We start from the raw sequence: 43,588 nt of genomic DNA on the forward strand, positions 1-43,588 counted from the left end.
ACGTCGGGCACCAGCCGGCTGGGGGTCCAGTCGCCCCCGCCAATCACGTTGCCGGCGCGGGCGCTGGCCACGGGGATGCCGCTGGCGGCCAGGAAGGACCGGCGGTAGGAGGCGACGACCAGCTCGGTGCAGCCCTTGCTGGCGGAGTAGGGGTCGTGGCCGCCCATGGGGTCGCTTTCCCGGTAGCCCTGCGGCTGCTCGCGGTTCTCGTAGCACTTGTCGCTGCTCACCACCACCACCGCCCGAATGCCGGGCACCCGGCGGCAGGCTTCGAGCAGGTGCACCGTGCCCATGACGTTGGTGGCGAAGGTGTCCACCGGCGTCACATAGGACAGGGGCACCAGGGGCTGGGCGGCCAGGTGGAGGACGATCTCCGGCCGTGCTGCGGCCATGGTGGCGTGCAGGGCGGCGTAGTCGCGCACGTCGCCCAGGGTGGAGTGCATGCCGCGGGCCACGTCGGCCACCTCGAAGAGGGCCGGGGTGGTTTCCGGGGCCAGGGCGTAGCCATGCACTTCCGCTCCCATGGACTGCAGCCACAGGCTCAGCCAGCTGCCCTTGAAGCCGGTGTGACCGGTGAGGAAGACCCGCCGGCCCCGCCAGAAGGCCGGATTCACCAGGTCTTCCATGGGGCGTTGCCGCTGGTCCACAGGTCTTCCAGGACGGTCTTGTCGCGCAGGGTGTCCATGGGCCGCCAGAAGCCGGTGTGCTCGAAGGCGCAGAGTTGCCCGTCGGCGATCAAGCGGCCGATCACCGGCCCCTCGAAGATGGTCTGGTCACCCTCGATCAGATTGAGCACCTTGGGCGACAGCACGAAGAAGCCGCCGTTGATGAAGCCGCCATCGCCCAGGGGTTTCTCGACAAAGGCGCTGACGGCGTCGCCCTTCAGTTCCAGGGAGCCGAAGCGCCCGGGGGGCTGCACGGCGGCGACGGTGGCCAGCTTGCCGTGCTTGCGATGGAAGGCCAGTTCGGCGCTGATGTCGATGTCGGCCACGCCGTCGCCGTAGGTGAAGCAGAAGGCTTCTTCGTCTTCCAGGTACTGGCGTACCCGCCCCAGGCGGCCTCCGGTCTGGGTGGTGTCGCCAGTATCCACCAGGGTCACGCGCCAGGGTTCGGCGTGGCGTTCGTGGATTTCCATGCGGTTGTGGGTCATGTCGAAGGTGACGTCCGACATGTGCAGGAAGTAGTTGGCGAAGTACTCCTTGATCACGTAGCCCATGTAGCCGCAGCAGATCACGAAGTCGTGGATGCCGTGGCTGGAATAGATCTTCATGATGTGCCAGAGAATGGGTCGTCCGCCGATGCCGATCATGGGCTTCGGGCGGTTGACGGTCTCTTCGCTGATGCGGGTGCCCAGGCCACCCGCGAGGATCACGGCTTTCATCGGCGCTCCAGGGGAATATGGCGCCGATGTTATGCGTGGCAGGTGCCGGGCTTAGGGCAGAACAGGAGGGGGAAAGGGGGGTATTTCCGCCAGGGCAACGCGTCAGCGGCTGGCGGGGAAGCTCGGTGGGTTGGCGCCGCAGACGATGTAGTCATCGTCGCTCATCACGGGCTTGAACTCGCAGGGGCGTGAGGGGGCCACGTTGTCGGTGATGCGGGCAAAACGCGGATCGGCGACGCGCTGGGCGCGTACGCTGCTCTCCTGGCGCTGGGCCTCGCTCTGTCGGCTTGCTTCAATGACCCGCAGGGCGTCCTCGCTGGTGCCGGACTCACCGGGCGAATAGGCTGCCGGAGCGGCCTGCTCGGACGGACGGGGGCGCCGTGCAATGCCGAGGGATGTTGAACGCAGGACCGTGTGGGTCACATCCGAACCATAGTTGGTGCTGCGGAAGCGGGTTTCGGCGGATGGTAGAGGGGTCTGGTAGTGGAGAGTGGGGGTGGGCGCGGTGACATGGCTGTCGTAGTGGGTGTCGTGGTGGGGCACATGCACAGGCGCGGGCGTGCTGTGGCTCATGCCGATGCTGCGGCCACCGCCAAAGCGGCGGGCGTCTGCGTCGGGGGGGATGAGGGCAAGGGCGCCGGCCAGCACCCCGAGGGTGAGCAGGCTACGTGAGGATGTAGTGGTCATGGCCGGATGGATATGAAAGTGGGGTGAAGGAAGCGCCTGCAGTGTCGCACAGGGATGGAAGCTGGGGAAAGCGGGCTGCTGCCAACTACGCCACGAGTTCAAACCCATTTTCTTCGCACCACTGGCGCAACGCATTTTCTTTCGCAACCCTTTCGTACTCGTGCCAGGCGTCGATTTGGCCCGCGCGCGCAAGCAGAGACTTGAAATGTGCGTATGCGCCCTTCTTGCGGAAGAGACCATGGACCGCTTCTTGGTGCTGGGGAAGATGCTCTTCCACAAAGCGAATGGCGAGGGAGCGACCTAAATCGAACTCGCTCTTCTGTGGGACAGCGATGTACAGGCTACCGTCTTCGATATCTTCCGGAAGTTTTTCGTCGATGCCTTCACCGCGCCAGTGTATCGACCCCGTGTTTCGACCGACATAGGCTTCGCAGTCAAGCGCGGCTGCCTCTCCGCTGCTAACCCACTCATACGCAGCGAGCAGTTCATTGAGACTTACGGATACGCTCATACGCTTCTTTCCGGTGCTTAACGTGGAGGTCACTGGCACTGCGCGGCTTTATCGCGCAGCGTCCAGCGACCGAAGGGAGCAAGGTTTAGCGCCGGGTTAGAGTGCATATAGCTAAGACGCTTTTTCGAAATGAGCTGAAAACGTTGAGTGGGCTTCATGCTCAGCAATTACGTGTGCCTCGCGTTCATTGAATTCCCACCAAGAACCACAAACACAGCGGTGATGCAAATGAGCATGTGCCTCGACTTATGTCGTAACGTAAGCGGGAGGCAGCAACTCCATACCTTGACGTTTGGCTGCCACGGCAGAGTACATGCCGGATAAGACACCTTGTCGGCATTGTGTCCAATGAGCAAAGCGCCTGCTACCCAGTTTCTGCTCATCACTCAGTGGCAGCAACGCCAGACGACAATCCAGCAGCAGCCCATCCAACACGGTAATGACAGGGTTGAAGACCCTTGCTCAGTCCGTCAGCAATGCCTGGCCCAAGGCCCCGGGCGAGGCGGCGCGGCGCCAGTGGGCGGCCATCTCGGTGGGCTGGATGCTGCCGTAGCCCCAGGTGACGGCGATGAAGGGCAGGCCGTTGGCGTCGGCGGATTCGCCGTCTTCGCTGCGGTCACCGATGTAGATGGCTTTGTCCTTGGGGATGGCCTGGTCGGCCAGCAGGCGGCCGATCATGGCGGCCTTGTCGGGCAGGCGCGGGGAGAACAGGTCGAGGGCGTAGACGTGGGCGAAGTGGGCGCTCCAGCCCAGGTGTTCGAGGATCAGACGGGTGGGGTGAATGCGCTTGTTGGTGGCAATGGACAGGCTCAGGCCGGCATCCGCCAGGCTGGCAAGCAGGGCGCCGGCACCGGCGTAGGCGGCGGTGGCCTTGTAGCCCTCGGTGTCGTAGCTGGCCTTGAAGGCGTCGGCGAGGCGGCCGGTCAGGGCCGCGTCCTGGCTGCCCGAAAGGAGCTGCAGGGTTTCCAGCAGTGGTGGGCCGATGATGCTCTCGTCGATGCTGCGCACCGGCGTGATGCCGGTGTGGGCGAAGGCCTCGCGGAAGCTGGCGAGGATGGCCGGGGCGGAGTCGATGAGGGTGCCGTCGAGGTCGAAGAGGATGTAAGGGTAGCGGGCCATGGCGGGGGCAGGAGGGATCGGATGGGGCCGATTATCGCCTGCTCGGTTATATTTGCGCGCCTCGACTGCTGCTGGACTGCCATGGACTCCGCCGACCTGAACCTTCCCGACGACTCGCGCCGTTTTGGCGGCATTGCCCGCCTGTATGGCGATGCGGGGCGAGCCCGGCTGGCCGGGGCGCATGTGTGCGTGGTGGGGATCGGTGGTGTCGGGTCATGGGCGGTGGAGGCGCTGGCCCGTACCGGCGTGGGCCGGCTGACCCTGATCGACCTGGATCACGTGGCCGAGTCCAACATCAACCGGCAGATCCATGCCGCTGACGCCACCCTGGGGCAGGCCAAGGTGGAGGCCATGCGCGAGCGCATCGCCGGCTACAACCCGGCCTGCCAGGTGGCGGTGGTGGATGATTTCGTGACCGTGGATAACGCCGGGCAGCTGCTGGCGGGGGGCTTCGATTACGTGGTAGACGCCATCGATGCGGTGCGGGTGAAGGTGGCGATGATTGCGGTGGCCCGGGAGCAGGGCCTGCCCCTGGTGACCTGCGGGGCAGCGGGCGGGCAGATCGACCCGACGCAGATCCGCGTGGATGACCTGGCCCGGACGCTCCAGGATCCCCTGCTTGCCAAGGTGCGCGGGCAGTTGCGCAAGGCCCACGGCTTTACCCGTGATCCGAAGAAGAAGTTCGGCGTGGAGGCGGTGTTCTCCACCGAACCCCTGCGCTACCCGGCGCCGGAGGCTGCCTGCGATGTGGCGGCAGGCGCCGCCGGGGCGCCGGGGCCGGCCGGCCTCAACTGCGCCGGCTTCGGCTCGGTGGTCACGGTGACCGCCTGCGTGGGTATGTTTGCCGCAGCCCGGGTGATCAACGGGCTGGTTTCGGGTCCGGTGTCGGCCCGATGAAGAGGGCCGGATCGACGGCTGCGCCGTTGAGATAAACGCTCCAGTGCAGGTGCGGGCCGGTGGCCCGGCCGGTGTTGCCGACCAGACCGAGCAGTTCCCCCCGGCGCACCGTCTGGCCGACCTCGACGCGGGTCTGGCTGAGGTGGCAGACCATGCTCACGAAGCCCTGGCCGTGGTCCACGAACACCGTTTTTCCGTTGAAATAGAGATCGTCCACCAGGCTCACCACGCCGTCCGCCGGGGCGCGGATGGGCGCACCGGCGGGGGCGGCCACGTCGAGGCCGGTGTGGGGGGCGCGGGGTTCGCCATTGAATACCCGGCGCAGGCCGAAGCGGCTGGACAGGCGGCCGGCGGTCGGCAGATCGAGATCGGTGCGGGCCACCGGCACTTCCCGGAACTGGCTGCGCACCTGGAGCTGGCGTTCCCGTTCGGCGGCGATGCGGTCCAGGTCTTCCGGGTCGGGGGTGACCATTTTCGGGTTTTTGACGGTCAGGCGCTGTTCAGGGTAGGCCTTGGTTTTCACCTGAAAGGCCAGATGCCGTGCCTCGGGGCCGATCTCGACGGTGTGCTCGCCCGGGGGGGTGTCGAGGGGCAGTCCGACCACCGCTTGCCAGCCTTCCGCGCCGTGCTGCAGGAGCACCGGCCGGCCGCCGAAGCGGACCACCGGGCGAGGGGTGTTGGCAGGGGCGACGGTGAGGGCGACCACGCCACCGGGCACGGCCGAGGGGCGAAATTCTGCATGGCCGGGAAGTGGGCAAAGGCCGGCAATCACAAGGAGTAAAGGGGCCTGGCGAACTAAATGCAGCATGGCATGGACTATTTCACGGATGGTTGCAGGAAGTCCGGGGGCGCGGGGGAATTGCGCGAGAGCCAGCCCGGCCCCGGATTAAGATCTCGCAAAGCTTATTGCAAATTCGTTCGGGTGGTCTCTTCCTTTCGGGAAAGGCTGCAGTGCAGACGGAGCCTTCGCTCCTTCTGCCGGGCGTGAGACAGGGAGATGAAAATGCCGCAAGAGGCCATTGTGCTGTTTGCCCACGGGGCGCGGGATCCGGAATGGGCCGGTCCGGCCATGCGGGTTGCGGCGGAAGTGCAGCGACTGCGCCCGGATGTGCGGGTCCAGGTCGCATTTCTCGAGTTCATGGAGCCCACTCTGGGGGCTGCGGTGGAGGCCGCTGCGGCCTCGGGTGTGACGCAACTCCGGGTGGTGCCCCTCTTCCTGGCCCAAGGGGGGCATTTGAAGCGGGATGTGCCGGCGCTGATCGAGGCGGCTCGGGCACGTCACCCGGGGTGTAGCATCGAGTTGCTTGCTGCGGTGGGGGAGGACGAGGGCGTTGTCCGAGCCATGGCGGCATTCTCCGCAGGAGTCTGAGTCTTTCATGTTTCATTCGGGTCAAGCTAATTTCCTGCCGTCGATGACGGGGCGGGTGTGGGTGGTCGGCGACAACGGGCAATCGGTGGCGGCGCTGGAGCGCAGTCTGGCGACGGCGGGCTTCGTGTGTGAGTGCCTGGGGACGGAGGAGGCGCGTGTGCGTCTTGCCTCGGGCCGACCTGGCGTGGGGAGAGTGCTGCTGGACGCGGTTCCCACCGCCGTCGCGGCAGGGCTGCTGGCTGGTCTGCGCCGTAGTGGCGTGGCCGTGACCATGCTCGTTGAGGTGGAAGACTTGCCGACCATCGAACTCGGGCTCGTGTCCGGCGTGGCGGGTTTTGCCGTGAAGCCCGTTGAGACGCCCACCCTGATGGCGGCGATGATGTTGCCGGGGGGCGAGGTGCTGGCGCCGTCGGGGGGCTGCTTCCCTTTCCGTACTCTGGAGGATGTTTCCGGCCTGTCGCAACTGGCGGCCGGATTGTGCCCCGATCCGGAGAGCGCCCAGATCGCGCTGTCGGAACTGATGTGCAATGCCATCGAACACGGCAACCTGGGGCTTGGATTCGCACGCAAGGGGCAGCTCATGGCCTTGGGGGCCTGGCGCAATGAATTGGAGCGCCTGCTCGGTCTGCCCGAGCATGCTGCGCGCTTCGCCTACCTGAGAGTGGAGTGCCGCCCGCGGGAAGTCCGTTTTCTGATTCGTGATCAGGGGCTGGGTTTCGACCCCGGCCCCTACCTTGAACTCGATCCGGCCCGCTCGGTCGAGCCCCATGGCCGGGGCATCGCCATCGCGCGGATGCTGGCCTTTCCGGATCTGGTGTTTCTCGATGGCGGCCGCTGCGTGGAGGGCGTGGTGCGTCGCAGGGCCTGAGCGCATGTGAATGCATCGACTGCGCGGTTCGGACTCGACCCCTAATCTTGACGACTCATAATATAAGTGTATTCTTATATTATGAGTCGATACCCTGTTCTCCATGCTGGAGCACTCCTTGCCGGCGTGTTCCTTGTCTTCTCCGTGCCCGCCTCCGCCGATGGGGCCGGTTCCCCGGTGCCTACGGTCCAGCTCAAGCCCCATGCGCTGGCACAGACCTACGCGGCCGAGGCGACCATCGAGGCGGTCCGTCAGGCCACCGTGGCTGCCCAGGTGCAGGGTCGGGTACTCGAAACCCGCGTCGATGCGGGCGCCCGGGTACGCCAGGGCGATGTGTTGATGCGCATTGATACCCGCGAAGCCGACCAGGCGGTGGCTGCGGCCGGTGCCAACGTGGCAGCGGCGCGGGCACGGGTGGAGGATGCGCGGCTGGCCCTGGAGCGGGCGCGTAGCCTGAAGGCGCGTAACTTTGTCAGCGCGAGTGCGGTGGATCAGGCCCAGGCCGCCTTTGATACGGCTGCAGCCCAGCACAAGGCTGCCGAGGCGGGGCGTGCGCAGGTGGACACCACGCGGGGTTTCGCAACGGTGACGGCGCCCCTGTCCGGCGTAGTGGCCCAGCGCCTGGCCGAGGTGGGCGAGATGGCCCAGCCTGGCCGGCCCCTGCTGATCATCCACGAGCCCGGCGGCCTGCGTGCCGTGGCCGATGTGCCCCAGTCGCGTCTGGCGGATCTGGGCAAGCCCGGTCTGCGGGCGAAAATCGAATTTCCCGAGAGTGGGCGCTGGTTCGATGGAAGTGGGATCACCGTTCTGCCCTCGGCCGATCCGCGTACCCATACCGCCCGCGTCCGCGTCAATCTGCCGGCCGACGCTGCAGGTGTGGTGCCGGGCATGGCCGCCCGGGTGCATTTTCTGACTGGGGGCGACGCCCCTTCCCGCGTGTCGGTGCCGGCGGCGGCGGTGTTGCGTCGTGGTGAGGTGACCGGTGTGTACGTGGCGGATGGCAAGGGCGGCTTCAGCTTGCGCCAGGTGCGTGTCGGCACAGTGCTGGCCGATGGCTCCGTCGAGGTGCTGGCGGGTCTGTCGGGAGGCGAAGTGATCGCCCTGGACCCGGTGCGTGCCGGCCTCCTGCGTCAGAAGCGCTGAATCATGGGCATTTCCGGACGTATCGCGGCGCTGTTCCAGCGTAACGCGCTCACCCCCCTGCTGGCCCTGGTCCTGATGCTGCTCGGCGTGTTTGCCACGCTGATCACGCCGAAGGAGGAGGAACCCCAGATCGACGTCACCATGGCCGACGTGATGGTGGCCTTCCCCGGCGCTTCGGCGAAGGACGTGGAGGCCCTGGTGGCCCGCCCGGCCGAGCAGGTGCTGTCGCGCATCGCCGGCATGGATCACGTGTACTCCGTGTCCCGCCCGGGCATGGCCATCATCACCGTGCAGTTCAAGGTCGGGGTGAAGAACCAGGACGCCCTGGTACGCCTCTACGACACCATCCACAGCCACCAGGACTGGATCTCCCCCCAGCTCGGCTTGGGTGAGCCGATCATCAAGCCGAAGGGCATCGACGATGTGCCCATCGTCGCCCTCACTCTCTGGACCCGCGATCCGGCGCGCTCGGCCTTCGAACTGCAGCAGGTGGGGCGTGCCGTGGAAATGGAGCTCAAGCGCGTGCGCGGCACCCGCGACGTGAGCACCATCGGCGGCCCGGGCCACGTGCTGCGGGTGCTGATGGACCCGGGCCGGATGAACGGCTTCGGCGTCACCCCCCAGGATCTGAAAGGTGCCCTGCTGCTGGCCAATGCCTCCCAGCCCAGCGGCACCCTGACCGCGGAGGGGCAGGAGGTGCTGGTGCAGACAGGCACCTACATCGCCAGCGCCGACGACGTGAAGCGCCTGGTGATCGGCGTGTCCGGCGGCAAGCCGGTTACGGTGGCCGACGTGGCCCGTGTTGTGGACGGGCCTGACCAGCCGTCGCGCTTTGTCTGGCACGGGCTGGGCAAGGGTTCGGTCGGTGCGGAGGCTGCGGGTGAACGCTTTCCGGCGGTGACCCTGTCCATTTCCAAGAAACCGGGCGAGAACGCGGCGGACGTGGCCAACGGGGTGATCCGGCGCATCGAGGCCCTGAAGGGCAGCGTGGTGCCCGAGGGCGTCGAGGTGAGCGTGACCCGCAACTATGGTGCCACCGCCACCGAGAAGGCTGACAAGCTGATCGGCAAGCTGGTGTTCGCCACCTCGGCGGTGGTGTTGCTGGTGCTGCTGGCCCTGGGCCGGCGCGAGGCGGTGATCGTCGGCGCGGCGGTGACCCTGACCCTCGCCGCAACCCTGTTCGCCTCCTGGGCCTGGGGCTTCACCCTCAACCGGGTCAGCCTGTTCGCCCTGATCTTCTCCATCGGCATCCTGGTGGACGACGCCATCGTGGTGGTGGAGAACATCCACCGCTGGCAGACCCTGGAGCCCGGCAAGCCCCTGTGGGAGCTGATCCCCCGGGCGGTGGACGAGGTGGGCGGGCCGACCATCCTGGCCACCTTCACGGTGATCGCGGCGCTCTTGCCGATGGCCTTCGTGAGTGGGCTGATGGGGCCCTACATGAGCCCCATCCCCATCAACTCGTCCATGGGTATGTTCATCTCCCTGGCCGTGGCCTTCGTGGTCACCCCCTGGCTGGCGGGCAAGCTGATGAAGGGGGGGCATGGCCATAGCACCGAACATGTGCCTGATCGCATCACGGCGCGCCTCGAAGGCTTTTTCCGCCGTCTCATGACGCCACTGCTCGACCCCGTGAGAGGCGGTCGGGCCCGGGCGAAGTTGTGGTTTGGGGTGGTGCTGGCCATCGTGCTGTCGGTGTCCCTGGCCGTGGTGCAGCTGGTGGTGCTCAAGATGCTGCCCTTCGACAACAAGAGCGAGTTCCAGGTGGTGCTCGATATGCCCGTCGGTACGCCGGTGGAACGGACCGCCGAAGCCCTGCGGGAGATCGGCGAGGCGCTGGCCGGCGTCGATGAGGTGACCGACTTCCAGACCTACGCGGGCACCGCGGCCCCCATCAACTTCAATGGCCTGGTGCGCCAGTACTACCTGCGCGCCCAGCCGGAGATGGGCGACATCCAGGTGAACCTGGTGGACAAGCACCAGCGCAGCCGCAAGAGCCACGAGGTGGCGATCTCGGTGCGCGATATGGTGGCAGCCATCGCGAAGAAGCACGGCGGCAATGCCAAGGTGGTCGAAGTGCCCCCGGGCCCGCCGGTGCTGTCGCCCATCGTGGCCGAGGTGTATGGCCCCGACTACGCCGGCCAGGTGGCCGTGGCGCGGCAGGTGCGCCAGGCCTTCGAGGCCACGCCGGACATCGTCGGTGTGGACGACACCGTGGACGAGGAAGCCCCTAAGCTGGTGCTGCGCGTCAATCAGGCCAAGGCCGCCCGGCTGGGTGTGGCCCAGGCCGACATCGTCGAGGTGGTGCGTCTGGGCCTGGGCGGCGAGAACGTGACGCCTGTTCATGGGGGCGACAACAAGTACGAGATCCCGGTGCGCCTCAGCCTGCCGCCGGAGCAGTTGTCATCGGTCGGACAGATCCTGCAGATGAAGGTGCGCGCCCGCGCCGCCGAGGCGGCCGGAACGCTGGTGCCGGTGTCGGAGCTTGTGGACGTGCTGCCCGCCACCCGGGAACAGGTGGTCTATCACAAGGATCTGCTGCCGGTGGTGTACGTGACCGGCGACATGGGCGGCAAGCTGGATTCGCCTCTCTACGGCATGTTCGACATCCGCAGCCGGCGCAAGGACATGCGCCTGACAGGGTCGCGCCTGGCCGGTACGCTGGATGAGTGGTTCATCCATCAGCCGGATGATCCCTACACGGCCTATGCCATCAAGTGGGACGGCGAGTGGCAGATCACCTACGAGACCTTCCGCGACATGGGCGCGGCCTATGCGGTGGGCCTGGTGCTGATCTACGTGCTGGTGGTGGCCCAGTTTCGCAGCTACCTGGTGCCGTTGATCATCATGGCGCCGATTCCCCTCACCATCATCGGGGTGATGCCGGGCCACGCCCTGCTGGGCAGCCAGTTCACGGCCACCAGCATGATCGGCATGATTGCCCTGGCCGGCATCATCGTGCGCAACTCCATCCTGCTGGTGGACTTCATCGATCAGCAGGTGCGGGCCGGCACGGCCCTCGCCGAGGCCACCATCCATGCGGCGGCGGTGCGTGCCAAGCCCATCGGTCTGACCGGCCTGGCGGCGATGATCGGGGCCATCTTCATCCTCGACGATCCGATCTTCAATGGCCTGGCCATCAGCCTGATCTTCGGCGTGCTGGTGTCCACCCTGCTGACCCTGGTCGTCATCCCCGTGCTTTACTTCGCGGCCATGCACAAACGCGTTGCCGCCCTTCAGGGAGAATCTTCATGAGTCTCAGCGTCAATCAGTTCGTCCGGGTCTTTGCTGGCTCCTTCGTGCTCATCTCCCTGGCCCTCGGGGTGGAGGGCAGCCCGTGCTTTGTGAGCAGCAGGTTCTTGTGGTTCACGGCCTTTGTTGGAGCCAATCTGCTTCAGAGCGGATTCACCCGCTTCTGCCCGCTGGAGAACATCCTGCGCAAGTTTGGCGTCAAGGACGGTCCGGCCTGCGGGTGATCTTCATGCCTTGAGGCGGCCGGGCTCATCCTGGCCCCTCAAGCTTCTCCGGCGCGCGCCGTTCACCCCCGGTGATGAGCGCGTCCATTTTCCGATTTCGTGGGTCTGGTCTTTCGCGGCCCGGCAGTCTGCCGGGCGGGCGATGGCAGTGGTTCGCCGCCGTCCTGCTGGCGGGCACGGTGATCACCGCCATGGGCTGGCACCGGCTCCATGCCCACGAGGAAGAACTCGAGCGGGCAGTCCAACGGGTGGCAGCCGATCGCCTCGAGCAGCAACTGACCGATCGCCTTGGCAAGGTTGACCTGATCCTGCGCGGCTTGGCGGGGCTGTTCGACGCCCAGCACATGGTCGAGAGGAGCGAGTTCGAGACCTATGTCTCGGGCCTGCGGCCGGCTGAGGCCTTGCCCGAAGTGGCCGGCATCGCCCTGGCCCGGCGGGTCGAGCTGGAGCGCTTGGCGCCGATTGAAGCCCTGTTGAGCGCGAGCCACGGCCGCGACGTCCGCATCTATCCCGTACCTGATCGCACCCGGGGGCCCTACGCCTACCCGGTCAGCTACTTCTGGCCGTTGAACTCCCTGACGGCAGGGGTCATCGGATACGACGGCTACTCCGAACCGTTGCGGCGCCAGACCATGGACGTGGCTATCCGCACCGGCCGGATGGCGATGAGTCCGCCTGTCTCGCTGATGGTCAATGATCGGGACAGACCCGTCAGGGGCGTGCTCGTCTATCGAATCGCGCGCACGACGGATGATCTGATGACGGGCGCCGGGCACGGTAGGGACAGCCTGATCGTGATCGGCGTCAATATCGTCCGGATGTTCGACACGCTGCGCCAGGCGGCGATACCGGGGTATGGATTGCGCGTTGTGGACGTCAGCGGGGATCCGGTGCTGGACGTCTACGCCTTCGAACTTGCTGACGGTGGGGGCGCAAGCCAGACCCGCAGGCTGCACTTTGGGGATCGGGTTTGGGAGGTGTCCCTGACGGCCCCGAATACGGGCTCGGTGGTGCCGTCGACGCTGGCAGCCCTCGGGGGCGGGGCGATCAGCATCCTTCTCGCCATTCTTGTGACCAGCCTGGCCGACCGCCAGAAACGTGCGCTCGCCATCGCCGAGCGGATGACCGGGGAGCTGCGGGACAGCGAGAAGCGCTTCGAGCTTGCGGCGTCAGCGACGGATGAGGGCATCTGGGAGTGGCGGGCCGGGTGGCCCGGGGTGTTCCTGTCTCCCCGCTGTGACCGGCTGTTGGGCTATCCGGATGGGGGGCTGCCACGCGACCTGAGGGGCCTCTTGCGTTCCATGGCGCGGCCGGCGCGGCGCGAGTTCCTGCGGGCCTTCCGGCTTCATGTTACGGGCAGGGGGCCGCTTCTTTGCGTCATCCCCATCCGCCGGATCGATGGTAGCGAGGGGTGGTTCCAATTGGCGGGCAAGACGGAGTTCGACGCCGCCGGGCGTCCGTTGCGGACCGCCGGCGCGGCTTCCGATGTGACCGAACTGCGGCGTGCCCAGCAGGCGGTCATCGACTCCCATGCCAAGCTCGACACCTTGTACCGCCACGCCTCCCTGGGCATGGCCCTGGTGGATGCGGCCGGACGCTATCGCCAGGCCAACTCGGCCTTCTGTGCCATCACGGGCTACACCGAGAGCGAACTGTGCGGCGATGCCTGTCCGCCCCTGCATCCTTCGGAATTCGCTGGCCGGGACGCCCGGGCGGTGGTGGAGGCCTGCCTGGGGGCGCCCACCCGAGCCTATGAAACCGAACTCATCCACAAGCTGGGGCACCGGGTTTCAGTGGTGGTCACGACCACCATGGTGGGGGGCAGTGATGCGGCCCGGTGGGTGATCGTCGAGGATGTGACGGCCCGCAAGGCCGAGCAGAAAGCCATCCAGGAAGCCCATGCGACCAACGAGTCCCTGATTGCCGCCATCCCGGACATGCTTTTCCAGCTTGATGGCGAGATGCACATCGTGCGTTACCACGCGCCCTCGGATGACGCCCTGAGCATGCCTCCCGAGAGCTTTCTCGGGCGCCGTCTCGACGCGGCATTGTCGCCCGAGATGGCGAGACGCTTTGCAACGGCAGCCCTGGCGGCGTCGCGCAGCGGCAGCCTGCAGCGCATCGAATATGCGTCGCGCAGGGGTGAGACTGAGCGTCACTTCGAGGCGCGCTTCCAGGCGGTCCGCACAGGTGGAAGTCTCGCGGTGATCCGGGACGTCACCGAACGTCAGCAGGCAGAGTCGGCCCTGCGGGAGAGCGAGGCGCGCTGGCAGTTTGCCCTGGATGGGGCGGGCGACGGCGTGTGGGACTGGAACATCGTCACCGGCCACGTCTATCGCTCCCCGCGCTGGATCACCATGCTGGGCTTTCAGCCCGGCGAGATCTCCGACACCATCGATGAATGGGGGCTGCGGGTGCATCCCGATGATCTGGGCGCTGCCGTTGCTGCGCAGGATGCCCATTTGCGGGGGGACTCCCCCGGATTCACCCACGAGATCCGCATGCGCTGCAAGGACGGCCATTACAAGTGGATCCTGGCCCGTGGCCTGGTGGTGGAGCGCGGCCCGGATGGCCGGCCCCTGCGCATGATCGGTACCCACACGGATATCGATGAGGCCAAGGCGCGGGAAAGCCAGATTCTGGACCACAATCTCAACCTGTCCTCCCTAGTGGCTGCCCGCACCCGCGACCTGCAACTGGCCAAGGAGGCCGCCGAAGCCGCCAATGAAGCCAAGTCGGTATTTCTGGCCAACATGTCCCACGAATTGCGCACCCCCATGCATGGCGTGCTGAGCTACGCCCGGCTTGGCGAAACCCGGGTGGCCCAGGCCGGGCATGAGAAGCTGCGCAGTTACTTCCATCGCATCCGTGTCAGTGGCGAGCGGCTTCTCACCCTGCTGAACGATCTTCTCGACCTTTCCAAGCTCGAGGCGGGGCGCATGGTGCTCAACCTGGCGCCGGTGCGGCTTGAGCAACTGGTGGGCGACGCCCTGAGCGAATTCGACGCGCTTTTCCAGTCGCGTCACCAGAAGCTGGTATTCCAGGTTGCCGCAGGTATTCCCGCTCCGACGGTGGATGCGGTGCGCATTGGCCAGGTGGTTCGCAACCTCCTGGCCAATGCCTCCAAGTTCACGCCGGAGGGCAAAGGCATTCACGTGAGTCTCAACAACTGCAGCTTGGCCGGCGGTTTGCCCGGTGTGGCGCTGGTGGTTTCCGATGAAGGTATCGGCATCCCGCCGGCCGAACTCGAAGCCGTCTTCGACAAGTTCGTTCAGAGCAGCCGGACCCGTACCGGTGCGGGCGGGACGGGCCTTGGACTGGCCATCTGCCAGGAAATCGTTACTGCCCACAAGGGCACAATCACCGCCCGCGCCAATCCTGCCGGCGGCGTTGAATTCACCATCACTTTGCCGCTGGGCGACACCCCGTCGCCCGGCTGCAGGGCGCTTGTCGAGTATAAGGAAGCCTGAATGAGCAAAGTAAGCATACTGGTTGTCGATGACGAGCCTTTCAATCTGGATATCGTTGCCGAGTACCTGGACGAGATGGACTTTGACCTGGTCATGGTGGAGTCGGGCGAGGCGGCCTGGGTTGAGTTGAGCCGTTCCGACAGTGGCTTCGATCTCGTGCTCCTGGATCGCATGATGCCGGGCATGGACGGCATCATGCTGCTGAAAAAGATCAAGGCGGACGACCGCCTTCGGTCCATCCCGGTGATCATGCAGACTGCGGCCACTTCGCCCGAGCAAGTACGCGAGGGCCTGGCAGCGGGCGCCTTCTACTACCTCACCAAGCCCTTTGAGGGCGAAGCCCTGCAGACCATCATCCGCTCGGCGCTGGATGACATGCGCGTTCGTCGGGAGCTCAAGGCTAGTCTGGCGGATCACGAGCATGCCCTGGCCTGCCTCACGGAAGGCTCTTTTTCCATCCGCACCCTCGTAGAGGCCAGGGCCCTGGCGTCCTTCGTTGCGCTCCTCGGTGCCCAGCCGGAGACCCTGGCCATGGGGCTGTCCGAGCTGCTGGTCAATGGCGTCGAGCATGGCAACCTGGGCATCGATTTTGCCGAGAAGAGCCGCCTTCGCGAGGCCGATCGCTGGGAGGAAGAGGTGGCCCGTCGCCTGGCCCTGGACGAAAACCGCGGCAAGTCCGTGCGCTTGCGGGTGCGGGGGGACGATTCCCGCTGGATCTTCGAGATCCATGACGATGGGCCGGGCTTTGACTGGCGGCGCTTTCTGGATTTCGATCCGGAACGGGCCTTCGCGCCAAATGGCCGGGGGATTGCCTTGTCCCGGCAGCTATCGTTTGCCAGCCTGACCTACCTGCCCCCGGGGAACCAGGTGGTGGTGACGGTGGCCAAGCCGGAGCGGCACGCATCATGAAGACTGCCCCTGCGAAGCGAAATGTGCGGGTGAGCGGCCCGTGGCGCCTGCGCCTCTTCAGGTTGGGGGCTGTCGATGGCTGAGAAGATACTGAGGGTGCTCATCGCCGATGACATTGCCTCCAACCGCACCATCGTCGCCGCCTTCCTTGCCCATCTGGACTGTGTTCCGTTGTTCGCGAGCGATGGCGTTGAAGCCGTGGACATTTTCCGTCGTGAATCGCCGGATGTCGTATTGATGGATCTGATGATGCCGCGCATGGATGGTTTCGAGGCCATCCGGCAGATCCGGGCGATTGCCGGCGACCACTGGGTTCCCATCATCATCCTCTCCGCCCTCAGTGGAGAGGGTGACATCGTCCATGGCCTCGATGTCGGCGCCGACGACTACCTTGCCAAGCCCCTGTCCTTTCCCGTGTTCTCGGCGCGTTTCAAGGCGCTCCGGCGCCTGCTCGAAATGCAGCGGCGTCTGTCCAGCTCTCTGGAGCAGGTGCGGGCGGTGGCCAACGGCGTGATCGACGGCATTGTCTCGGCCGATGTGGATGGCACCATCCTTTCGGTGAATCGGGCCATGTGCAAGATCTTTGGCTACAGCGCGGCCGAAATGGTCGGGCAGAACCTGCGCATGCTCATGCCCGGCCCCCACGCCGACGCCCATGACGGATATGTGCGGCGTTTTCTGGACACGGGCCAGAAACAGATCATCGGCCAGATCCGTGAGCTGGAGGCGGTACGCAAGGACGGAACGGTCTTCCCCGTCGAGCTGGGGGTGTCCGATCTGCACATGCCCAACCGCCGCATGTTCATCGGTGTGATCCGCGATGTGTCGGAATCCCGCCGCATCCAGCGCAAGCTGGCAGAGGACGCGACCCGCCTGCAGCGCTATCACGACGAGTCCGAGCGGGAGCAGGCGCTGGCCATGAACATCATGGAGCGGCAGATCCGGTCTGACTGGTTGCACGACAAGGCGGTCCAGTACGCGGTGCTGCCGGCACGCAACTTCTCGGGTGACGTGGTGGCGGTGGCGCGCTCGGCTGACAACGCGCTGTACGCCATGCTGGCGGACGCCACCGGCCACGGGCTTGCGGCCGCCATGAGCGTGCTGCCCGCCCTGGGCGCATTCTATCGGGGTGCCGCCCGCAACGCGCCGCTTGAGGTGCTGGTGATCGAACTCAACGACCTGCTGTGCGGCCTGTTGCCGCCGGGGCATTTTGTGGCGTCGGCGCTGGTGCGTCTGGACGCAAGCCAGCCGGCGGGGCAGATCTGGGTGGGAGGGGTGCCCGATGTGCTGTTCGTCGATGATGATGGGCAGGTGCGGCAGAGCTTCATCTCCCGCCAGTTGCCCCTTGGCATCCTGCCGTCCGCCCAGGCGGGTGTGGCCTGCGAACCCCTTCACTGGGATGCCCCCGGGCAGCTCGTACTCTGCTCGGATGGCCTCACCGAGGCGGAGAGCGCCGATGGCCGGCCATTTGGACGCGCCGGCCTCGAGAAGGTGTTCAATGCCACGCAGCGGCCCAACCGGCTGAAGGGTTTGCGTCAGGCGTTGAACCGCCACCTGGCAGGGCATCCGGCGGCGGACGACGTGTCGGTGCTCATGCTGGATTGCGGGCTGGGGGCCGGATGACGATCCGGGAGGCGAGGGGCTCCCTGGCGTGCTTCGTGCTTTATGAGTGCACGTGTCTTTGAGGTCCTGCCCCCATGCTCCGAGTTCTCGTTGTCGATTCGTCCCGTGAGCGGGCTGCCGATGTGTGCGCGGCCCTGGCCCTGGCCGGCCACCAGGTGGCTGCCGTGCTGACGAGCGCCCTCGATCTCTCCGACCAAGTGCTGGCAACCAAGCCGGACGTCATTTTCATCCAGGCCGATTCCCCCAGCCGCGACACCCTCGAACACCTGGCAACGATGAACCGGGATTGTCCGCGCCCGGTGCTGTTGTTCTCCCAGGACACCGATTCGGCGATGATCCGTCGTGCGGTAAAGGCCGGTGTTTCGTCGTATGTTGTTGATTCCGTGAGTGCCGAGCGCCTCGATTCATTGGTCGAGGTGGCCATCGCCCAGTTCGAGGAGTTCCAGACCCTGCGCGCCGAGCTGGATGACGCGAACCGCAAGCTCACCGAGCGCATCGTGGTGGACAAGGCGAAGGGGCTGCTCATGAAGGCGCGCGGTCTTGATGAGGAAGCGGCGTATCACGCCCTGCGCAAGCTTGCCATGGAGCGGGGGCGCAAGCTGGCCGATGTGGCGCGGGATGTGGTGGATATGGCGAGCCTGCTACTCTGAAAGAGATAGATTTATTCAGGGAATGCCTTGATTCGGGGCGGAAGCGCAGTGCCGCTTCCGCCCCGAATTTCTTGGTGGTTGCGGATTCTGGGCTGTTGATCTCCAGCGATGTCCCAAAGCGGTGCGTGCTGCACTGCACCAGTGCATGAAAATGGGGGCTTTTTTCTACCTCTAAAGAGGTGCATGTTTTCGATTTTGTTTTTTATTGATTTAAATCATTGGCTTGCGTTTTCTGGCACGGTGCTCGCTATACCTTGACTGAAGTCGGACCAACGGCGGCCCGGCTTGATCAGGCGATCAGACTTGGACAAGGGCGTCCATCCCCCCGCGGAAGTAGCGGGGAGATGTGACGCCCCTTTTTTTTGTACTTACGGATCAGGGGCGAGCAATGAGCGAGCAATTCGACGACAAGATTCTTACCCGCCGGGGCTTCCTCAAGGCCGGCGCAACCCTTGGAGGTATGGCAGCAATGGGCACGATGCTCCCGGCAGGTGGTGCATGGGCGGCCGGCTCGGACAAGCCGGAGCTCGAAGAGGTGAAGATCGGCTTCATCCCGCTGACGGACTGCTCCTCGGTGGTGATGGCCTCGGTGATGGGCTTCGACAAGAAGTACGGCATCAAGATCACGCCCAGCAAGGAGGCCTCCTGGGCCGGTGTGCGCGACAAGCTGGCCAACGGCGAGCTCCACGCCGCCCACGTGCTGTACGGCCTGGTCTATGGCCTGCACCTGGGCATCGGCGGTCCCAAGAAGGACATGGCCGTGCTGATGACGCTCAACAACAACGGCCAGGCCATCACCCTCTCCAACGCGCTCAAGGACAAGGGGGCGGTGGATGGGGCGTCGCTGGCCAAGGTGGTGGCGAAGAAAGAGAAGGAATACACCTTCGCCCAGACCTTCCCCACCGGCACCCATGCCATGTGGCTGTACTACTGGCTGGCGGCCCACGACATCGACCCCTTCAAGGACGTCAAGAACATCGTCGTGCCCCCCCCGCAGATGGTCGCCAACATGCGCGTTGGCAACATGGACGGCTACTGTGTGGGCGAACCCTGGAACCAGCGCGCCATTGTGGACAAGATCGGCTTCACCGCCGTCACCACCCAGGACATCTGGACCGATCACCCCGAGAAGGTGCTGGGCTCCACGGCCGAATTTGCGGCCAAGTACCCCAACACTGCCCGGGCAATGATCTGCGCCATCCTCGAAGCCTCCAAGTGGATCGACGCCAGCGCCGCCAACCGCTCGAAGACCGCCGAGACCGTGGCCGCCAAGAGCTACGTCAATACCGATGTGGATGTGATCCGCAGCCGCATGATCGGCCAGTATGAAAACGGCCTGGGCAAGAGCTGGTCCGAGAAGAACTACATGAAGTTCTACAACGACGGCCTGGTGAACTACCCCTACCTGTCCGACGGAATGTGGTTCCTCACCCAGCACAAGCGTTGGGGTCTGCTCAAGCAGGACGTGGACTACCTCGCCGTGGCCAAGGCCATCAACAAGACCGAGCTGTACAAGCAGGCCGCCTCCATTGTCGGCGTGCCGGTGCCCAAGTCCGACTTCCGCACTTCCAAGCTCATCGATGGCGTGGTGTGGGATGGCAAGGACCCGAAGAAGTACGCCGCCAGCTTCAAGATCAAGGCCTGACCTGTAGGGGCGAGGCCACTCGCCCACCTTTGCCGAACCACTTTCGCGGGCGAATGACTTCGCCCCTACAGAATCCTGGAGATCAACATGAACACTGCGACCCTCACCCCCGGCCTCATGGCCGTTCGGCCGGACGCCGACGCCCCCCCAGTCAAGGAGACCGAAATGGCCGCCGCTCCCGCTCCCCAAACTCAGGCGCCCGCGCCCACCACCACCGAACCGTCCGTCTCCTTTGGCGAGCGTTTCGGCAACTTCATCCGCGCCGTGCTGCCGCCGCTGTTGGGCTTTTCCTTCGTGATCGGGGTGTGGGCGCTGGTGGCCATGAACTCTTCCGATTTCCCCAGCCCGGCCAAGACCCTGGACGCGGCGGTCGTGCTGTTCTCCGACCCCTTCTACTCGAACGGCCCCAATGACCAGGGCATCGGCTGGAACATCCTGTCGTCCCTCAAGCGCGTGGCCATCGGCTTCGGCGTGGCGGCCCTGGTGGGCATCCCCCTGGGTTTCATCATCGGGCGCTTTGCCTTCATGAACAGCATGCTCGAGCCCATCATCAGCATCCTGCGCCCGGTGTCGCCCCTGGCCTGGCTGCCCATCGGCCTGATGGTCTTCAAGGCCGCCGACCCGGCCTCCACCTGGACCATCTTCATCTGCTCCATCTGGCCCATGATCCTCAACACCGCCCAGGGCGTGCAGCGCGTGCCCCAGGATTACCTGAACGTGGCCCGGGTGCTCAACCTGTCCGAGTTCAAGATCATCACCAAGATCCTCTTCCCCGCCGTGCTGCCCTACATGCTCACCGGCATCCGCCTGTCCATCGGCACCGCCTGGCTGGTCATCGTGGCGGCCGAGATGCTCACCGGCGGTGTCGGCATCGGCTTCTGGGTGTGGGACGAATGGAACAACCTCAAGGTCGAGCACATCATCATCGCCATCTTCGTGATCGGCATCGTCGGCCTCGTGCTCGAACAATTCCTGCTGCTGATCGCCCGCCGCTTCAGCTACGGCAACACCTGATTCCGGACCGAGGAGCTACACCATGAACGCAATCGTCAAGGTCGAAAACGTGGGCATGGCCTTCGAGACCAAGAAAGGCCGCTTCGTTGCCCTGCAGGACGTCAATCTGCAGATCCGCACCGGTGAGGTGGTATCCCTGATCGGCCACTCGGGCTGCGGCAAGTCCACCCTGCTCAACCTCATCGCCGGCCTCACCCTGCCCACCTCGGGGGTGATGCTGTGCAACGGCCGCGAGATCGCCGGCCCCGGCCCGGAGCGGGCGGTGGTGTTCCAGAACCACTCGCTGCTGCCTTGGCTGACCTGCTTCGAGAACGTCTACCTGGCTGTGGAGCGCGTCTTCGGTACCAAGGAAGGCAAGCCCAAGCTGAAGGAGCGCACCGCCGAGGCCCTGGAGATGGTGCATATGAGCCACGCTGCCCAGAAGCTGCCCCACGAGATCTCCGGCGGCATGAAGCAGCGCATCGGCATCGCCCGGGCCTTCGCCATGGAACCCAAGATCCTGCTGATGGACGAGCCCTTCGGCGCCCTGGATGCCCTGACCCGCGCGTCCCTGCAGGATGAACTGATCGGCGTGATGGAGAAGACCGGCGCCACCGTGGTGATGGTGACCCACGACGTGGATGAGGCCGTGCTGCTCTCCGACCGGGTGGTGATGATGACCAACGGCCCGGCTGCGACCATCGGCGAGATCCTCGAGGTCAAGCTGGACAAGCCCCGTGACCGCCTGCAACTGGCCCACGACCCGCACTTCGCCGAGTGCCGTGGTGCGATCCTGGAGTTCCTGTATCAGAAGCAGATGAAGAAGGCGGCCTGAACACCGCTGCCGCCGTCCAGGCAATGCCCGCCGGAGGATGCTCCGGCGGGCATTGCCGCTTTCAGGCCCGCCTGCGTCCCAGGGCCAGGGCCGACAGACCCCACAGGGCCAACAACGCGCTGGCGGGTTCGGGCACCGTGCGGAGCATTGCGTTGGCAATGATCTCGTGGGCTGCGGCGGTGGGGTGCAGGCCGTCCCAGAAGAGCTGTGTGTCCACGTCGCAGGCACCGGCAATGCACGCGTCGTCCACATTGCTAAGGCCATAGTTGGCGGGATGGGCCGCCACGTCGGTGATCAGGCCATAGACATCGAACAGGCTCACCCCGTCAATGCCTGCCAGGCCGTTGAAGAGGGTGCCTCCGAGGGCAGCGGAGATGCCGCTCAGCAGCCCCGAGCCCGCCGCGCCCAGGCTGCGTCCGAAGGGCGTGAGCCCCAGGTTGGGGGCGTTCCACACCACGAATCTGCGTGCCCCTTCAGCCTGCAACTGACCCAGCATGGTGACGACGTCATTGAGGTAATCTGCCGCACCCGCCGCAATGGTGGCGGCGGGATCGGCCCCGGCCAGCACCTGCAGGGCAATGTCGCGCACATTGTTGCCACCGCCCGCGATCACGTAAAGAGCATCGGAAGGCGCCCCGCCGGGGCGGGCGATGAAGCCGTTCACTTGGTCACGCAGGGTCGGCACATCATCCACCCCACCCGTGTTGGCGCCCCCGTGGGCAAAACCGGTGCCTCCCGCCAGGGAGGGCAACAAGGGGCCGGTTCCCAACTGCTGGGCAAACACCTCCGCCCACACCGGGCCATTGCTGTAGCGCCCGGAGCTGTAGGTGTAGAGGGGGATGAAGTCATTGCTGCCGATGGCCGCGCCCGGCGTGACGCCCGGGCCGAGAACCAGGGGCAGGGCAATGGCGTTGTTGCCCACGTCCGAAAGGCTGTCGCCGAACACGTAGAGCTGCGAGTAGGCCGCCGAGGCGGCCGTGCTGGCCGCCAGGCCGAGCCCGAACACCGCGTGCCTGAGAAGGCGGGTGATTTTCATCGTTGTCTCCTGCTGGGGTGGGAGGGAGCATTCGCCTGGGGCGAATATGCAGACTAGCTGATTGGGAGACAAAAGCCGAGGGCGGCGTGTGGTCTTCGAATGTGAAGGCTGCCCACTCTGGCGGTGGCTTGTGGCTGTGTGTATTGACCCACCAAATCCTGCACAGGTCACGCCGCTAAAGCGAATGCCTCAGCCGGCGTCTTCATCTCCAGGGCCTGATGGGGCCGCTGGTGGTTGTAGAACTGGATCCAGTCGCCAATGACACGGCTGGCATGTTGCAGGGTCTCAAAGCGGTGGCGGTGGATGCACTGCTCCTTGAGGGTGCGGATCATCCGTTCCACCAAGCCATTCTGTTGCGGGGTGTAGGGCGTGATGAACTCCTGCTTCAGGCCATAGCTTTTGACCAGCGCCGTGTAACTGCGGCTGGTGAAGACCAGACCGTTGTCCGAGCGCAGCAGGAAGGGCTCCTTCACGCGTCCCAGCGTACCGAAGCGCGCAATCAGGGCCTGCTCCAGCGCACTTTCAGCGGTGCGGGATTTGCCGCTCCGAGAGACATGCCAACCCAGCAACTCCCGGCTGAAGCAGTCGATCACCAGCGCCAGCGTGGCCCAGCCGTCTCGCCCTGCCCAGACACGGCACAGATCCGTCGCCCAGCGTTCATTGGGCTGGGATGCCCGCGAGCGCCGAGCCTCGATCCGCGGCCGAAACCCGACCGGGCGCTTCCTGACCTGCCAGCCGCGCAGCTGGAACACCCGCTGCACCGTGTTCTTGTTGAACCCCAGCAGGTGGGCCACCGTCCGGTAGCCAAAGGACGGGTTGTCCTCGATCATCGCTTTGATCGGTTCAGCAAAGCGGGGCTGCACCTTCGGCGGGGCCTTCACCGACTGGTAGTAGAACGTCCGACGGGGCACTTCAAACCACCGGCACAGCTGACTGATCGAGACGACGATCCCTTCTTCCTTGAGTCCCTGGCGGATCGTCTCGATCACTTCTCGTCCTCGCCCAACAGGGACTGCATTTTTTTCTGGCACGCAGCTCCAGCATCGCTTCTCCGTAGGCTTCCTGGAGCTGCTTGATCTGTTTCTCGTACTGCTCCCGGATGTCCAGCGGGTTGGCACGCAACGCGTTCTCCATGCCCCGTCGGGCCTCGTCGATCCAGGTCTCGATCTCGGACGGGGGCAGATCATAAGAACGGCTGGCCTCCGCCACCGTCGTCTTCCCCTGCAGGATTTCCATCACCAACGCGCTCTTGCGCTTGGCTGTCCAACGCTTGATTTCGTCTTCCATGGCCATGCTCATGTGTCGTTCCTTTCAAGGTTAACACCTGAGCAGGATTTCACTGGGTCAATACACGGTGACTTAGCGCAACCCAAACCCCTGCTTGCGCAGGGCTTCCACCAGGCGGTCGCGGCCGCTGAGGGAGTCGGCGTTGCGGATGCGTTTGGCGGAGTGGTTGGACCAGGTGCCGCGCACCTTCATGCCCTGGCTGGTGTAGTGCCATTCTGGTCTGCCCCCTGTTTGCTTGATCTCATCGGACTGGCTATCCTGCTTGGCGCGCTGCGTGGGTGGAACCGCGCAACGTTTGATCCACGCGTACAGGCTGTAGCTGCTGACGCCAAGCGGGGCCTTCACTTCAGCGACTGGGTGGCCCTGCTCAGTTGCCTGACGGACTGCCTCGGTCTCGAATTCTTCAGCGAAGCGTTCCTGCGACGTCTTGGTTTCCATGAACACCTCCGATTTGCCTCCGTTGTGAGGCTACAGGGTGTCTAGGAAACCCGGGGCGATTCAGTGCTGCACTGCGCCAATCGTGCGGAGATCCCTTATCTATTTGTTTGGGTGACAGTTCTCGCTTGCCTTTCCCATTCGTCTCGCCACAGTTCCCGGCTAACCAGAAGTTCAAACAGATCGGAGTCAATGACTTTTCTGTCGCAGAAATCCTGCATTATCACCAATGCATCCTCAGGCGAATTAGGCTGACGGTAGGGACGATCACGCGCAGTAAGGGCCTCGAAGATGTCTGCGATTGCCATGATTCTCGCAGTGACGCTCATTTCAGAAGCATTCAGCCGTCTCGGATAGCCGCGTCCGTCCATGGTTTCGTGATGAGCTCCAGCCATTTCTGGCACATGTGCCAGATCACGCGGAAAGGGGAGACGGGACAGCATCACGATTGTCTGGACAATGTGCTCTTTGATCTTGAAGCGCTCCTCATCTGAGAGCGTCCCTCGCCGGATACTGAGGTTGTAGAGTTCACCGTAGTTATAAAGCTTGGTCGGGACATCCATTACAAAGCCCCAAGGGTTGTTCGGTTCAAACAGATCTTGATTTGGGCGCTCTACAATCTTGTCGGATGTATCGCTCAGTAAAGCCTCTCGTGCTGGGAGGGGGCGCTGCGGTTGGTTCGCAAACCGTGCGAGTTCCGGTGCCGATAGCCCCAGCCGATCATCTAGCGTTCGGGTCCAGCACCGTTCGGCAATTCGAGCTAGTCGTTCAAGGGCGCTCTCGGGCATGTTCTCGCAGCCTAAGTTGCACTCTGCAACGAAGGCGAAATCCTCGTTGAGAGCGTGCAACTCGGCGTCACGTGCCGCGCGCAGGGTAGGTTCGTCACCCCCACCAGCAACTTCGCGCCAATAGGAGATCTCGACGTCCCGTTTCAGAACCTCGAAGCGGGTTCGGATTTCGTGGATACGGTTATAGAGGGTTTCAAGTTTTGTGGCCTTGTCGATGACGAACTCGGGTGTCGTGAGCTTGCCACAGTCGTGCAGCCAACTGGCTATCTCCAATGCCTCCCAACCCGATGCATCGAGTTGGAAGGACTTAAGAGGCCCTGACTGCGTTTCATGTGCAGCGACGGCCAGTCGGCGAGCGACTTCCGTAACTCGGCGACAGTGGCCGCCGGTGTAAGGTGACTTTGCATCAATTGCGTCGGCAACCATGCGTATCACACCTCGCAGCAGATCTTTGCGACCTTTCAGCAACCGCTGATTTTCAAGTGCAACTGCGGCGGTCCCCGCCAGGGCCACAAGAAATCCTGCAACTTCACCGCGCGCAAGTCCGTCGTGATTACCGCGGTAGCTCCCCAGCAGGAGCGTGCCTAGATTTTCGCCCTCGGGGGTCATCAGGGGCACCCCGAGCACGTGTGTGGTGGGGCAATCGGATATGGGCTGTACCAGGCTCGCGGGACCTTCAGCAGTTGCCATCCGTCGGGCTAGCGACTCCCATTCCTCACTTTCGGCAGGAGGTGGCGCGTCATGGAGAGAGTCATCTGCGATAGACACCTTGCTCCACGTGGCGCCAGAAATCTCCTTTGCGCTGGCGGCAACTTCGTCCAAGACACTCTTTACGTTGCGCTTTGAACCCAGATCCCTGCCCATCTCCAGGAAGCGGGAGATTGCAGTACGCATCATCGCCATCGCACCGCCAAGCTGATCCACTTCAAGTATCACGGAGCGCGTCACGGGCTGAGGCTGGAATTGAAGGGATGACAGCGCACGTGCAAGATGTGCAAGCCGGTGAAGAGGCTTAGTGAGAAGGCGAGACAATGCCCATGCCAAGGGGAAGCTGACGAGAACGGCAAGCGCAGTAAAGATCGCGGAGGTCCTTCGTAGTCGATACGCATCTGCGAGGAGTTCCTCCTCTGGCGTTTCGACGATGAGGCGCCAGTCCTCATGTCCGAAGCCCTCGATGGCACTAGACGAAACGCGCCAGATCGTTCCGTCCGTGGCCTTGATCAGCCTGGCGGATCCTTCGGAACCGACGATTGCTCTGCTCGGGTCTTCAGTGGTTTCGGCGGAAGTTTGAATCTCCGCCCAAGATGGTTTCGGGATGACGGCCGGTACCAGCGTCCTGCCGTCTAAGGTGGTGAGGGTCAGCCGAGTCCCGGCAGTCATCGGAATGCGCTCAAGCATCCGCGAGAAATTGGAGAACCCGATGTTCACTCCGAATACTTCCGCTCCGTTGCGCCGGGCAAAGGTGACACCATTCTCATTCTCGAAGGGGATTGGCCGGGGCGGCATCACCACCAAGTCGTCACTGGCAGCGGCTTTTCTGTACCAGTCGGTCAACCGAGGTTCGAAATGTTCCGCCTGGGGCTGCACATCGACCAGCCGTAGCTGTCCGTCGAAGCGGGACAGCAGGGCACGTTCATCAGCCGCGGCATCGAGCGGCCTGCTGATATCCAGTACATGCCAAGCAGCACTTGAGCCGGCTGGCGCTCGACTAACAAGAAAAAAATCACCATTGCCGTAGCCGATCATCACTGACACAAGAAGTGGGTCAGCTACCAGAAGTCCGGTGAGTTCGGGCAGGAACCGTAGCCGCTCAGCGAACGTTTGTGCGTCGGCGAGAGGCGACGACGCCAGCAGGATGAAGCTTCGCCGCACGGTATTGTTCGCGCTATGAACCGTTTCACTCGCACGGTCTGCAAGTGCCCGAAACAGTGCCGTGTTGGCCGATTCGAGAAGCTGACGCATCTCGTGGAAGTGAAAGGCTGTGATGACGGAGCCTACGCCCAGAATCAGCACGGAGAACAACACCGCCACAGGAACGTGCAGGGGTAACCGCCATTTATTCAAGTGCCTGAGCGAGTGAGCCACGGTCTGATCACTTCCGTTGACAATGAATGAGCGGCGCGATGAAGCTGGGCTCGGGAGGGGCTGCCTCCATGGAAGTCTCCTGAAATCAACTTTGCGACCGATTCATTGCATTGAGATGACGGTTCCACGCAAGGGGTCGGACAGCTCATCTTGACGTTGATCCTCAACGCGAAGGGCTCGTAGTCAATGAGGCCTGCTGTGAGTCCGGCTGCATGGCAACCTGCAATTCAGGGTCATGCGCTCTCCGTGCCGGCGAGTACATCGTCGTCGATACGGTTAAGCGTGCTTCGTACGCCGCCACCTTCGGCGGAGCCATCAACGTCTCCGATACTTGAGCCGTGAGCTACGCCTGAGCCGTCGGCTTAGTGGGAAAAGCCTGCTGGCGAACGCCAGGCCTTTCCCACCCGGGTGGCGGACCCGACGCTAGGCTTCCCGCACGAAGGTGCCCGGCGCGTCGGCTAACCGTGGGTAGGCTTTGGTGACCACCGGCCGGGCTTCCATGAGTTCGCCGGCACGGGGCTTAAGCCATGCCATCCAGTCCTCCCACCAGCTGCCTGCCTTCGTCGGACTGCGATCCTTCCAGGCGCCCGGGGTGTCTGCGCGGTGCGCCTCACCGGCAAGAAAGGTTCGCTTGGGTGGCTTCACCGGCGGATTGACGATGCCTAGGATGTGCCCGGAGCTCGAGAGGACGTAGCGCTTCTCACCCGCCACGTGGTTCATCACGTGGAAGGTCTGCTCCCACGGGGCGATGTGGTCGTCCTCGGCCGCGACCGCGTACAAAGGCTGCGTGATACGGGTCAGGTCGATGGATTCGCCGGCTAGAGTCAGGGCCCCCCGTTCGACGAGCCGATTGTGCAGATAGAGTTCAGTGAGGTACCAGCTATGCATGGCACGGGGCATGCGGGTGCTGTCCATGTTCCAAAACAGCACGTCGAAGGGCGCTGGACTCTCGCCATACAGCCAGCCGTGAACCACGTAGTGCCAGATCAGGCTGTTGGAGCGCAGCAGCCTGAACGCGGCGGCCATCTCGCGCCCGTCGAGATAGCCTCGGGTACCCATCTGGTCGCACAGATGTTTGACGCTCCCCTCGTCGATGAAGACCTCGATGTCCCCCGGCTTGCGAAAATCGACGAGGGTAGTGAAGAGGGTCCAGTCGGCCACCGGCATTGCATCCGCGCCATAATGGCTGTTGGCCCAGGCCATGTAGATGGAGAGGGCCGTGCCGCCGATGCAGTAGCCGACAGCGTGCACACGTTGCGCACCCGACATCTCCCGGGCAACTCTCACGATGGTGTCGACACCGTCGAGGAGATAATCGTCAAACCGGGTTTCGGCCATCTCCGGGCCGGGATTCCTCCAACTGGTGATGAAGACGTCCAGCCCCTGATCCAGCAGGTAGCGGACCATGCTCTTCTTCGGGTTGAGATCCAGAATGTAGAACTTGTTGATCCATGGGGTGACGATCACCACCGGTTCGGCGTGGATGCGCGGCTGGGTCGGCGTGTAGTGGATGACTTCCAGCAGATTGTTGCGGAATACCACCGCTCCGGAGGTCGTCGCCAGATTCACGCCGACTTCGAAATTCGCTTGGGCGGTCATCTGTACATCGCCGGCCTGTACGTCAGCGATGAAGTTCTGCCAGCCACTCATCACACTCTGACCGTGGGTCTCGAAGGCTTTGCGGAGTGCAACCGGATTAGTCCATAGGAAGTTGGTGGGCGCCACGGCGTTCAGCCACTTGCGCCACCAGAAGGCGGCTCTCCTGCGCTCCCGAGCTGACAACGCAGGTGTGTCGTAGAGCATGTCCTGGGCACGGTGTGTAAAAGTCAGATACCAATCCTTGACAAGATCCCAGGTAGGAGACTCTGCCCATACGGGATCATTGAAACGGTTGTCGTCCGGGTTGGGCTGGACGGGCTCTTCGTGCTGAAGGCCGAGCATTCGGTGCAGCGAGTGCCAGTGGAGCTGAAAGAGGTCCGACTGCAGTACCACTAGCCGCTCTACCAACTCCTGAGGATGGAGCATCCACGCCACTTGGGCGTGCAGGATAGGTGCGGCCATCCCGATGGGGTCGAGCGTCGTGCCAATATCCTTGCTGAGGTCGCGGATGCTGCGGTAAGCACGGGCCACATCGGGCCCATGACGCTGAACGCGTCGCCGGTTATGATCTGGCGCATGACTCGCGCCGGTTACATTCCTCATCTTCGTTCTCCCCTGACACGGTTACGGGGCGCCTGGCACGTGATCGGTAAAATGCTACGGATCCGCGCAGGCTTCCGGCACTGACGCTACGCCGAGCGAATGAACAAGATGTTTCCGATGGATGACAGGGCAGGGCCTTGAGGACGTGCTGCGCGGTTGGTTTGATCTGGCTCAACAGCGCCGGCTCACCAACCAGTCTAGGAGCGGGCGCCATTGGTTCGCGACTGCCTCGGTGAGCGTTCCTTTGTCGAAGATGGTCGTGCTCGACTCGACAGCGTTTAGGTAACTTTGAGACTGCGAGATGCACGTAATCACGGGCAAGTCGAACTGGCTGAGAAATTCAAGCAGTTGCTGATAGGCATGAGTTCGTGGATCGACTCGCATGCCCACGACTCCAATATCTACGCGCTCCTTGCGTACAGCTTTCGTGTTTGCCAGTTCCTCAAAAAAGTCCATAGTCGCCAGCATGTCGAAGCGAGAGGATGAGACCGGCACTACAATCTTCTCGACCTCATTCAGTACCGATTTAAGGCTTTTGCCGTGGAGCCCGGCGGGGCTGTCCAAGATTGCCACATCGCAGTTCTTGGGTAGCGCCTTGAAATCATCGTCTCGAGTCTCCCAGTGACGAATGACACTGATGTTAGAAGGGCGGGACTCCAGCCAGTGTCGGCTAGATTGCTGTCTGTCCATGTCCCCGAGATAGACGATCTGATCGTTTCGAGCGAACCAGCTTGCCAAATGAACCGCCAGGGTTGACTTGCCACAGCCCCCCTTGGGATTTGCCACCAGAATTCTTCGCATCACATTCGCCGAAAACTTGGCAATCGTATAAAGTGTTTATATAGTTTATACCAATTCAGTTCAGGAGAGCGTGATGCAGGGCAATCGCATCGACACCGCATAACCCCAGCGAAACTCTCGTTCACAATCATGCGATTACGAGCCCCCTGTTCACAGCGCCGTATTTTTTGTGGTTTCCTGGTTTTTTGGGTCTCCCATGAAGACAGGTACGGTCATGCCGCTGAAGCAGGTGTTTGTCTTGATTTCCGATCCGCGCAGTAATCGGTACACGCAGCATGCTTGGTGGAACTCTTGACCGTCATGGTGTGCGTGGAGCTCAGCGGCGCAGACGACGTTGTCGCCGTTCATCTGTGGGCCAAGGCGAAACTCGACTGGCTGCGCGGCTTCGTGAAGCATGGAGGTGGCATCCCCTCCCACGACACGCTTGGGCGTGTGTTCGGAATGATTGCCCCGAAGAGTTTGAAGCCGCCTTCCGACGCTGGGTGGGCATGGTGATTCCAGCGCTCGCCGGCGACAACGTGGTGGCTATCGACGGCAAAAAAAGCCGCCGTACGGCCAACAAGAGGAAAGCTGACGCCCGTCGTCCACTGCACATGGTCAGTGCCTTTGCGGCAGGAGTCGGGGTGGTGCAGAGACAAACGGCCACGGCAGAAAGGTCCAACGAAATCAGTGCGATCCCGGCGCAGCTCAAGACAATGGCCCTCGAAGGCACAACGGTCACCATCGATGCGATGGGCACCCGGACGAAGGTTGCCCAGACGATCCGTGGGGGTAAGGCCGACGATGTGCTGAGCGTGAAGGACGACCATCCGGGTCTGCTCGATTCGATCATGTTTGCCGGGCTCGATCCAAAAAAGCAAACTAACCGCCACGTCGACCGATGAAGTCACCCTTGCCGTGAACAACCACGGCCGCATCGAGACTCGCCGCTGCTGGGCATACGACGCGGTGGATCGATTCTGCAAGAACGAACGGTGGCAGGATCTTGGCAGCTTTGCCGTCATCGCGACGGTCAAGGCCGGAACAAAAAAAGCGACTACTCGCCTCAGCATCAGATTCGTTCCGCACTGAGGTGCTTGGGATTGTGACGTAGCAGCGCGATTGCCCCGTTCCTGGGGGGCAGTTTTTTGCCGCGGCTATAGCGTTGGCTTTTGCTGTTTTTGCAATAGCTGGAATAAGAAAAAGCGCGTCATAGACTGAGCTGCAACACCCCGATTTGGTAGGGTGTGCGCATGGGAAATCACTTCAGTCCGTTGTTGGGGCAGACACGCGGAGCCGACTCATGCGTCTCACTGCCCCCGTGGATGGCACGGTTCAGCGGCTTGCCATTCACACCCGAGGCGGTGTCGTTACCCCGGCCCAGGCCTTGACGCTGATCGTCCCGAAGGATGATCCGGTGGAGGTCGAGGCTTTCATCGAGGACAAGGACACCGGGTTCGTGAAGCTGGAGCAGGAGGCCGAAATCAAGATCGAGACCTTCCAGTTCACCCGGCACGGCACGATCCACGGAGGGGTCATCTCCGTGTCGCACGATGCCATTGAAGACGAGAAGCGAGGGTTGATCTACTCCGCCCGCGTCAGGATGGAGCGCTCCTCCATGCGTGTGGATGGCACGGATGTGCGTCTTTCACCGGGGATGGTAGTGACGGTTGAAGTCAAGACGGGAAATGCAGAGTCATTGAGTATTTCTTGAGTCCGCTGATTCGGGCCACGTCGGAGAGCATGAGGGAGCGGTGACTTACCGCAACCCAAACCCCAGCTTGCGCAGGGCTTCCACCAGGCGGTCGCGGCCGCTGAGGGAGTCGGCGTCGCGGATGCGTTTGGCCGAGTGGTTGGACCAGGTACCGCGCACCTTCATGCCCTGGCTGGTGTAGAAGGCGCTCATGGCGGTGTCGTACTCGGCGAGGCCGGCTTGCTGGGCAGGGAGGGAGTAGGTCTCCTGGTGCAGGACGACGGACTGGGCCGGGCGCGGTTTGACGGCCGCGGGCTGCTGGGGGTCGGGTGTGCCGACGCACAGACCGAAGACCGCGACGACCCGCGGCGGCAGTTGCAGCTCGGCGGCCACGTCTTCCGGGCGGTTGCGCATGGCGCCAATGTATACCGTGCCCAGGCCAAGGGATTCGGCGGCGGTGACGGCGTTCTGGGCGGCGAGGGCGGCATCAATCACGCCGACTTCGAACATCTCCAGGTAGTCGAGGGCTGCGGCGCTCTCCCCCGCGCGGGTGGCCACGTCGTGCAGGCGGGCCAGGTCGGCCAGCCACACCAGCAGCAGGGGAGCCTGGCGGATGTGCTCCTGGTCGCCGGCCAGTTCGGCCAGGCGGGCCTTGCGGGCCGGGTCGCGCACGGCGACCACGCTCCAGGCGTGCAGGTTGGATGAACTGGCGGCGGATTGGGCGGCGGCCACGATGGCCGTCAGGGTGTCGTCACTGACCGGGTCGGGGAGGTAGGCGCGGACGGAGCGGTGGGCGAGCAGGTGATCGATGACCGGCGATCCGGCCGTCGGGGTCGGCGCAGCGGCCGAGCCGTAGCGGGCCTGGTAGAGGGGGGCGCGGGCGTTCATGGGCTTCCTTGCGGGGTCGGTGGGACGGCGCCGGGGGGCGCCGTCCGGAAGCCTGCATTCTAGCGCCAGGGCGGGCGCCCGTGCCCGCTGCTCAGCTACGCGTGCGGCGGCTGCGCGGTGCTTTGGCCGCTTCGGCGCCGGGTTCGGCGGCGATGGCTTCGGACACCTGGCGGATCTGTTCTTCTACCATGTCGGTGCCCCGGGCGGCGGCATCGGTCAGTTCTTTGAAGCCGGCCTCGGCTTCCCGGATGGCCTGCTTCACATGGTCGATGGCGGCCTCGCCGGTGGCGTCGGCGCTGAGGGCGGCGCGGTCCATCTGGCGCAGCAGGATGGTATCGAGGGTGGCGACCTGGTCGCGGGCGGTGGCGAGCAGACCTTGCTGGGCGTCACCGATGATCTCGAAGGCTTCGCGCATCCACTCGGCGCTGTCGCCTCGCCATGCCGACAGTTGTTGGAGGGGAGGCAGTTCGAAACGCAGGGGCTCCTGGGCGATCAGGTCCTCAAGCTGACCACGCCCCTCTTCCAGGGTATGACGGCCCGCGCGCAGGCCCAGGTCGGCGAAGCGCCCGGAAGCATCGACCCAGATCTGGGAGGCGGCCAGCAGATTGTCGAGCGTGGCCAGGCGGGTTTGCCGGATGTCGTCGGGAGAGAGATACATGATGACTCCTAGGGATGAGGTGAGCGCATGTGAGCAGATTGACTGCGCGGTCCGATTTCGCCACGAGGTCTTCACGCGCTCCGTGGGGACGAATGCGGTGTTCCAGCGTAGTGGCTCACGGTTGCGCCGCCATGACAAGCCCGTGATGCGTGCGGGGAACCCTCGTCGCGTGGCGTTGCCCTAGGGTAGGCGGATGGGTTTGGAGGAGACGGTGATGAGCAACTGGTTCAGGAGATTGCCCGGCAGTCGGCGGGAGGCGCCGGGTCTGGAGTGGCGATTGCTGCGGCGCCTGCCCGCGCTGGCCTTGGTGGGAAGCCTCTTGCCGGCGATCTATGCCCTGGGCGTGCGCGTGTTCGACGGAGGGCTGCCGGAGGCGGAGGTGCTGAAAGCCGTGCAGTCGGCGGACATCCTCGCGATTGCAACGGTGATCCTGCACTGGACGGTCGTGTTCACGTTGGCGATCGGCTGCGCCATTGTCGTGGTGATGAAGGGCCACGCCTATGTGGCCGATGCCTATCCCTTGGTGGAAAAGGACGATCCGACAGACTGATGGCGCCTTATCGGGCCACCGGTGCCGGGAGGCCTGTCTCGCCCCCGCGCCCCTCGTTCACGAATCCTGTGGGGTGTCGCGGAAGCTCGGCCGGCCGGGTGCGGCGTAGCCCGCGTCCACCTGGGCTTCGATGACACGCCAGATCGGTTTAACGAAAAAGCGCAGCCCCTTGATGATGCCGTCCACGTCCATCATGGAGGGAATGCGGATTCCCCTATGTTCCACGGGGCCGCCGATCTGGGTGATCTTGACCCCCAGTTTCGAGAAGTGCTCGGCGAGGCGCGGTTCGGTGAGCACGAACAGGGTCTCGATGCCTTCGCGTTTGGCCATGGCGACGATGGCCAGATAGAGGCCGATGGGAATGTAGGGAAAGCGCGGCTGGTTCTGGGTGCCGAAGTCTTCGTCGCTGAGGGCCACCGCGGCCTTGGTTTCGCCCTTCCGGCGCCGATACTGGGCGCGTACCGCAAGGCGCGACACCTCGGCAATGGCACCCCGTGGCTGGCGGGCCGGGTCGATGATCGAACGGTTGAGGGTGGCGGCGCAGGTGCGCTCGAAGGGCAGCGGGTAGTCCGGGTCTTCAGGGCGGGCCAGCACCAGGCGGTTGCAGCCCACCAGCACCTGCGGTTCGCTCGCGGTGCGCATCAGGCAGTGCAGGCTGTGGCGGTCGTAATCGTCGGTTTCCCGGCGATCAGGGCGGACCGGCTCGAAGCCGAGTTCTTCGCAATAGACTTCGTGGCGGATGCCGAAGACGGCGTTGCGGCTGCCTTCGTCGAATGCCGCCGAAATCTCGAAGTATTTCTTGAAGCCTTCGCCCAGACTGAAGCGGTCAAGCAATGACATGGTGGGCTAGTCCCCTCTGATCAAACGTTTCGGCATTGCACATCAACGACCCGAAAGAGCGAAACCTTGAAGGCGGGGTGGTGCAAGTCGATGAAGCCGGGTGTGGCCCGGTGGTCGGCGCCAACCGTCCAAGGTTACCACTCCCATGAAGATGGGATGAGGCCTTCGTCCTCCGGACCGGCCTGTGGGCACGCCGCCGCGCGCCGGCGGGCTTGTCGAACTGTCGTATCATAGGTGTTCTATGGCTGACGGAAGTTCATCCCATGTCTGAAGGTCTCTTTCGCTACGACGAGGCTTTTGCCCGAAATATCGGCTGGGTCACCGAAGCCGAGCAGGCATCCTTGCGGGGCAAGCGGGTGGCCATTGCCGGGGTCGGAGGGGTCGGCGGCGTGCACCTCCTCAGCCTGGCCCGGCTGGGCGTCGGCGCTTTCCATGTGGCCGAGATGGATACCTTCGATCTGGTCAATTTCAACCGCCAGGCCGGGGCCATGATGTCCACCCTCGGACGTCCGAAAGTCGACGTGATGATTGAAATGGCCCGGGACATCAATCCTGAACTCGATATCCAGGTCTTCGGCGAAGGGGTCAATGCCGGCAATCTGGATGCCTTCCTCGACGGGGTGGATCTCTACGTGGATGGCCTCGATTTCTTTGCCTTCCAGGCCCGCCGGGACACCTTCAACGCCTGCCATGCCAAAGGTGTGCCGGCGGTGACGGCCGCCCCCCTGGGCATGGGAACGGCGGTGCTCAGTTTTCTGCCGGGGAAGATGTCCTTTGAAGAGTATTTCCGGCTGGACGGCTGCGACGAGGACGAGATGGCCGTGCGTTTCCTGCTGGGTCTGTCGCCCGCCATGCTGCAGAGGGGTTATCTGGCCGATCCGTCGCGGGTGGACTTTGCCGCCAGGCGCGGCCCCAGCACCATTGCAGCCTGCCAGCTCTGTGCGGGTGTGACCACCGCCGAGGCCATCAAGATTCTCCTCGGCCGGGGTGAGGTGTTGTGTGCCCCGTGGGGTTTCCAGTTTGACGCCTATCGCAACCGTTATGTGAAAACCTGGCGGCCGTGGGGCAACCGCAATCCGCTGCAGCAGATCGGACTGTTCGTGGCCCGGCGCCAGTTGCGCGCAATGAAGGCAGCCAAGCGTTGAGCGCCCGGTGAGCCACGATCACGGCAGCGCCTGTTCCCATGGTCACGCGCATGGCCATGCCCACTCCCATCACGGGCATGTTCACCCCACGCCGGGGCCGGACGACTGGAACCGGGCCTTTGCCATCGGGGTTCTGCTCAACCTGGGCTTCGTCGTGGTGGAGGCCGTGTTCGGCTGGCAGGCCGGATCGCTGGCCTTGCTGGCCGACGCCGGTCACAACCTCTCCGATGTCGCGGGCCTGATTCTGGCCTGGGGTGCGGCCCTGGCCGGGCGCTTGGCACCCACCCCGCAGCGCACCTATGGCTGGCGGCGGGCTTCGATCCTCGCCGCCCTGGCCAATGCGGTGCTCCTGCTGGTGGCCATGGGGGCACTGGCGGTCGAGGCCTTCCAGCGTCTGCAGGCGCCCGAGCCGGTGTCAGGCTGGACGGTGATCGTGGTGGCCGCCGTTGGCGTGCTGATCAACGGCCTTACCGCAGCCCTTTTCATGGCGGGGAGCAAGGATGACCTCAACGTCCGCGGCGCTTTTCTGCACATGGCCGGTGATGCCCTGGTGTCCCTCGGCGTGGTGGCTGCCGGGGTGCTCTACCTGCAGTTCGGTTGGGGATGGCTCGACCCGGTCATCAGTCTGGTCATTGCCGTGGTGATCGTGCTGGGCACCTGGAGCCTGCTGCGCCAGTCCCTGCATCTGGCCTTCGATGGGGTGCCCGAGGGTATTGATTTGCTGGAGGTGCACGCCTTCTTGCGCAGCCAGCCGGGTGTGACGGGGGTCCACGACCTTCACGTATGGGCCCTCGGCACATCCGAGGTGGCACTCACCGCTCACCTCGTCATGCCCGGGGGGCACCCGGGTGATGCTTTCTTTCTCGAGATGGGTGAGATCCTGGTGCGGCGCTTCCGTATCCATCATCCCACCATCCAGATCGAGCTCGACGGTATCGACGACGGCTGCCCGGCGCCCCACATACCCTCCTGAGCCTGGGTCTCAGGCCCGTGTGTGGCGGGCCAGGAAGCGGTCCAGTGTGGCGCCGAAGGCCTGCCGGTCAGCGTGGCTGAAGGCCGCCGGGCCGCCCGTCTGGACGCCGCTGCTGCGCAGCTCCTCCAGGAAGTTCCGCATCGAGAGGCGTTCGGCGATGTTGGCCGCCGTGTACATCTCACCCCGCGGATTGAGGGCATGGGCACCCCGTTCAAGGACGGCGGCAGCGAGGGGGATATCCGCGGTCACCACCAGGTCGCCGCTGGCCACCTGTTCGACGATGTGGGCATCGGCCAAGTCGAAGCCCGCCGGCACCTGGACGGCGCGGATGAAGCGGGAGGGCGGGGTGCGCAACAACCGGTTGGCTACCAGGACGGTGTTGATCTGCAGGCGCTCCGCCGCCCGGAAGAGGATTTCCTTGATGACGCCAGGGCAGGCGTCCGCATCGATCCAGATATGCATGTGGCGGAAAAAGGCTGAAGGATCCGCAGTTTAGCGCTGTAGGCGTTCATTGCTGAGGGCCTGCGTGCCCCATTTTACTGCCCATACCGCAAACAGCGACTATGTTGCAGTGCAGCAAGCTGTGCTACATTGAAGCCACAACAGAGCGTAGCAAACTAGAAGAACAAGTCGAGGAGACAAGGGTTCCGGTGTGTCCGGCCCTGGCCGGGTGCCATCCGTGGCGTCCGTCGGGGGCGGCTGCCGGCCAGATTTACCGCCTCCCGGTTGGGAGGTGGTCAAAGAGGTCTCCTCATCATGGACAGTTCCTTCGATTCCTCCGGCATCGCCCGTCCCCTGGCCCCCATGCGCCCCGTCGCCGAGGCCGACCGCCCCGCCGTCGCCCGTGACGCACAGGGGCGCACGCCCACACGCAAGAGCCGCTGGCCAGCCCGGCTGGATCTGCTGCAGAGCGCGTCCGGGCTGTTCCTGGCCGTGTTTCTCATCGGCCACATGTTCTTCGTGTCGTCCATCCTGATCAGCCACGAGGCCTTTTACACCGTGGCGCGCTTCTTCGAGGGTGCGTATTTCCTGGCGGAACCCCGCCCCTGGCTGGTGTCGGTGGTGGTTGGCGTGGTGCTGACGGTCTTCATCGCCCATGCCTGGCTGGCCCTGCGCAAGTTTCCGGCCAACTTTCGGCAGTACAAGGCGTTTTCCGAGCACAAGGCCATGCTGCGCCATGGCGACACTGGCCTGTGGTGGATACAGTTATGGACCGGCTTTGCGCTGTTCTTTTTGGGTACGGTGCACCTCTACGGCATGCTGACCCAGCCGGAACTGATCGGCCCCTACGAGTCCGCCGACCGCATCTGGACCGGCAGTATGTGGCCGCTCTACCTCCTCCTGCTGTTTGCGGTGGAGACCCATGGCGGTATCGGTCTGTACCGTCTGGCCCTCAAGTGGGGCTGGCTGGAGGGGCGCGACCCGCGTGCGTCGCGGCGTCGCCTGCGCATTGCCAAGACCCTGTTCAGCGTGTTCTTTCTGGGGTTGGGCCTGGTCAGCCTGCTGGCCTACGTGCAACTGGGCATTGCCCATGCCGACAAGGCCGGCGAGCGCTACGTGCCGCCCCGGGCGGCCGTGGTGAAGCTCGGTGAGCTGGAATTCGCCCTGTCCCGGCGTCCGGGGGGCTGAACATGCGCATCATCTACACCGATGTCCTCGTGGTCGGCGGTGGCCTGGCCGGCCTGCGTGCCGCCGTGGGCGCGCGTCGCCGCGGCCACGACGTGATCATCCTCAGCCTGGTGCCGCCCAAGCGTTCCCACTCGGCCGCTGCCCAGGGGGGCATGCAGGCCAGCCTGGGAAACACCGTCAAGGGTGAGGGCGACAACGAGGACGTGCATTTCGAAGACACCGTGCGCGGCTCCGACTGGGGCTGCGATCAGGACGTGGCGCGTCTGTTCGTGCATACGGCGCCCCAGGCCGTGCGCGAGCTGGCCGCCTGGGGCGTGCCCTGGAACCGGATCAAGGCCGGCGACCGGGAAGTGATCATGGACGGCAAGCGCGTGACCCTCACCGAGGGGCAGGCGGCCCACGGCCTGATCGCAGCCCGGGACTTCGGCGGCACCAAGAAATGGCGCACCTGCTACGTCTCCGATGGCACCGGCCACGCCATGCTGTACGCGGTCAGCGACCAGGCCGTGGCGGAGCGCATCCCGGTGCACGAGCGCATGGAGGCCCTGGCTCTGATCCACGAAGGCGGGCGCTGCCACGGCGCCATCGTGCGCAACCTGGTGACCGGCGAGCTGACAGCCTACGTGGCCAAGGCCACCTGCATCGCCACCGGCGGTTTCGGGCGCATCTACCGGGTCACTTCGAACGCGGTGATCAACGAGGGCATCGGCGCCGCCATCGCCCTGGAGACCGGCGTGGCCTGCCTGGGCAACATGGAGGCGGTGCAGTTTCACCCCACCACCATCTTCCCGGCCGGCATCCTCGTCACCGAAGGTTGCCGAGGCGACGGCGGGTTGCTGAAGGACGCGGCCGGACACCGCTTCATGCCTGACTACGAGCCGGAGAAGAAGGAGCTGGCCTCCCGCGATGTGGTCTCACGCCGCATGGAGGAGCACATCCGCGCCGGCCATGGGGTAAAGAGCCGCTTCGGCGAGCATCTATGGCTGGACATCACCCTGCTCGGTGCGGCCCATATCGACGGCAAGCTGCGGGAGGTGAAGGAGATCTGCCAACACTTCCTGGGCATCGATCCCGCCCGCGACCTGATTCCGGTACGCCCCGCCCAGCACTACTCCATGGGCGGCATCCGCACCGACGCCCGCGGCCATGCCCGGGGCCTGAAGGGTCTGTTTGCCTGCGGTGAAGCCGCCTGCTGGGATCTCCACGGCTTTAACCGCCTGGGCGGCAACTCGGTGGCCGAGACGGTGGTGGCCGGCATGATCGTCGGCGAGAACATGGCCGACTTCGTGGAATCCGCCGCAGGCGAGCTGCAGGTGAGCACCGCCCTCGTGCGGGAATGCCTCGAAAGCGAGCAGGCGAAGCTCGACACTTTGCTGCATGGCAACGGAACGGAGAGTGGCGCCGAGCTGATGCGCCGCATGCAGGACATCATGACCGACAAGGTGGGCATCTTCCGCACCGGCGAACTGCTCCAGTCCGCCGTGGAAGAGTTGCAGGGCCTGTTGGTTCGCAGCCGCCGCATCGGCCTGCGCACCCGCCGGCCGGGGGCCAACCCCGAGCTGGTCACCGCCTACCGGGTGCAGAAGATGATCAAGCTGGCCCTCTGTGTGGCCTACGGTGCCCTGCAGCGCACCGAGAGCCGTGGCGCCCATTTCCGCGAGGACTATCCCCGCCGCGACGATGCCGATTGGCTCAAGCGCACCCTTGCTACCTGGCAGGACGACTTCCAGACCCTGCCGACCCTCGACTACGAGCCCCTGGACGTGGCCACTATGGAGCTGCCCCCCGGCTGGCGCGGCTACGGTGCCCGGAACGCCATCGAGCACCCGGCCACCGTCGGGCGGGCCGCCGAAATCGAGGCCATCCGCGCCGCCTTCGGTCATGCCGACCGCTTCACCGTACAGCAGGCCCTGATGCCCTTCGATCATCTGATTCCCTCCCGCTTTCGCGGGCGCAATGCACGACTTGGAGAGACGTCATGAATGCACCGACCGATCCCACCCTCCGCGTTCTGAAAGTACGCCTTCCCGATGGCGCTGGCGGCGTGTGCGAGCACGAAGTCCTCGAGACCCAGGACATGAGCGTGCTGACCGTCCTCAAGCAACTGCGGGACGTGCTGCCCGCCGCCCTGCGCGATGCGCCCCTGTGCCATGCCGGTGCCTGCAACACCTGCGGTATCGTGGTGGATGGGCAGCCCGGAGTGGCCTGTGCCCAATTCACCCGCACGCTCGGGCCTGTCATCGATATCGCCCCGGGCGAGCATGCCCGCGGCTGGGCTGCCCTGCGCGACGACACCCGCAAGGTGCACGGATGATGAAGAAGGACACGACAAAGGGGCCTCGCGCCCTGACCCTGCGCATCCTGCGCAGCAGCCCGACCGAGGGCATTGCCCCCCACTGGCAGGATTTCCATGTCGAAGAGGCCGAGGGCATGACCCTGTTCATCGCCCTCAATGAAGTCCGCGAAACCCTGGACCCGGCCCTGCAGTTCGACTTCGTGTGCCGCGCCGGTATCTGCGGTAGCTGCGGCATGCTCATCAATGGCAAGCCCGGCCTGGCCTGTCGCAGCCTCACCCGTGATCTTGGGCCGGTCATCACCCTGGCGCCGCTGCCGGTCTTCGAGCTGATCGGTGACCTGTCGGTGAACACCGGCAAATGGATGCGCGGCACCGCCGAACGCCTCGAAACCTGGATCCACAGCAGCCAGGAGGCCGACCTGACGGCCGTCGAAACACCCATGGAGCCCGAGCTGGCCGAGGCCATCTACGAGCTCGACCGCTGCATCGAGTGCGGCTGCTGCGTGGCGGGCTGCGGCACCCTGCGCATGCGCGAGGAGTTCGTCGGCGCCATCGGCCTCAACAAGATCGCCCGCTTCCGCCTCGACCCCCGCGACGAGCGCAGTGACGACGACTTCTACCAGCTCATCGGCGACGACACCGGCGTGTTCGGCTGCATGAGCCTGCTGGCCTGCCATGATGTGTGCCCCAAGGGCCTGCCCCTGCAGACTCAGATCGCCTTTTTGCGCCGCAAAATGGTGGCCAGCGGCGTCTGACCCGCAGCGCGCCCGGCAGGATCAGGGCTTGCCGGTGCCGGTATAGGGCAGGGTCGTGTCGCCGGCCAGCCGGTAGCCGGCGATGCCCATGCCTGTTTCGGCGCGGTGGATGCTTAGGGTGCCACTCACCCATACCGGATCCATGGTGTTCAGCCCGGCCACCGGCCTGTGGGCGATCACGTGGATCATCTGGTTGGCGGGCGGTGGCGGAACGTGGATGCAGGCGCCGAAGTAGGGAACCAGCAGGAACTCGCGGGTCAGCTTGCCCTGACGTTCCAGGGGGATCACGAAGCCCGGCAGCCGGACCCGCTGCCCCTGCAGCGCAGTGCTGACGGGGGCCTCGTCCCAGGCCCGCTTGATCTTCTCCAGCGCCTCGGTGGCCCGCGGGTCATTGTCCTTGAGGCGGGAAAAATCGATGCCCTTGAAGGCGGCCATGGGGTTCCAGTCCTTGGGCAGGAGATCGTCCCAGGTAATGTCCCGGTAGCTGGCCTCACGCTGGGCCCCGCTGCCGGCCAGACGCTCTCCGATCCGGAAGTCTCCGTTACCCCGGGGCGTCTGGGCATGGGCGCCGGCTAGCGAAACGGCCAGCAGGCAGGCAGCAAGGCGGATGTGGCGCATGAGGGGCATCACTACAGTCGGGGCAGCAGGCCATCGGCCAGGGCCATCCGGCTGGCCCGCCAGGCCGGGACCAGGCTCGCCGCGATGCCGGTGGCCAGCACGGTGCCGAGGATCCGGAGTGCTTCCATCGACAGGGCCGCGCCGGACAGATCCAGCCCGAGGCGGGCCCTCAGCCAGGGGGCCAGCAGGTGGCCAGCGGCTTCCACCACCATCACGCCCAGCGCGGAACCCGCTGCGGTCACCATGGCACCCTCGAGCACCAGCAGCCCGATGATATGGCGCCGGCCCGCGCCTACCGAGCGCAGGATGGCGAGTTCGCGCCTCCGTTCGCCCAGGCTGGCGACGATCACCGCCACCAGCCCGGCCAGCCCCACCGCCATGACCAGCCAGCCCAGGCCATTCAGGGTGCGCTCGACGCTGCCCATGAGCTGCCACAGTTCGTCCATGGCCAGGCCCGGCAGGATGGCCATCAGGGGCTCGCCGCCAAAGGCGTTGATCTGGCGCTGCATGCGGAACACGTCGGTGCGTTGATGCAGGCCGATCAGCACGGCGTTGAGGTGCTTCGGGGTGAGGTCGAACTTGCCCGCGGCCTCGGCCGGAATGCTCAGGCCCGGCATGGGCATCCCGCCCTGCCAGTCCAGGTGGATCGCTTCCAGCGCCTGCAGGCTCACGACGAGGGTCCGGTCCACGGGGGTGCCGGTGGGGGCCAGGACGCCGACGATCCGGAAAGGCTTGTCGGCGTGCTCGGGATGGGTGGCGTCTTCGTCGTGGTGATGGGCGTCCAGGTGGCTGGCCCCATGCTGCAGGGTGATCTGCTGGCCCGTCCGGTAGCCGAGGCGTGCTGCCACCTCGGCGCCGATCACGGCTTCGAAGAGGCCGGCGAAGGGCTTGCCGTCGGCAAAGGGCAGGCCTTGCTGCTGTCCGTCTCCGAGGTGGTGGAAGAACTCGGGTGTGCTGCCCAGCACCGGGAAGCCCCGATGGGAGTCACCCAGGGCGAGGGGCAGGCTCCAGGCGATCTGCGGGTCGGCCGCCAGGGTCTGATAGCTCTTCCAGTCCAGGGTATGGCTGGCGTCTCCCAGGTGGAAAACGGCGTGCAGGAGCAACTGGACCGGGCTGCCGCGGGGGCCCACCACCAGGTCCACCCCGGCCACCGACTGGGCAAAGTGCGTCTGGGCGGCTTCACGGGCCCGGGTCACCGAGAGCAGCAGGGCGACGGCCAGGGCGATCTGTCGGCCACGAATGGGTGACGCTGGCCAACCTGTTCTGCCTGCTGATGGGCTTTGCCCTGCTGTCGCGGCATTTCGAGAAGAGCCATGTGCCGGTCGTGCTGCCGAAATACCTGCCGGACGACTGG

General features: G+C 64.6%; 40 protein-coding genes and 1 pseudogene. 22 read left to right on the top strand and 19 right to left on the bottom strand.

All coding sequences use genetic code 11. From position 1 onward, the window contains the following. The 5 genes from rfbG to J0L98_RS10500 form a co-directional block, all read right to left on the bottom strand. Positions 1-626, bottom strand: a 626-nt coding sequence (gene rfbG, locus J0L98_RS10480; RefSeq protein WP_296411747.1) for a CDP-glucose 4,6-dehydratase, incomplete at its 3' end; no start/stop codon positions are given. Next, positions 611-1,381, bottom strand: a complete 771-nt coding sequence (gene rfbF, locus J0L98_RS10485) for a glucose-1-phosphate cytidylyltransferase (protein WP_296411748.1) — start codon at positions 1,379-1,381, stop codon at positions 611-613. The genes rfbF and rfbG, both read right to left, overlap by 16 nt. Before the next feature lie 102 nt (positions 1,382-1,483). Beyond that, complete coding sequence (locus J0L98_RS10490) at positions 1,484-2,068, bottom strand: hypothetical protein (protein ID WP_296411749.1); 585 nt, start codon at positions 2,066-2,068, stop codon at positions 1,484-1,486. 85 nt (positions 2,069-2,153) lie between these two features. Next, on the bottom strand, positions 2,154-2,579 hold the full coding sequence (locus J0L98_RS10495) for a hypothetical protein (protein ID WP_296411750.1): 426 nt from the start codon (positions 2,577-2,579) through the stop codon (positions 2,154-2,156). A gap of 462 nt (positions 2,580-3,041) precedes the next feature. Continuing rightward, on the bottom strand, positions 3,042-3,698 hold the full coding sequence (locus tag J0L98_RS10500; RefSeq protein WP_296411751.1) for an HAD hydrolase-like protein: 657 nt from the start codon (positions 3,696-3,698) through the stop codon (positions 3,042-3,044). 81 nt (positions 3,699-3,779) lie between these two features. On the opposite strand from J0L98_RS10500, the gene tcdA reads away from it, so the two are divergent. After that, complete coding sequence (gene tcdA / locus J0L98_RS10505; protein WP_296411752.1) at positions 3,780-4,595, top strand: tRNA cyclic N6-threonylcarbamoyladenosine(37) synthase TcdA; 816 nt, start codon at positions 3,780-3,782, stop codon at positions 4,593-4,595. Here tcdA and J0L98_RS10510 read toward each other — a convergent pair. Beyond that, complete coding sequence (locus J0L98_RS10510) at positions 4,558-5,313, bottom strand: peptidoglycan DD-metalloendopeptidase family protein (RefSeq protein WP_296411753.1); 756 nt, start codon at positions 5,311-5,313, stop codon at positions 4,558-4,560. The two genes, tcdA and J0L98_RS10510, sit on opposite strands and share 38 nt — an antisense overlap. Before the next feature lie 285 nt (positions 5,314-5,598). On the opposite strand from J0L98_RS10510, the gene J0L98_RS10515 reads away from it, so the two are divergent. The 12 genes from J0L98_RS10515 (at position 5,599) to J0L98_RS10570 (ending at position 21,576) form a co-directional block, all read left to right on the top strand. Next, positions 5,599-5,964, top strand: coding sequence for a CbiX/SirB N-terminal domain-containing protein (locus J0L98_RS10515; RefSeq protein WP_296411789.1), 366 nt, complete (start codon positions 5,599-5,601; stop codon positions 5,962-5,964). Positions 5,965-5,971: 7 nt separating this feature from the next. After that, the gene (locus J0L98_RS10520) at positions 5,972-6,832 is read left to right on the top strand and encodes an ATP-binding protein (protein ID WP_296411754.1); all 861 of its coding nucleotides are present in this window, start codon (positions 5,972-5,974) and stop codon (positions 6,830-6,832) included. 81 nt (positions 6,833-6,913) lie between these two features. Beyond that, a complete protein-coding gene (locus J0L98_RS10525; RefSeq protein WP_296411755.1) occupies positions 6,914-7,975 on the top strand; it encodes an efflux RND transporter periplasmic adaptor subunit in 1,062 nt (353 codons plus the stop codon). Between the two features lie 3 nt (positions 7,976-7,978). Continuing rightward, the gene (locus tag J0L98_RS10530; RefSeq protein ID WP_296411757.1) at positions 7,979-11,230 is read left to right on the top strand and encodes an efflux RND transporter permease subunit; all 3,252 of its coding nucleotides are present in this window, start codon (positions 7,979-7,981) and stop codon (positions 11,228-11,230) included. Then, positions 11,227-11,451, top strand: coding sequence for a DUF2892 domain-containing protein (locus tag J0L98_RS10535; RefSeq protein WP_296411758.1), 225 nt, complete (start codon positions 11,227-11,229; stop codon positions 11,449-11,451). Before J0L98_RS10530 ends, J0L98_RS10535 begins: the two co-directional genes overlap by 4 nt. 74 nt (positions 11,452-11,525) lie before the next feature. Continuing rightward, on the top strand, positions 11,526-14,921 hold the full coding sequence (locus J0L98_RS10540) for a PAS domain-containing protein (protein WP_296411760.1): 3,396 nt from the start codon (positions 11,526-11,528) through the stop codon (positions 14,919-14,921). Further along, complete coding sequence (locus J0L98_RS10545; protein WP_296411761.1) at positions 14,922-15,830, top strand: response regulator; 909 nt, start codon at positions 14,922-14,924, stop codon at positions 15,828-15,830. A 75-nt stretch (positions 15,831-15,905) separates the two neighbouring features. Then, a complete protein-coding gene (locus tag J0L98_RS10550; RefSeq protein WP_296411763.1) occupies positions 15,906-17,453 on the top strand; it encodes a SpoIIE family protein phosphatase in 1,548 nt (515 codons plus the stop codon). Between the two features lie 74 nt (positions 17,454-17,527). Further along, positions 17,528-18,103, top strand: coding sequence for an ANTAR domain-containing protein (locus J0L98_RS10555; RefSeq protein ID WP_296411764.1), 576 nt, complete (start codon positions 17,528-17,530; stop codon positions 18,101-18,103). 388 nt (positions 18,104-18,491) lie between these two features. Further along, the gene (locus J0L98_RS10560) at positions 18,492-19,748 is read left to right on the top strand and encodes an ABC transporter substrate-binding protein (protein ID WP_296411765.1); all 1,257 of its coding nucleotides are present in this window, start codon (positions 18,492-18,494) and stop codon (positions 19,746-19,748) included. An 87-nt stretch (positions 19,749-19,835) separates the two neighbouring features. After that, a complete protein-coding gene (ntrB, locus tag J0L98_RS10565) occupies positions 19,836-20,762 on the top strand; it encodes a nitrate ABC transporter permease (protein ID WP_296411767.1) in 927 nt (308 codons plus the stop codon). A gap of 22 nt (positions 20,763-20,784) precedes the next feature. Then, the gene (locus J0L98_RS10570; RefSeq protein ID WP_296411768.1) at positions 20,785-21,576 is read left to right on the top strand and encodes an ABC transporter ATP-binding protein; all 792 of its coding nucleotides are present in this window, start codon (positions 20,785-20,787) and stop codon (positions 21,574-21,576) included. A 61-nt stretch (positions 21,577-21,637) separates the two neighbouring features. Here the strand turns inward: J0L98_RS10570 and J0L98_RS10575 are convergent, their stop codons facing one another. From J0L98_RS10575 to J0L98_RS10605, 7 genes are all read right to left on the bottom strand, one after another. Next, the gene (locus J0L98_RS10575) at positions 21,638-22,612 is read right to left on the bottom strand and encodes an SGNH/GDSL hydrolase family protein (protein WP_296411770.1); all 975 of its coding nucleotides are present in this window, start codon (positions 22,610-22,612) and stop codon (positions 21,638-21,640) included. Between the two features lie 167 nt (positions 22,613-22,779). After that, positions 22,780-23,601 carry an IS3 family transposase gene (locus J0L98_RS10580; protein ID WP_296411771.1) on the bottom strand — a complete coding sequence of 274 codons (822 nt, stop codon included), beginning with the start codon at positions 23,599-23,601 and terminating at the stop codon, positions 22,780-22,782. Beyond that, positions 23,525-23,911, bottom strand: a complete 387-nt coding sequence (locus tag J0L98_RS10585; protein ID WP_296411772.1) for a transposase — start codon at positions 23,909-23,911, stop codon at positions 23,525-23,527. Before J0L98_RS10585 ends, J0L98_RS10580 begins: the two co-directional genes overlap by 77 nt. A gap of 60 nt (positions 23,912-23,971) precedes the next feature. Continuing rightward, positions 23,972-24,337, bottom strand: a complete 366-nt coding sequence (locus J0L98_RS10590; protein ID WP_296411773.1) for a transposase — start codon at positions 24,335-24,337, stop codon at positions 23,972-23,974. 95 nt (positions 24,338-24,432) lie between these two features. Next, entirely contained in the window at positions 24,433-27,207 is a 2,775-nt protein-coding gene (locus J0L98_RS10595) for an HD domain-containing phosphohydrolase (protein ID WP_296411774.1), read from the bottom strand. A 423-nt stretch (positions 27,208-27,630) separates the two neighbouring features. Further along, positions 27,631-29,268 carry an alpha/beta fold hydrolase gene (locus J0L98_RS10600; RefSeq protein WP_296411790.1) on the bottom strand — a complete coding sequence of 546 codons (1,638 nt, stop codon included), beginning with the start codon at positions 29,266-29,268 and terminating at the stop codon, positions 27,631-27,633. Between the two features lie 312 nt (positions 29,269-29,580). After that, on the bottom strand, positions 29,581-30,210 hold the full coding sequence (locus J0L98_RS10605) for a ParA family protein (RefSeq protein WP_296411775.1): 630 nt from the start codon (positions 30,208-30,210) through the stop codon (positions 29,581-29,583). A gap of 196 nt (positions 30,211-30,406) precedes the next feature. Between J0L98_RS10605 and J0L98_RS10610 the strand changes: the two are divergent. Both J0L98_RS10610 and J0L98_RS10615 read left to right on the top strand, forming a co-directional pair. Then, positions 30,407-31,227, top strand: a pseudogene (locus tag J0L98_RS10610) (ISAs1 family transposase); the annotation flags it as partial. A 265-nt stretch (positions 31,228-31,492) separates the two neighbouring features. Continuing rightward, a complete protein-coding gene (locus J0L98_RS10615) occupies positions 31,493-31,903 on the top strand; it encodes an HlyD family efflux transporter periplasmic adaptor subunit (protein ID WP_296411776.1) in 411 nt (136 codons plus the stop codon). Between the two features lie 45 nt (positions 31,904-31,948). Here J0L98_RS10615 and J0L98_RS10620 read toward each other — a convergent pair whose 3' ends face one another. Both J0L98_RS10620 and J0L98_RS10625 read right to left on the bottom strand, forming a co-directional pair. Beyond that, positions 31,949-32,770 (bottom strand): NADPH-dependent oxidoreductase, encoded by an 822-nt coding sequence (locus J0L98_RS10620; RefSeq protein WP_296411777.1) that lies wholly within the window; start codon positions 32,768-32,770, stop codon positions 31,949-31,951. A 91-nt stretch (positions 32,771-32,861) separates the two neighbouring features. Beyond that, positions 32,862-33,428 (bottom strand): hypothetical protein, encoded by a 567-nt coding sequence (locus J0L98_RS10625; protein WP_296411778.1) that lies wholly within the window; start codon positions 33,426-33,428, stop codon positions 32,862-32,864. Positions 33,429-33,642: 214 nt separating this feature from the next. On the opposite strand from J0L98_RS10625, the gene J0L98_RS10630 reads away from it, so the two are divergent. Then, the gene (locus tag J0L98_RS10630; protein WP_296411779.1) at positions 33,643-33,978 is read left to right on the top strand and encodes a hypothetical protein; all 336 of its coding nucleotides are present in this window, start codon (positions 33,643-33,645) and stop codon (positions 33,976-33,978) included. 57 nt (positions 33,979-34,035) lie between these two features. Here the strand turns inward: J0L98_RS10630 and J0L98_RS10635 are convergent, their stop codons facing one another. Next, positions 34,036-34,818, bottom strand: coding sequence for a PEP-CTERM/exosortase system-associated acyltransferase (locus tag J0L98_RS10635; RefSeq protein ID WP_296411780.1), 783 nt, complete (start codon positions 34,816-34,818; stop codon positions 34,036-34,038). Between the two features lie 263 nt (positions 34,819-35,081). On the opposite strand from J0L98_RS10635, the gene J0L98_RS10640 reads away from it, so the two are divergent. Both J0L98_RS10640 and J0L98_RS10645 read left to right on the top strand, forming a co-directional pair. Continuing rightward, positions 35,082-35,963 carry a ThiF family adenylyltransferase gene (locus tag J0L98_RS10640; RefSeq protein WP_296411781.1) on the top strand — a complete coding sequence of 294 codons (882 nt, stop codon included), beginning with the start codon at positions 35,082-35,084 and terminating at the stop codon, positions 35,961-35,963. 7 nt (positions 35,964-35,970) lie between these two features. Then, positions 35,971-36,936 carry a cation diffusion facilitator family transporter gene (locus J0L98_RS10645; RefSeq protein ID WP_296411782.1) on the top strand — a complete coding sequence of 322 codons (966 nt, stop codon included), beginning with the start codon at positions 35,971-35,973 and terminating at the stop codon, positions 36,934-36,936. A 9-nt stretch (positions 36,937-36,945) separates the two neighbouring features. Here J0L98_RS10645 and J0L98_RS10650 read toward each other — a convergent pair whose 3' ends face one another. Then, positions 36,946-37,398 carry a YaiI/YqxD family protein gene (locus tag J0L98_RS10650; RefSeq protein ID WP_296411783.1) on the bottom strand — a complete coding sequence of 151 codons (453 nt, stop codon included), beginning with the start codon at positions 37,396-37,398 and terminating at the stop codon, positions 36,946-36,948. Positions 37,399-37,692: 294 nt separating this feature from the next. On the opposite strand from J0L98_RS10650, the gene J0L98_RS10655 reads away from it, so the two are divergent. Genes J0L98_RS10655 through J0L98_RS10670 form a run of 4 tightly spaced genes read left to right on the top strand, consistent with a single transcriptional unit; the run spans position 37,693 to position 41,616 of the window. Beyond that, complete coding sequence (locus J0L98_RS10655) at positions 37,693-38,565, top strand: fumarate reductase cytochrome b subunit (protein ID WP_296411784.1); 873 nt, start codon at positions 37,693-37,695, stop codon at positions 38,563-38,565. A 2-nt stretch (positions 38,566-38,567) separates the two neighbouring features. Then, complete coding sequence (locus J0L98_RS10660; protein ID WP_296411785.1) at positions 38,568-40,547, top strand: fumarate reductase flavoprotein subunit; 1,980 nt, start codon at positions 38,568-38,570, stop codon at positions 40,545-40,547. Then, positions 40,544-40,879: a 2Fe-2S iron-sulfur cluster-binding protein gene (locus tag J0L98_RS10665; RefSeq protein ID WP_296411786.1), complete on the top strand. Its 336-nt coding sequence runs from the start codon at positions 40,544-40,546 to the stop codon at positions 40,877-40,879. Before J0L98_RS10660 ends, J0L98_RS10665 begins: the two co-directional genes overlap by 4 nt. Then, a complete protein-coding gene (locus tag J0L98_RS10670; RefSeq protein WP_296411787.1) occupies positions 40,876-41,616 on the top strand; it encodes a fumarate reductase iron-sulfur subunit in 741 nt (246 codons plus the stop codon). The genes J0L98_RS10665 and J0L98_RS10670 overlap by 4 nt, the downstream gene beginning before the upstream one ends. A gap of 21 nt (positions 41,617-41,637) precedes the next feature. Here J0L98_RS10670 and J0L98_RS10675 read toward each other — a convergent pair whose 3' ends face one another. Then, positions 41,638-42,234, bottom strand: coding sequence for a DUF3299 domain-containing protein (locus tag J0L98_RS10675; protein ID WP_296411788.1), 597 nt, complete (start codon positions 42,232-42,234; stop codon positions 41,638-41,640). A gap of 11 nt (positions 42,235-42,245) precedes the next feature. Beyond that, positions 42,246-43,571 (bottom strand): ABC transporter permease, encoded by a 1,326-nt coding sequence (locus tag J0L98_RS10680; RefSeq protein ID WP_365954612.1) that lies wholly within the window; start codon positions 43,569-43,571, stop codon positions 42,246-42,248. Between the last annotated feature and the right edge of the window lie 17 nt (positions 43,572-43,588).

This window comes from Zoogloea sp., from assembly GCF_017302315.1.
GTDB lineage: Bacteria > Pseudomonadota > Gammaproteobacteria > Burkholderiales > Rhodocyclaceae > Zoogloea.

Bases quoted from the DNA above. Each gene is read 5' to 3' on its own strand.
- J0L98_RS10620 (WP_296411777.1), bottom strand. From the start codon at position 32,770: ATGAACGCCCGCGCCCCCCTCTACCAGGCCCGCTACGGCTCGGCCGCT.
- J0L98_RS10625 (WP_296411778.1), bottom strand. From the start codon at position 33,428: ATGTATCTCTCTCCCGACGACATCCGGCAAACCCGCCTGGCCACGCTC.
- tcdA (WP_296411752.1), top strand. From the start codon at position 3,780: ATGGACTCCGCCGACCTGAACCTTCCCGACGACTCGCGCCGTTTTGGC.
- J0L98_RS10550 (WP_296411763.1), top strand. From the start codon at position 15,906: ATGGCTGAGAAGATACTGAGGGTGCTCATCGCCGATGACATTGCCTCC.
- J0L98_RS10600 (WP_296411790.1), bottom strand. From the start codon at position 29,268: ATGGCCGCACCTATCCTGCACGCCCAAGTGGCGTGGATGCTCCATCCT.
- J0L98_RS10515 (WP_296411789.1), top strand. From the start codon at position 5,599: ATGCCGCAAGAGGCCATTGTGCTGTTTGCCCACGGGGCGCGGGATCCG.
- J0L98_RS10660 (WP_296411785.1), top strand. From the start codon at position 38,568: ATGCGCATCATCTACACCGATGTCCTCGTGGTCGGCGGTGGCCTGGCC.
- J0L98_RS10650 (WP_296411783.1), bottom strand. From the start codon at position 37,398: ATGCATATCTGGATCGATGCGGACGCCTGCCCTGGCGTCATCAAGGAA.
- J0L98_RS10555 (WP_296411764.1), top strand. From the start codon at position 17,528: ATGCTCCGAGTTCTCGTTGTCGATTCGTCCCGTGAGCGGGCTGCCGAT.
- J0L98_RS10675 (WP_296411788.1), bottom strand. From the start codon at position 42,234: ATGCGCCACATCCGCCTTGCTGCCTGCCTGCTGGCCGTTTCGCTAGCC.
- J0L98_RS10540 (WP_296411760.1), top strand. From the start codon at position 11,526: ATGAGCGCGTCCATTTTCCGATTTCGTGGGTCTGGTCTTTCGCGGCCC.
- rfbF (WP_296411748.1), bottom strand. From the start codon at position 1,381: ATGAAAGCCGTGATCCTCGCGGGTGGCCTGGGCACCCGCATCAGCGAA.
- J0L98_RS10630 (WP_296411779.1), top strand. From the start codon at position 33,643: ATGAGCAACTGGTTCAGGAGATTGCCCGGCAGTCGGCGGGAGGCGCCG.
- J0L98_RS10665 (WP_296411786.1), top strand. From the start codon at position 40,544: ATGAATGCACCGACCGATCCCACCCTCCGCGTTCTGAAAGTACGCCTT.
- J0L98_RS10530 (WP_296411757.1), top strand. From the start codon at position 7,979: ATGGGCATTTCCGGACGTATCGCGGCGCTGTTCCAGCGTAACGCGCTC.
- J0L98_RS10640 (WP_296411781.1), top strand. From the start codon at position 35,082: ATGTCTGAAGGTCTCTTTCGCTACGACGAGGCTTTTGCCCGAAATATC.
- J0L98_RS10560 (WP_296411765.1), top strand. From the start codon at position 18,492: ATGAGCGAGCAATTCGACGACAAGATTCTTACCCGCCGGGGCTTCCTC.
- J0L98_RS10575 (WP_296411770.1), bottom strand. From the start codon at position 22,612: ATGAAAATCACCCGCCTTCTCAGGCACGCGGTGTTCGGGCTCGGCCTG.
- J0L98_RS10670 (WP_296411787.1), top strand. From the start codon at position 40,876: ATGATGAAGAAGGACACGACAAAGGGGCCTCGCGCCCTGACCCTGCGC.
- ntrB (WP_296411767.1), top strand. From the start codon at position 19,836: ATGAACACTGCGACCCTCACCCCCGGCCTCATGGCCGTTCGGCCGGAC.
- J0L98_RS10585 (WP_296411772.1), bottom strand. From the start codon at position 23,911: ATGAGCATGGCCATGGAAGACGAAATCAAGCGTTGGACAGCCAAGCGC.
- J0L98_RS10525 (WP_296411755.1), top strand. From the start codon at position 6,914: ATGAGTCGATACCCTGTTCTCCATGCTGGAGCACTCCTTGCCGGCGTG.
- J0L98_RS10545 (WP_296411761.1), top strand. From the start codon at position 14,922: ATGAGCAAAGTAAGCATACTGGTTGTCGATGACGAGCCTTTCAATCTG.
- J0L98_RS10535 (WP_296411758.1), top strand. From the start codon at position 11,227: ATGAGTCTCAGCGTCAATCAGTTCGTCCGGGTCTTTGCTGGCTCCTTC.
- J0L98_RS10495 (WP_296411750.1), bottom strand. From the start codon at position 2,579: ATGAGCGTATCCGTAAGTCTCAATGAACTGCTCGCTGCGTATGAGTGG.
- J0L98_RS10490 (WP_296411749.1), bottom strand. From the start codon at position 2,068: ATGACCACTACATCCTCACGTAGCCTGCTCACCCTCGGGGTGCTGGCC.
- J0L98_RS10605 (WP_296411775.1), bottom strand. From the start codon at position 30,210: ATGCGAAGAATTCTGGTGGCAAATCCCAAGGGGGGCTGTGGCAAGTCA.
- J0L98_RS10635 (WP_296411780.1), bottom strand. From the start codon at position 34,818: ATGTCATTGCTTGACCGCTTCAGTCTGGGCGAAGGCTTCAAGAAATAC.
- J0L98_RS10590 (WP_296411773.1), bottom strand. From the start codon at position 24,337: ATGGAAACCAAGACGTCGCAGGAACGCTTCGCTGAAGAATTCGAGACC.
- J0L98_RS10615 (WP_296411776.1), top strand. From the start codon at position 31,493: ATGCGTCTCACTGCCCCCGTGGATGGCACGGTTCAGCGGCTTGCCATT.
- J0L98_RS10655 (WP_296411784.1), top strand. From the start codon at position 37,693: ATGGACAGTTCCTTCGATTCCTCCGGCATCGCCCGTCCCCTGGCCCCC.
- J0L98_RS10500 (WP_296411751.1), bottom strand. From the start codon at position 3,698: ATGGCCCGCTACCCTTACATCCTCTTCGACCTCGACGGCACCCTCATC.
- J0L98_RS10570 (WP_296411768.1), top strand. From the start codon at position 20,785: ATGAACGCAATCGTCAAGGTCGAAAACGTGGGCATGGCCTTCGAGACC.
- J0L98_RS10520 (WP_296411754.1), top strand. From the start codon at position 5,972: ATGTTTCATTCGGGTCAAGCTAATTTCCTGCCGTCGATGACGGGGCGG.